The sequence below is a fragment of the Bradyrhizobium sp. LM2.9 genome (genome assembly GCF_054056555.1).
In genome coordinates this window covers 3,573,124-3,630,794 of the sequence record NZ_JBSRYJ010000002.1, presented here as the reverse complement: position 1 = coordinate 3,630,794, position 57,671 = coordinate 3,573,124, and the positions used below count along the sequence as shown (strand labels likewise).

43 protein-coding genes and 4 pseudogenes (2 of these 47 only partly in view) are annotated in these 57,671 nt (G+C 57.7%); 35 read left to right on the top strand and 12 right to left on the bottom strand.

The window, feature by feature from the left end:
* The 3 genes from ACVWW3_RS19180 to ACVWW3_RS19170 all read left to right on the top strand — a co-directional run.
* Positions 1 to 240, top strand: the 3' portion of a protein-coding gene (locus ACVWW3_RS19180; RefSeq protein ID WP_456649012.1) for a hypothetical protein. The gene continues 6 nt to the left of window position 1, outside the view; 240 of the gene's 246 nt are visible here — the last part of the coding sequence; its start codon lies beyond the left edge, outside the window; it ends in the stop codon at positions 238 to 240.
* Positions 241 to 397: 157 nt separating this feature from the next.
* Positions 398 to 1,528, top strand: a complete 1,131-nt coding sequence (locus ACVWW3_RS19175; protein ID WP_456649013.1) for a serine/threonine protein kinase — start codon at positions 398 to 400, stop codon at positions 1,526 to 1,528.
* Positions 1,515 to 2,591, top strand: coding sequence for a nucleotidyltransferase family protein (locus tag ACVWW3_RS19170; protein ID WP_456649014.1), 1,077 nt, complete (start codon positions 1,515 to 1,517; stop codon positions 2,589 to 2,591). The genes ACVWW3_RS19175 and ACVWW3_RS19170 overlap by 14 nt, the downstream gene beginning before the upstream one ends.
* Positions 2,592 to 2,646: 55 nt before the next feature.
* Here the strand turns inward: ACVWW3_RS19170 and ACVWW3_RS19165 are convergent, their stop codons facing one another.
* Positions 2,647 to 3,027, bottom strand: coding sequence for an H-NS histone family protein (locus ACVWW3_RS19165; protein WP_247341570.1), 381 nt, complete (start codon positions 3,025 to 3,027; stop codon positions 2,647 to 2,649).
* 723 nt (positions 3,028 to 3,750) lie between these two features.
* On the opposite strand from ACVWW3_RS19165, the gene ACVWW3_RS19160 reads away from it, so the two are divergent.
* Entirely contained in the window at positions 3,751 to 4,119 is a 369-nt protein-coding gene (locus tag ACVWW3_RS19160; RefSeq protein WP_247444004.1) for an H-NS histone family protein, read from the top strand.
* A 57-nt stretch (positions 4,120 to 4,176) separates the two neighbouring features.
* On the opposite strand, the gene ACVWW3_RS19155 is transcribed toward ACVWW3_RS19160, so the two are convergent.
* The 3 genes from ACVWW3_RS19155 to ACVWW3_RS19145 form a co-directional block, all read right to left on the bottom strand.
* Positions 4,177 to 5,646 carry an exopolysaccharide biosynthesis polyprenyl glycosylphosphotransferase gene (locus ACVWW3_RS19155; RefSeq protein ID WP_456649015.1) on the bottom strand — a complete coding sequence of 490 codons (1,470 nt, stop codon included), beginning with the start codon at positions 5,644 to 5,646 and terminating at the stop codon, positions 4,177 to 4,179.
* Between the two features lie 1,421 nt (positions 5,647 to 7,067).
* Positions 7,068 to 7,904, bottom strand: coding sequence for a hypothetical protein (locus ACVWW3_RS19150; protein WP_456672065.1), 837 nt, complete (start codon positions 7,902 to 7,904; stop codon positions 7,068 to 7,070).
* Positions 7,905 to 7,979: 75 nt separating this feature from the next.
* Positions 7,980 to 10,316 carry an AAA family ATPase gene (locus tag ACVWW3_RS19145; RefSeq protein ID WP_247444001.1) on the bottom strand — a complete coding sequence of 779 codons (2,337 nt, stop codon included), beginning with the start codon at positions 10,314 to 10,316 and terminating at the stop codon, positions 7,980 to 7,982.
* 347 nt (positions 10,317 to 10,663) lie between these two features.
* Between ACVWW3_RS19145 and rfbC the strand changes: the two genes are divergently transcribed.
* The 10 genes and pseudogenes from rfbC to ACVWW3_RS19095 all read left to right on the top strand — a co-directional run bounded on the left by rfbC (position 10,664) and on the right by ACVWW3_RS19095 (position 26,171).
* Positions 10,664 to 11,221, top strand: coding sequence for a dTDP-4-dehydrorhamnose 3,5-epimerase (gene rfbC, locus ACVWW3_RS19140; RefSeq protein ID WP_247444000.1), 558 nt, complete (start codon positions 10,664 to 10,666; stop codon positions 11,219 to 11,221).
* Positions 11,222 to 11,235: 14 nt separating this feature from the next.
* Positions 11,236 to 12,294: a dTDP-glucose 4,6-dehydratase gene (gene rfbB / locus ACVWW3_RS19135; protein ID WP_247443999.1), complete on the top strand. Its 1,059-nt coding sequence runs from the start codon at positions 11,236 to 11,238 to the stop codon at positions 12,292 to 12,294.
* A 7-nt stretch (positions 12,295 to 12,301) separates the two neighbouring features.
* Complete coding sequence (locus ACVWW3_RS19130) at positions 12,302 to 12,835, top strand: SDR family oxidoreductase (RefSeq protein WP_456672064.1); 534 nt, start codon at positions 12,302 to 12,304, stop codon at positions 12,833 to 12,835.
* On the top strand, positions 12,751 to 13,296 hold the full coding sequence (locus ACVWW3_RS19125; RefSeq protein ID WP_456672063.1) for an SDR family oxidoreductase: 546 nt from the start codon (positions 12,751 to 12,753) through the stop codon (positions 13,294 to 13,296). Before ACVWW3_RS19130 ends, ACVWW3_RS19125 begins: the two co-directional genes overlap by 85 nt.
* The gene (gene rfbA, locus ACVWW3_RS19120) at positions 13,205 to 14,092 is read left to right on the top strand and encodes a glucose-1-phosphate thymidylyltransferase RfbA (RefSeq protein ID WP_247443997.1); all 888 of its coding nucleotides are present in this window, start codon (positions 13,205 to 13,207) and stop codon (positions 14,090 to 14,092) included. Before ACVWW3_RS19125 ends, rfbA begins: the two co-directional genes overlap by 92 nt.
* Before the next feature lie 109 nt (positions 14,093 to 14,201).
* Complete coding sequence (locus ACVWW3_RS19115) at positions 14,202 to 21,023, top strand: DUF4082 domain-containing protein (protein WP_456649017.1); 6,822 nt, start codon at positions 14,202 to 14,204, stop codon at positions 21,021 to 21,023.
* Between the two features lie 10 nt (positions 21,024 to 21,033).
* On the top strand, positions 21,034 to 21,357 hold the full coding sequence (locus tag ACVWW3_RS19110) for a hypothetical protein (RefSeq protein WP_247443995.1): 324 nt from the start codon (positions 21,034 to 21,036) through the stop codon (positions 21,355 to 21,357).
* Positions 21,335 to 23,549, top strand: a pseudogene (locus ACVWW3_RS19105) (peptidase domain-containing ABC transporter). The gene ACVWW3_RS19110 and the pseudogene ACVWW3_RS19105 overlap by 23 nt, the downstream one beginning before the upstream one ends.
* Positions 23,546 to 24,973 (top strand): HlyD family type I secretion periplasmic adaptor subunit, encoded by a 1,428-nt coding sequence (locus ACVWW3_RS19100; RefSeq protein ID WP_247443993.1) that lies wholly within the window; start codon positions 23,546 to 23,548, stop codon positions 24,971 to 24,973. Before ACVWW3_RS19105 ends, ACVWW3_RS19100 begins: the two are co-directional and overlap by 4 nt.
* Before the next feature lie 25 nt (positions 24,974 to 24,998).
* Positions 24,999 to 26,171 (top strand): hypothetical protein, encoded by a 1,173-nt coding sequence (locus ACVWW3_RS19095; protein WP_456649800.1) that lies wholly within the window; start codon positions 24,999 to 25,001, stop codon positions 26,169 to 26,171.
* Between the two features lie 16 nt (positions 26,172 to 26,187).
* Here the strand turns inward: ACVWW3_RS19095 and ACVWW3_RS19090 are convergent, their stop codons facing one another.
* On the bottom strand, positions 26,188 to 27,075 hold the full coding sequence (locus ACVWW3_RS19090) for a glycosyltransferase (protein ID WP_456649019.1): 888 nt from the start codon (positions 27,073 to 27,075) through the stop codon (positions 26,188 to 26,190).
* Positions 27,076 to 27,264: 189 nt separating this feature from the next.
* On the opposite strand from ACVWW3_RS19090, the gene ACVWW3_RS19085 reads away from it, so the two are divergent.
* The 13 genes from ACVWW3_RS19085 (at position 27,265) to ACVWW3_RS19025 (ending at position 39,278) form a co-directional block, all read left to right on the top strand.
* The gene (locus ACVWW3_RS19085; protein ID WP_456649020.1) at positions 27,265 to 28,059 is read left to right on the top strand and encodes a WecB/TagA/CpsF family glycosyltransferase; all 795 of its coding nucleotides are present in this window, start codon (positions 27,265 to 27,267) and stop codon (positions 28,057 to 28,059) included.
* A gap of 3 nt (positions 28,060 to 28,062) precedes the next feature.
* Positions 28,063 to 29,187 carry a non-hydrolyzing UDP-N-acetylglucosamine 2-epimerase gene (wecB, locus tag ACVWW3_RS19080; protein ID WP_456649021.1) on the top strand — a complete coding sequence of 375 codons (1,125 nt, stop codon included), beginning with the start codon at positions 28,063 to 28,065 and terminating at the stop codon, positions 29,185 to 29,187.
* Entirely contained in the window at positions 29,180 to 29,824 is a 645-nt protein-coding gene (locus tag ACVWW3_RS19075; protein ID WP_456672062.1) for an NAD(P)-binding domain-containing protein, read from the top strand. The genes wecB and ACVWW3_RS19075 overlap by 8 nt, the downstream gene beginning before the upstream one ends.
* Positions 29,707 to 30,444, top strand: a complete 738-nt coding sequence (locus ACVWW3_RS19070) for a nucleotide sugar dehydrogenase (RefSeq protein WP_456672061.1) — start codon at positions 29,707 to 29,709, stop codon at positions 30,442 to 30,444. Before ACVWW3_RS19075 ends, ACVWW3_RS19070 begins: the two co-directional genes overlap by 118 nt.
* 40 nt (positions 30,445 to 30,484) lie before the next feature.
* Entirely contained in the window at positions 30,485 to 31,549 is a 1,065-nt protein-coding gene (locus ACVWW3_RS19065; protein ID WP_456649023.1) for a Gfo/Idh/MocA family protein, read from the top strand.
* A gap of 52 nt (positions 31,550 to 31,601) precedes the next feature.
* Entirely contained in the window at positions 31,602 to 31,847 is a 246-nt protein-coding gene (locus ACVWW3_RS19060) for an oligosaccharide flippase family protein (protein ID WP_456672060.1), read from the top strand.
* Positions 31,772 to 33,079 (top strand): oligosaccharide flippase family protein, encoded by a 1,308-nt coding sequence (locus ACVWW3_RS19055; RefSeq protein ID WP_456672413.1) that lies wholly within the window; start codon positions 31,772 to 31,774, stop codon positions 33,077 to 33,079. The genes ACVWW3_RS19060 and ACVWW3_RS19055 overlap by 76 nt, the downstream gene beginning before the upstream one ends.
* Before the next feature lie 32 nt (positions 33,080 to 33,111).
* A complete protein-coding gene (locus ACVWW3_RS19050) occupies positions 33,112 to 33,621 on the top strand; it encodes an acyltransferase (RefSeq protein ID WP_247443986.1) in 510 nt (169 codons plus the stop codon).
* Between the two features lie 101 nt (positions 33,622 to 33,722).
* Positions 33,723 to 34,904, top strand: a complete 1,182-nt coding sequence (locus tag ACVWW3_RS19045) for a DegT/DnrJ/EryC1/StrS family aminotransferase (RefSeq protein WP_456649024.1) — start codon at positions 33,723 to 33,725, stop codon at positions 34,902 to 34,904.
* Positions 34,901 to 35,902, top strand: a complete 1,002-nt coding sequence (locus ACVWW3_RS19040; protein ID WP_456672059.1) for an NAD-dependent epimerase/dehydratase family protein — start codon at positions 34,901 to 34,903, stop codon at positions 35,900 to 35,902. Before ACVWW3_RS19045 ends, ACVWW3_RS19040 begins: the two co-directional genes overlap by 4 nt.
* A complete protein-coding gene (locus ACVWW3_RS19035; protein ID WP_456649026.1) occupies positions 35,842 to 37,038 on the top strand; it encodes a DegT/DnrJ/EryC1/StrS family aminotransferase in 1,197 nt (398 codons plus the stop codon). Before ACVWW3_RS19040 ends, ACVWW3_RS19035 begins: the two co-directional genes overlap by 61 nt.
* Positions 37,035 to 38,360 carry a class I SAM-dependent methyltransferase gene (locus ACVWW3_RS19030; RefSeq protein ID WP_456672058.1) on the top strand — a complete coding sequence of 442 codons (1,326 nt, stop codon included), beginning with the start codon at positions 37,035 to 37,037 and terminating at the stop codon, positions 38,358 to 38,360. The genes ACVWW3_RS19035 and ACVWW3_RS19030 overlap by 4 nt, the downstream gene beginning before the upstream one ends.
* 162 nt (positions 38,361 to 38,522) lie before the next feature.
* Positions 38,523 to 39,278, top strand: coding sequence for a class I SAM-dependent methyltransferase (locus ACVWW3_RS19025; RefSeq protein WP_456649027.1), 756 nt, complete (start codon positions 38,523 to 38,525; stop codon positions 39,276 to 39,278).
* A gap of 46 nt (positions 39,279 to 39,324) precedes the next feature.
* Here the strand turns inward: ACVWW3_RS19025 and ACVWW3_RS19020 are convergent, their stop codons facing one another.
* Entirely contained in the window at positions 39,325 to 40,791 is a 1,467-nt protein-coding gene (locus tag ACVWW3_RS19020; RefSeq protein WP_456649028.1) for a glycosyltransferase family 4 protein, read from the bottom strand.
* 222 nt (positions 40,792 to 41,013) lie between these two features.
* Here ACVWW3_RS19020 and ACVWW3_RS19015 point away from each other — a divergent pair, with 222 nt between their 5' ends.
* Positions 41,014 to 41,991 carry a glycosyltransferase family A protein gene (locus ACVWW3_RS19015; RefSeq protein WP_456649029.1) on the top strand — a complete coding sequence of 326 codons (978 nt, stop codon included), beginning with the start codon at positions 41,014 to 41,016 and terminating at the stop codon, positions 41,989 to 41,991.
* Between the two features lie 111 nt (positions 41,992 to 42,102).
* On the opposite strand, the gene ACVWW3_RS19010 is transcribed toward ACVWW3_RS19015, so the two are convergent.
* The 3 genes from ACVWW3_RS19010 to ACVWW3_RS19000 are packed head-to-tail and all read right to left on the bottom strand — an operon-like array spanning position 42,103 to position 44,164.
* Positions 42,103 to 43,374: a hypothetical protein gene (locus ACVWW3_RS19010; RefSeq protein ID WP_247443978.1), complete on the bottom strand. Its 1,272-nt coding sequence runs from the start codon at positions 43,372 to 43,374 to the stop codon at positions 42,103 to 42,105.
* Positions 43,371 to 43,790, bottom strand: a complete 420-nt coding sequence (locus tag ACVWW3_RS19005; RefSeq protein WP_456672057.1) for an FkbM family methyltransferase — start codon at positions 43,788 to 43,790, stop codon at positions 43,371 to 43,373. The genes ACVWW3_RS19010 and ACVWW3_RS19005 overlap by 4 nt, the downstream gene beginning before the upstream one ends.
* Positions 43,751 to 44,164 carry an FkbM family methyltransferase gene (locus tag ACVWW3_RS19000; protein WP_456672056.1) on the bottom strand — a complete coding sequence of 138 codons (414 nt, stop codon included), beginning with the start codon at positions 44,162 to 44,164 and terminating at the stop codon, positions 43,751 to 43,753. Before ACVWW3_RS19000 ends, ACVWW3_RS19005 begins: the two co-directional genes overlap by 40 nt.
* 139 nt (positions 44,165 to 44,303) lie before the next feature.
* Between ACVWW3_RS19000 and ACVWW3_RS18995 the strand changes: the two genes are divergently transcribed.
* The 3 genes from ACVWW3_RS18995 to ACVWW3_RS18985 all read left to right on the top strand — a co-directional run bounded on the left by ACVWW3_RS18995 (position 44,304) and on the right by ACVWW3_RS18985 (position 47,553).
* Complete coding sequence (locus ACVWW3_RS18995; protein WP_456672055.1) at positions 44,304 to 45,437, top strand: glycosyltransferase family 2 protein; 1,134 nt, start codon at positions 44,304 to 44,306, stop codon at positions 45,435 to 45,437.
* A 263-nt stretch (positions 45,438 to 45,700) separates the two neighbouring features.
* Positions 45,701 to 46,615: a glycosyltransferase family 4 protein gene (locus tag ACVWW3_RS18990; protein WP_247444036.1), complete on the top strand. Its 915-nt coding sequence runs from the start codon at positions 45,701 to 45,703 to the stop codon at positions 46,613 to 46,615.
* Positions 46,616 to 46,647: 32 nt separating this feature from the next.
* A complete protein-coding gene (locus tag ACVWW3_RS18985; RefSeq protein ID WP_456649032.1) occupies positions 46,648 to 47,553 on the top strand; it encodes a right-handed parallel beta-helix repeat-containing protein in 906 nt (301 codons plus the stop codon).
* Positions 47,554 to 47,671: 118 nt separating this feature from the next.
* Here the strand turns inward: ACVWW3_RS18985 and ACVWW3_RS18980 are convergent, their stop codons facing one another.
* Together ACVWW3_RS18980 and ACVWW3_RS18975 are read right to left on the bottom strand one after the other, a co-directional pair.
* Positions 47,672 to 48,094, bottom strand: a complete 423-nt coding sequence (locus ACVWW3_RS18980) for a 2OG-Fe(II) oxygenase (RefSeq protein WP_456672412.1) — start codon at positions 48,092 to 48,094, stop codon at positions 47,672 to 47,674.
* 330 nt (positions 48,095 to 48,424) lie between these two features.
* Positions 48,425 to 48,775 (bottom strand): annotated as a pseudogene (locus tag ACVWW3_RS18975) (redoxin domain-containing protein); the annotation flags it as partial.
* A gap of 639 nt (positions 48,776 to 49,414) precedes the next feature.
* Here ACVWW3_RS18975 and ACVWW3_RS18970 point away from each other — a divergent pair.
* The 4 genes and pseudogenes from ACVWW3_RS18970 to ACVWW3_RS18955 all read left to right on the top strand — a co-directional run bounded on the left by ACVWW3_RS18970 (position 49,415) and on the right by ACVWW3_RS18955 (position 56,700).
* Entirely contained in the window at positions 49,415 to 51,889 is a 2,475-nt protein-coding gene (locus ACVWW3_RS18970; RefSeq protein WP_456649033.1) for an Ig-like domain-containing protein, read from the top strand.
* A gap of 268 nt (positions 51,890 to 52,157) precedes the next feature.
* Positions 52,158 to 53,916, top strand: a pseudogene (locus tag ACVWW3_RS18965) (type I secretion system permease/ATPase).
* Positions 53,913 to 55,227: pseudogene (locus ACVWW3_RS18960) on the top strand (HlyD family type I secretion periplasmic adaptor subunit). The pseudogenes ACVWW3_RS18965 and ACVWW3_RS18960 overlap by 4 nt, the downstream one beginning before the upstream one ends.
* Before the next feature lie 858 nt (positions 55,228 to 56,085).
* Positions 56,086 to 56,700: a transglutaminase-like cysteine peptidase gene (locus ACVWW3_RS18955; protein ID WP_456649034.1), complete on the top strand. Its 615-nt coding sequence runs from the start codon at positions 56,086 to 56,088 to the stop codon at positions 56,698 to 56,700.
* A 226-nt stretch (positions 56,701 to 56,926) separates the two neighbouring features.
* On the opposite strand, the gene ACVWW3_RS18950 is transcribed toward ACVWW3_RS18955, so the two are convergent.
* Positions 56,927 to 57,671, bottom strand: partial view of a DUF4082 domain-containing protein gene (locus ACVWW3_RS18950; RefSeq protein ID WP_456672054.1) — the final stretch only. It continues 3,914 nt past the right edge of the window; only the last 745 of its 4,659 coding nucleotides appear in the window; its start codon lies beyond the right edge, outside the window; it ends in the stop codon at positions 56,927 to 56,929.

The window sequence follows — 57,671 nt, the reverse complement described above, 5'->3', positions numbered from 1 at the left end:
GAATCAAATCATAACAAGCGCAACATCGGCTCCGCTACGCTGCAGTTCGCCAAAATGCGCGACCAATTAACAATCATCAGTGAGAGAGAACGAGTTTTAAAAGAGCGCAGTGCTGATCGTGAAGCCTACCGGTATCTGCTGGACGCTCACCGCTTAGCTGTGCTGCACAGCGATTGTACAGAAGATGCGGTGAACAATTCTCGAACCAGGACAGGCGAGGGCAATCAGTTGGCTGCTTGACCCGCCGCTGTCTGGCCATTTTTGAAGTGATGTGTGCCCACGCTAGATGCTGGGCTTGGATCTGAGGCGGCTGTTCGTTCCATCGAAGGCTGTGGAATAGTGCATCGCAGATTTCGTCGCGGCTGGCTCGGCACGGTGACGAGATTGAATACTGTTCATGTTGGCTGGAGCCGTGCTCGAAAAATCATCAGAAAAAGTTGTCTTGAGGCCAGCTGTGGATGCAGTCTTCGCACTGCTGGATGGCCGACCGGTGCTATTTAGTGAGACAAGGCAGAACATCTATCAGCTGGACCAGCTGGGTGCATTTATCTGGTGCAAGTTGGCAGAAGGCGCTTCTTTGGCAACCGTTTATCGGGAGCTCGGAGAGCTGGACATTGTTGAGCACGCTGCGCGCCGGTTCACGTGGCAGGCTATAGACGCTTGGACAGATCAAGGGCTGCTCGACGTCGATTGGCAAATCTCGGCCAGTTGTGCCTTCTCAGCTATTTTAGGGCGGCATCGTATCAGTGTCCGGGCTGACAATCGGGAGCTCTTGCAGCGGTTGGTTTCACTATTTTGCATCCTGGACAACGAGGATGGCGAAAACGATATCGCAATCGAGGCGATGCTGCTGGACGATCGAGTGTTCTTCCGAGGAATTGACGGGGGCGTCCACAGATGTGAAATCGAAGCACTTGCACCTACAGTCAAAGCGTACTTGACCGAGCGGCTTATTCGAAGCGATCGATGGGGCTTCGCCCTCCATGCCGCGTCTCTTGCGAATTGCGGGACTGGCTTGCTGTTGTGCGGCCAGCCGGGAGCCGGCAAGTCGACGCTTACACTGCAATTGGTGGACGCAGGATTTCAGTATGCCGGTGACGATGTTGCGCTGATTGGCGATGATGGCGCGGTCTGTGGATTTCCATTTGCTCTCACTCTCAAGGAAGGGTCATGGGAGTTGTTGTCGCTGTTGCATAGCAGTTGGGACGGCGTCACGCATTGCAGGGCCGACGGCGCTCAGGTGCGATACTTGCCAATTCGGAACACGCACATTGGAAGCCTTTCTGCGAGTTGGATCATTTTTTTGAACCGGGTTGCGAGCGGCACGGCCGAGCTGGTATCGCTGGATCAGCTGGATTCGATGAAGCGGCTCATTGACGGCGCATTTGCCGCCGACGGAAGGCTGTCGCAGGCCGGGTTTTTTGCTTTGAAGCGGATTGTTGCCGGCGCGCGATCGTTTCAGCTTACCTACTCCCAGTCGGGAGAGGCCCGGGCGCTGCTGATGGACTTGTGCAATGGCAAAGCATAGTGCGGCACTGACGAGCCTCTGTAATTGCCTTCGAGGTTTGCCGCCTGCCGATGTGGAGTGGACGTCCGTAATCGGCCTCGCAAACCAGACGTTGACGACGCCCGCGCTTATTGACTTCGTCGATCAATTTGCATCGGTGTTGCCGGACGACGTCTGCGCGTATATCCGACAGATCTATCACCGAAACGTACTGCGCAACGACCGGTTGGCGGGTCAATTGGAAGAAGCCGTCGTTGCGATGAATAACCGGGGAGTTACGCCAGTGCTGCTCAAGGGGGCGGCGACGCTAGCCACCGCGGCTGACGAGCGGCGCGGAGTTCGGCTGATGTCCGACCTCGATCTCATGGTTATGCCGGACGAAGTTGAAAGAGCGGTCGCTGCACTTCGAGCAATTGGCTATCAAATTCATGATCAGGCTCGTCCCGAAAGCCGGAGATGGTTTGTAGAGCTGATTCGGTCGACAGATGCCGGCGCTATCGATCTTCAGCGGGCCGTCCCAGGCCCCGCGTACGCCTATCGTAGCGCCGGACATGCTCTGAACCATTGCGTTTCTGCGCCGCTAGGGCGGGGGAGCGTGCGAATTCCGACGCCCACGTACCGAGCGCTCATGTTGATCATCCATGATCAATTTCAAGACTATGGTTATTGGCTTGGCGACATGGATCTGCGGCATTTGGTTGAATTGCGTGATCTGAACAGCTCCACTGGGGGGCTCGACTGGAATGAGCTTGCCTCTCATGTCTCCGGCGAGTTGACGAGGAATGCGGTCGAAACTCAGCTGGTCGCTCTCGCTGCGCTGCTTGGAGTCGAGATTCCGCACGCGCTGCGCTCCCGACTAATTCCGCGCCTACAGCTTATTCGTCAATTGATGCAAGCGCGCTTTCCGGCCTCACGTCTGCCCCTCCTGGCAATGACGGTCCTGGACCTCAGGAACTACCGGCGGGAGGCGACCGTTGATCACGCGCAAACCAGCGCGCGCCGTGGATTGTGGTCGATGCCGAGAGCGGACACCTTACAGTTTCTGTGGAAGGCGGCTACCGTGGCTCGTGCGGGAAAAGTCTAGGGTCGACAGCGACGTCTGACAGATCAGCGGTAGAATTGTGCGATCACAAGCCGGGTCAGGAGTGCTCTCGATCATGAGCGTTACGATCTGACGATTCGCCGGTCTCGCGGACTCTGAACTCCTCCAGCGTGTGGCCTGATTGGAGGGCGGCTACCAGCCAGCGAGGCTGTTTGCCACGTCCTGACCAAGTCTCTGTCGGCTGCAGCGGGTTGTAGTATTTGGGCACGACCTTGGGATATTTGCGGCGCGGGGGTTGGCTCGTCTCCGCCGCCCCGCTTCCAGCTTGGCCCAATTGCTCGGGTTGGTTGAGTTGCGCAAGACGTTTTTCCAGTTCCCGCTTCTCGGCGGTTATCTTTTCAGCAAGAATCTTGGTCAGCTCCTCGTGGAGAAGCCAAAGTTCCTCAAAATCCATAGCTTCGAGATCCTGCTTGCGCATAGCATTCTCGTCACCGTTCGACTGACTGGTTGTCCATCTATCATCTTCTACATTCGAGTATCGTGACCCGAGCCGCGAATGAACGATTGACGAAGTCAGCACCGGAATTGACCTGACAATAAAATTATTATATATGATTTAATAATTATTGCGACGATTATTTATTAATGCTTTCGACAAGCAAAGAAATTGCGGATGGAGGAGTAGTCTTGATCGAACTTCCTCTTGAACGTCTTCAAGATTCAGTCAGCCGGTTTATTGTTCCCTCGGCTTCATTTTCGGACATCCAGGCTCTGATGGCCCAAATCGAGCTCAGGCAGCGTGCACTGCGGGATATCGAAGTTATTCGCTGCCGTCTGCGGGTATGGGACGACCGTACGGTAATAAGGATGCCCAGACGAAGGAAGGGCGCCTCCGCGCGTCAAGCGTCCTTCTTGAGGCTGCGGCGCGGAAAGTTGTTCACGCGGCCGGCTTGATCTCATCCCCAGGTCCGGTTTGACGTTTGATGTGTTCCGCGGCCCTGCGCTGGGCGCGTGAAATTACTTCTCCGCGGTTAAATTCTGCGGATCACTCATCTTCCAGACTTGATTAATAACCGAGACGCAGCTATCTGGAACGAAGGTTCCAGTCGGTTCCGCGCATTTTGTGGGGATAATTTGGCCCTTTGTCTTGATTAATGTCAATCGGGCCAATATTAGATGATCGCAACTAAAAGGTGAGCCCATGTCGGCTAAGAAACTCGAACTAGAATCCATGTCTCTTGACGATCTCTGGTCGCTTCATGAGGAAATTAGCGGGATGTTGTCTGAGCGGATCAAAGCGGAGAAGCACGAACTGGAAAAGCGCTTAGCAGCTCTCGGGGGCGGGATGGCTGTTCTAGCGGACTCCCGTGGCGCAGGCGCGTCTACGACCGGCAAGCAGAGGCGTAAATATCCGCGAGTCCTGCCGAAGTATCGGAATCCACAGACATCCGAGACCTGGTCAGGGCGCGGGAAGCGGCCGCGGTGGTTGGTTGCAGCAGTGAAGTCTGGTCGAAGGGTCGAGGACTTTCGCATAGGCGAAGCGGGTCCTAAGCTTCGTCAGCGGGGCTGACCGGATCGGCAATGATCGGCGGCAAGCTAGCCGGCGCAGCCACATAAATCTGTGCGCCTAGTAGGCATTGCGGCCACGCAGCACCTCCACGGGGGTTCGCAGCAAGATTGCGAGATCCAACCGAGGGCTCCAGTTGTCGATGTACCAGAGATCATATTGCACACGTGTTTCGACCATGACCGCTGTGGGAGTCGGGCCGCGGCAGCCGTGGACTTGAGCCCACCCGGTCAATCCCGGCCTGACCCTGCGGCGAAGGGCATAGTTGCGCACCAGCTTGTCAAATTCTCCGTCGTGAGCCAAGGCATGAGGACGAGGGCCCACCAGTGACATGCTGCCGTCGAGTACATTCAGCAGCTGTGGCAGTTCGTCGAAGCTTGTCCGGCGCAGCCATTTGCCGACGCGGGTAACGCGTCGATCGGCGCGGTTGGCCTGAAGGATCACAGGCCCGTCCTCGAGCACATGCATCGTCCGAAATTTGCGGATCAAGAAGGTCCGGCCGTTAAAGCCGCAGCGTTGTTGTCGAAAGAATACAGGGCCAGGAGAATCCAGCTTGATCGCCGCCGTAGCCAGCGCGAGGAGCGGTGCAAATATCGTCAAGGCGAGTCCTGCGCCAACAAGATCAATGGTTCGCTTCGTCGCGCATTCGATGGGCGTGAGGGGACCGCGCTGAAGTTCTACACAAACGGCACTTCCAAGACTCCGCGTAGGATGTCGAAGCAACTCGGATGTTGTGCCGACCGGCACGAACATGATCGGGAAAGGCAATACCCGCAAATCGGCAACCAAGGCCCGAAGTTCGGGCCATCGTTCCGGGTTAGCTTCCACCACGACTTGGTCGAGCTGGGAACTGCGAATGTAGTCAATCACGCGGCTGGCGAGCCGCCTTCTACTGGCGGGACCGAAGCCAATCGGAGGCAAGCTGAACCTTCCCTTGACGCAGTAGCCGTGCATTGCCAACGTTTCAGACAACCCGGCATTTTCCGATAGCGGTTGATCGCTGATCAAAGCGATGTTCGTGCTAGCAAATTTTCTACCGCTCAGGCCTCTACCGAGAAGTGTCCTGACACCCCACCGTTCGGCAACAAGCAAGCCTAGGCCGATGACAGCGAAGAGTGAGCCTGCTTCTTGAGAAGAGCCCGGACCAATCGCAAAGCCGTACACGGCCCAAATCAAGAGCAACAATGACGTCCACGCCAAACAAAGGGCGCGTATCTGATTTCGGAGGACGAGGAGCTCAACTGGCCGATAAAGGCCATGGGTCTTCAACAGGCAAACGAGACAAGCTGAGCTGACTAGTGCCAGGCAAAGTGCGTTACTCAAGTCACCTGCAGCCTGCGCATTTTGAATTTGGTGCAGCAACCTAGAAACGAGGCTTGCGAATAGAATGGTGGCAACATCCGCACAGAGCGCCACGTATTCGATCGAGTCGTATCGGAGGGGCCAGTTATGCTGGCGGGGTACCGCTGGCCCGGGACTGACACAATCCGTCTCATCTTGATCGGGGAAATGTCGGTTCACGAAATTCATTGTCGGACACTCTAGATTAACTATTTAATTTATTATTAATCTATGGGATTTATCAAGTATGAAATGGCGGTTCGTGTGATTTAAATTTGCTCGAAGTCATGGTCCGTGGCGGAAATTCTTCCGGCGCCGGAACTCGCAACCCAGTCGGGTGGGCTCCGTACCCGGGTCCTGGAGCCGCAGTTTCACTCGCGGAGCGTTTTGTCGCAGAAGTAAGGCTTCCAAGCCGTCGCCACGGAGCCAGAGGATTCTATCGAGAACCCTGACGAGAACGCGGCGCGCGCATGTTGTCGAGGTACGTCGGATCCAGCTCCGAAATTAGGCTCTCGAGATAGATCTTCCCCTCGGTTGAGGCTGACCGGTACGCGGTCACAAGCGCTGGTCTGATAGCAGATCCACGCGTAACGACGAGGCTGACGTCCCGCTTGATCAAGTCCCGAAATTCAAGCTCCCGTACCACAGCATCTGTAGCGAGCGCGACCGATAGCCTTAGCGGCAGCAGATCCAAATCGTTCGGCGCAGTATAGTACGACATCTTGAGCATGGCTGCCGTGCTGGACTGGGACGAATTCTGCTTCGACGCCGCGAGCATGAGCCAAATGTCGCCGTGAAGCGGCGAAGAGCGCAATGACCGGACCAAAGAACTCGACGCCGCCGGAAGTTTGGCCTTTTGCTCGTCCGCGGCGAGAACTGGCTCCCCGCGGGATCGCGATTCCCCTTGGATTCGAAAGTCTTCGCGCGCGGCCGCAACCGAAACTGGCTTCGAGATCCCGTTTGGCCATGCCGCTGCGGCCGAAACAGCTGCCGACAAAGAAGACTGACCAGCGAGATACCACGTGGGGAGAACCATCCATATTGTCTGCATGATCAGCACTATTCCAAGCACCATCAGGGCAACGCGCGGCCAAATGGTGACAAGCGCTGAGACGAGCCTTGGACGAGATGCCGGAACGGGACCGGCCATCCAATCGGAGGCCTCTTTCGATCCCACGATTAAGGCCTCGCGGCCCACACCGGGTACGCTCTGGCCGAACGCTAGCCCAAAAAGCGCTGCGACCAGGAGCGATGCGCCCAGACCCAGAATTCCATGGTCGGAAAACGCTAGTATTGGCAGTGCAATCGAAGCGCCGGCGCCCAAGGCTGGATATACGTAATCGTGACCTCGTGACAGAGAACGCCTGAACAGAATACAAGCGCTGAGCATTGCTATCACTACGAGGCCGCAAAGGAATGCCCACCCCATGTCGATAACGATTGCAGCGGCAGCCGTTGACCTTTCTCGCGGGGCGCCGATATCGACGTCCCGATAAAGAGGCAAGAGGACCGTCGAAGCGCCGGCACCGGATCCCGCCGGCCTGACGTCCTGTAGCATCCGTTCTGTCGCGATCTGGCTGCTCGTTGACAACGCGATCGTCACATCGGTGTTAGTCCTGAATGGAATGACCGTTGCGCCGGCAATAAAGAGTATTGCGGCAGTTGCGAGAACACCAGCGGTCCCCCACAAGCCCAAATACCACCTCCGAATACTGAACACCGAGACCAAAGTTCCTGATCCAAGGAGGGCGGCAATGACGGCGGCCGAGTTGGTCCGAATGAGCAGCGCGGTCATGCACACAATCATTGCGATGATCGCGGCGGACAGAGCAGGGAGCGGGGGCCGGCGCGACTTTTCCTGGCCGACTGTGCCGCCGCAATTGATCCACTGCGCGTATTGCCGTCGCGCAGGCGAGCAAGACGCCAAGCACAGCGACGGTTGAGCCATCGGGGCCAGCGACAGCACGTGCTTCCTTACCGAACCACATGGCTGTCGCAATAGTGGTTACCGACAGTAGGATATGCAGGACTTGCGCTGCGCGATATCGGTCAAGCGTGACGACCGCAGTGACGAAGGCCGCGGCGAGCACAGCGCAATACTGCGCGAGCGAGAGCATAGTCGCACCAATATCGACTGTAATCATTTCGGAGAGGGGCTCGTTTAAGGCCGCCGAAGCAGTTGCCCAGATGGGATTGCCGAGCGTGTCCACGGGCATCGGCACCGCCTGTAACGCCATCCAGAGCGCCGGCGCCGCGAGTACAACGACGAGATTAGGTCGGAGCAGCTTGGCGAGCCCGAGGGGGGCGGATGACGGAAAGATCGCCACAACGAACGCGGCTGTTGCAAGTATGAACGATGCCAATCCCAAGCTCTGTAGGCTTTCCGGCAATGTGAGCGCCGCGGTGATCGCCCCTAACTCGGCTAACATGACCAGCCGGATAATCATTTAAACACCACCTTGTCGCGCGGCCACTCCACTGATCCGCTAGGCGGAGAACGGGAAGGCCACTACGAGACAGCCTCAAGACCCGGAAAGCCCATAATGGATGTAGTGGCTATCATGATAGTAGTAGCTCTGATGGCCGTCGTATCGAGCCATGGCCTTGGTATCCGTTTTGCTGAGAACTGCTCCGATCAGCGATTCGTGAATGTTGGGTGCCGTGTGCAGTGCGTGCTGGACGACATCTATTCTGGTGCGGCCCCATTCAACAACTAGGATATAGCAGTCTATGAGCGATGAAGTGACTCGAACATCGACCAAGGGCGTCAGTGGAGGAAGGTCGACGATGACGTAGTCATATTCAGCTCGCAAGCGGTCGAACAGTTTGCTCATCGCGTCGGCGCAAAGAATCTCGCTGGTGTGAAGCAGAGGCCCTCGCCGCACGGCGGGTAGAAATGCAAGATTGGTCGTAGGATCCCGCCAAATAGTCTCCTCGAGGGAGCGGCTGCCATTTGCAACTTCGACGATTCCGCCGACAGCTTTCGGCGCAAATGTAGCAGACAGTGACGGATTCCTGAGGTCGCAATCGACGATGATGGCTCTCTTGCCGGTGTGCCCGATCAATTGCGCGAGCGAGGCTGCAATCGTGGTCTTCCCCTCATTCGGCAGGGCCGAGGTAATGCCGATGACCTGGGAGGAGATTTTCGCCGGATTGTGGTCGATGGCCAGCTTGATGGAACGGATTGCCTCGGTATATCGAGATAGCGGCATCCCGATCACGGTTCGATGAATTGCGGTTGGAGACGAAGCTATCTGTTGCTGAACATCATCGTGGGTTTGCTGGGGTCGAACTGGTAGCTTCGGAAATTTGCGGGCCGGCAACAATGGGACCAAAGACAGGCAAGGCAATTCCAACACACTTTCCACTTGTGAAGAGGTACGAAAGACGCGGTCCATGATGTCTCGGAGGAGCGCCAAGCCGACACCCAGCGCGAGACCGCCGAGGATGCCGAGCGCCAGCACCAGCTTTGACTTTGGCTTGCTCTTGCTCGGTGGCGGCGAAGCGGGGAAAAGTAGCCGGGTTTCGGAGATTGGGAATGTCTCCTGCTGTGCGGAGCCCATGTAACGCTGCAGGAAGGTCTCGTACAAGCTACGCAAGCCCTTTGCCCGGCTTTCCAAGTCCTTGATAGTCAGTTCAGCAGAGTTGACTGAACGGGATTGCGAAACCGCCTTGGACAGTTGGTTTTCGATCTCTTGCTGACGTTGCTTGGCGAATTCGAATTCGCTTCGGCTGACTTCGGCAAGTCTCTTGACTTCGTCGAAAATAGAGACGCGAAACTCCCGCGCGCGGTTCCGGATATTGACGACTGCTAAGTGGTCGCGACCCACCCTGGCCGTCAACTCGGCCTCACGTCTCAGGAGTTCCAGATACTGCTGGCGCAGCCCCGTAATGATCTGGCTGTTTGTCGCATCGGCGCCGATAGCATCCAGATTGCCCATCGAGGACGGCTTTGTCGGATCGGAGGCAAGAAGAGCTTCATAGCGAGCCAACTTGGCCGTGGCCTCTGAGGTCTGGGCGCGCGCGGCAGCCAATCGATTGTTGATTTCTGTGATCTGCTGCTCGTTGATGGGCTTTCCGTCCAAAGAAACGATATTGTTCTGGGCCTTGTAGACGTCGACGGCACGTTGTGCAGTGAGAGCTTGGTCGCCAAGATCGCGCAGCCTCTCCTGCAGCCAGCTTGTTGCCCTGCGATTGGCATCGAACTTTGCATTGAGCTGATCCGCAACATAAGTGTTGGCTACTGCGTTGACGATTTCCGCTGCTCTGGCTGCGCTGCTCGAATTGAAACTGATCTCAATGACGTTGCTGTACCCGACACGCCCCGCTGAAAGCCGATTCAGAAATGCGTCAACGATAGTGTCAGATGGCCCGGCCTGCGTATCGGACGGCGCGTCTTTCTTCGATCCAGGCGAGGCCCAAGACCGAATTCGCTGCCAGAGCGGCTGCAGAGATAGCCCTGACGCATTGAAGTCTGGAGTGTCCACCAGTTTCAATTGGTCGATTACCGCAACTGCGGTGGCCTTTGATCTCAGGAGCTGAAGCTGGGTCTCGATTTGATTAAGATCGAAGGCCGGCTCGGCGAGAATAGATTGCTGCTGAATAAACTGGGGCCTTGGATTGGCCAACAGGATCTGAACCTGCGCCGTATAGGTTGGAGGCGCCAACCGGAGGTAGAGCAGGCTGGCTGCAGTTACGAGTCCAGCGGTGACAAGAATCACGAGATATTGGCGTCGGAGAAGCCCGATGCCGAAATTGATGACGTCGTTGATCCCTCCGCCTTCTGTCTGAACGGGTTGGGCCAGCCCGGTCACCGGAATCCGCAGTCTATCCGCGTGTCGAAGATTGTTCTGGAGCATCGCGTACCTGTCCGACAGTGGGGCACATTAGGGCCGCCCGCCCGCAGACCGAGGTTTATGGGGGACGAACGGACGGCGAGGGAGTATATGCATATAAAAATCTACTTGCCAAATTAAATGAACATCTATTAAATGAAATAAATAAAAATGAATATGGACCTGCCGCTTCGGCCCGCCATTGGCAAATTAGAAGACTTTTATGGGCATTACGATCAGTCTGTATTTGGAGCAAGAATAATGTGAGCTTTCGAGACCGATAGGCGCACGGATAATAATTCCATTGCGGAGTAGGGTCTGTCGCAACAAACCCCCAATGGGAAAATGAGGGCCGGTAAGGAGGGTGCCCAATGCTGGAACTGCGATCCTTGGCTATCCCTGATGTCAAAGTAATTCGAACAGATCGGTTCTCCGATGCCCGCGGCTACTTCTGTGAGACCTTTCGGCGATCAGCTTTTGCTGAAAAGGGGATCCTCCATGACTTCGTTCAGGATAATCAGTCCAGCTCAGATCGGATCGGCACAGTGCGCGGCTTGCATTTCCAGCGACCGCCCTTCGCCCAGGCCAAGCTCATACGGGTGTTGAACGGGGCCATTCTGGATATTGCCGTTGATCTCCGGCGTTCATCGCCCAACTTCGGGAAGCACGTCGCCATCCAGTTGGATAGCGAAAGCGGTGAGCAGTTGTTCATTCCGAAGGGATTCGCGCATGGTTTCTGTACGCTGCAGCCCAAGACCGTCGTCTTGTACAAAGTCGACCAGGTCTACGCGCCGAGCCATGACTGCGGCGTCTATTGGGCTGATCCCGCATTAGCAATCAAGTGGCCGGTGACAACCTCAGAGGCTCAGATATCGCCAAAGGACCAGACCCTTCCTGCGCTCAGCCAAGTAGCTTGCGTTTTCGAATAGCGGAGATGAGTAAGATGCGTATCTTGGTGACCGGCGGAGCGGGCTTTATCGGCTCTGCGGTGTGTCGCCGCTTGGTGCTGCAGACCGGTGCCGCAGTGATCAACGTCGACAAGTTGACATACGCAGCCGACCTGGCTTCGCTGGCGAGCATCGAGGGGCTGGGGTCCTATGCGTTCCTGCAGTCCGACATCTGCGATCGACAGGTTATGGATCTCGCGTTCGCCGACTACGAGCCGGATGCGATCATACATCTGGCCGCCGAAAGCCACGTCGACCGTTCGATCGCCGGGCCCGAGGCGTTCGTCAGCACCAACATAGTTGGCACCTACACGCTGTTGGAGGCGGCCAGGATTTACTACGAACGTCTGCCGCTTCCGCGGCGGAAGCAGTTCCGCTTCATCCACGTATCGACAGACGAAGTCTACGGTTCATTGGGGCCGGAGGACTTGTTTCGCGAGGACGCGCCCTACAGGCCGAGTTCGCCGTATTCGGCGAGCAAGGCGGCCTCGGACCACCTCGCGCTCGCGTGGTTCAGAACCTACGGACTGCCGGTCATCGTGTCGAATTGTTCGAACAATTACGGACCGTACCAGTTCCCGGAAAAGCTCATCCCGTTGACGATCCTCAATGCGATCGACCGGAAGCCACTACCGGTCTATGGCGACGGCGGGAATATTCGCGACTGGCTTCACGTCGATGATCATGCCGCCGGCTTGATAAGACTTCTGTACGAGGGGAGACCGGGTGAGAAATACAATTTCGGCGGAGACAGCCAGCGATCCAACCTGGAAGTGGTCACCCGGATTTGTGATGTGCTGGATCGGTTATCTCCGGGCGCGGGAGTGAGACGATCTCTCATTGCTTTCGTGCCGGATCGTCCGGGACATGATTCGCGCTATGCCGTCGACGCGTCGAAGGCACATCGCGAACTTGGATGGGAGCCGACGAGAACCTTCGAACAGGGCCTGGCCGAAACGGTCGGATGGTATCTCAAAAACCGTGCATGGTGGGAGCGTGCTCGCTGCGGTGTCTATGACGGCTCGCGTCTGGGTCTCCTCGCGGTCCAACATTGAGGTGAAGATGACGGATCGACCCATCCTCATTGCCGGGCGGAATGGTCAGTTGGCAAAGTGCCTACGTGATCTCGCCGCAATGCGCGGTCTGCCTGCTGTGGCTCTCGGGCACCGAGAACTTGATCTGGAGAACCGCGAAGGAATCGACAAGCTCATCGCTTCGATCGCGCCGTCTGCAATCATCAATGCGGCCGCTTATACGGCGGTTGACAAGGCCGAATCTGAAGCAGCGAAAGTGTTTAGCATCAACCGCGATGGCGCGGCGACGCTAGCAAATGTCGCTTGGCAGATGAGCGTGCCACTCATCCATCTCTCGACCGACTATGTGTTCGACGGCGCGAAACCGGATGCGTATGACGAAAGCGACATCCCCGCGCCGTTGAATGTCTACGGCGCGTCGAAGCTTGCCGGCGAAGCTGCCGTATTGGCCACGCATCCGCTCGCGACCGTGATCAGATGCTCGTGGCTTTACAGCCCTTATGGCAGCAACTTCGTTCGAACGATACGATGCTGCGGCTATGTGAGACGCAGCCCATTGTAAGGGTTGTTCGGGATCAACATGGAAATCCGACCTCAGCATTGGACCTTGCGGAAGCCGTCCTTCGGATCGCAGAACGGTCGGTAACGGCCGATCGCAGGGCCACGGCCGGTATTTTTCATCTCGCCGGTCAAGGTGAGACAAGCTGGCACGACTTTGCGCAGGCAATCTTCTACGAGCTTTCCCGTCGTGGAGCGCGAATTCCGGCGCTCGAAGCGATCACCACCGAAGAGTTTCCCACCGCTGCGCGTCGGCCACGGAACTCGTGCCTGGACTCATCTAAGGCCGAACGTGTGTTCGGGATTCGATTGGCCCCTTGGCGCCACTCACTCGAAGTCTGTCTCGACCGGCTGGTTGGAGAAGGAGAAACCGATGCTCAAGGGAATCGTGCTGGCTGGCGGCAGCGGAACGCGCCTCTATCCGATCACGCACGTGGTCAGCAAGCAGTTGCTCCCGATCTATGACAAGCCGATGATCTATTATCCCCTGTCGACGCTGATGTTGGCAGGAATTCGCGAAATTCTGATTATCACCACGCCTTCAGACAGGTGTCAGTTCGAGCGGTTGCTGGGGGACGGCAGTCAATGGGGCATTCGGCTCAGCTACGCGGAACAAACCCGCCCCGCCGGTCTCGCGGACGCCTTCATCGTTGGTGCCGATTTCATCGGAAACGATCGGGTGGCGATGGTGCTTGGGGACAATATCTTCTTCGGCGATGGCTTGAGCGAATTGCTTGCCAGGGCGGCAGGCCGTGAGGAAGGCGCAACGGTTTTCGCTTATCACGTGCGGGACCCAGAACGATATGGCGTCGTCGCGTTTGACGAGGCGGACCGCCCAGTATCGATCGAGGAGAAGCCCAGACGGCCACCTTCGAATTGGGCGATTACAGGGCTTTATTTTTTCGATAATCGCGTTGTCCGCTACGCCCGTCGCGTCGAGCCATCGTCGCGGGGAGAGCTCGAGATTACCGATCTTCAGATGCGCTACCTTTCAGCCAGCGCGCTGCACGTTGAGCGCATGGGGCGGGGGTTTGCCTGGCTGGATACCGGCACGGTCGAGTCTCTTATCGATGCCGGGATGTTCGTGCAGACCCTTGAAAAGCGGCAGGGAATGAAGGTTGCCTGTCTCGAGGAGGTTGCCTTTAGACTCGGCTTCATCAATCGTGATCAACTTCTCGCGCTGGCGCAACCGTTGGAGAAGAGCGGTTACGGCAAATATCTGAACGAAATCACTCGGCTGACGCATTTTGCTTCGAAATAGCGCTCCTTGGTCGATAACTATATTTGTTTTAAACGCGCGCGCATTGAATTGACCTGCGGTTAAAAATATAATTAAATGTCTGAGGGTTATTTGTTTAATCGGATTGGCGATGCTTATTCAAAAGGCGAGCGCCTTTGGTCGGGGAGCCCGGGCCGTTTTTCCAGCGGAAGATATTCCCGCGGGTTTGAATGTATTTTGGCGGGAATCGCCGTTGTGGAATGCATTCGAGGACTCCGATCCGCCCGGCCTTTGGATCCCGCTGTTTGCTCATCCGCCAGCAAGCGGGCCATCCATTCCGCGCCATCTTTTCTCTGCGCCCTTCCAAACGCGATTGTCTGATCTGCTGTCGTCGACGTCTTTGACGAGCCGCTATCACAGTCCGACGTTCCCATTTGCAGCAAACGAACGGACGTCGCCGACATCGTCATCGATTTCGGCCCCGAGCACCACGCGATGGACCAATTCCAGCAGTGGAGTCTGGGATATTGCTACGAATTGGAGTGCCGGCGTCCCGACGATCTTTGACTCTGCGGTCCTCGATGCGGCAGGAGCGTATGTCGTCACCAGCGCGTCCAGCGTTGATATTAAGAGTCTGGTCGTTGATGCAGGCGCGACGCTTTCGTTTGGTGTCGGATCGCCCTTTATCGTCGAAGGCGATGTAGTGAACAACGGGGCCGTCAAAGCAGGGTCGTTCCCTGGCGATGGTATTGCTACAGGGAAGCTTAAGGGCGACGTCACCGGCACAGGATCTTTCGAAATTTCAGACAAGGCGATCCTTGAGATTGAAGGTTCGGTTTCCGGGCATTTCTTGAATGGATCGTTCTCCGGCATAGTCGTGTCGTTCGACACGGGAATTGGCACGCTTGTCCTCGATCAGTCGGCCAAGTTCCACGGGTTGATCGCAGGTTCGTCGCCGGGGGCAGCGCTTTCGCCAGCGAACCTGATCGACCTGAAAGATCTACCCTTCACATCGTCGATGTCGGCGACCGTCCACTACGACAATAGCTCGAATATCAGCGTAGTTGATTTCAGCAATGGTGCGGCCGACGTCGCCTTGTTGTTCTCGGGGATGGACTCGAATTGGAATTTTAAAAGCGATGGGCAGGGAGGCACCATTGTCTCCGATCCACCCACGAATCCCATCGTACTGGAAAACCAGAAGCCAGGTACGCCGAAAAGTGTCTGGCAGATTCAGCCGGGAGACAATTCGACTCTGACCCAAGGGTTTGCGACAGCAATCAGCACCGATGTCGGGGGGACGGTCCAATTCAAGATCAACAATCTGACTGGCAACCCGAATTACCACGTCGATGTTTACCGCCTAGGCTATTATGGAGGCGATGGTGCCAGACTAGTTACGAGTCTGCAGCATCAGGCGGCAGCCTCGGTCGTCCAACCCGCTCCGTTAAGTGACCCGTCGACTGGCCTCGTAGATGCCGGCAACTGGAGCGTAACCGACGCCTGGAGCGTGCCAACCGATGCGGTCTCGGGCGTCTACATCGCCAGCGTCATCAACGGCACCCAGATTTTCCAGATCCCGTTCGTCATAAGGAACGACGCTTCGCACAGCGATATCGTCTTGCAGACAAGTGATGAGGATTGGCAAGCTTACAACGGTTGGGGAGGCGCCAACCTTTATTTCGGGAACGGCCCGGGCATCAACGGATCAGCCTACGCGGTCAGTTACAATCGCCCCCTCGTAACGCGTGACGGCACCGGAACCTTTTCCGAAGGGGGAGACTCCCCGTTCACGGCCGAGTTTGCGGCCATTCAGTGGCTCGAGCAAAACGGGTACGATGTCTCTTACATTTCAGGAATCGATGCTGCGACAAACGGCTCGTTGTTGCTCAATCACAAAGTGTTCATGGATGCGGGGCATGACGAGTATTGGACCGAAGCTCAGCGCGCCAACGTAGAGGCCGCAGCGCACGCTGGTGTGAACCTTGCGTTTCTCACAGCCAACGAAATTTTCTGGAAAACGAGGTTGGCACCCAGCATCGATGGCAGCGGAACAGCCAACCGCACGCTCATCAGCTACAAGGATACGCACGCAAATGCGCTGATTGATCCATCAGGACAGGCGACCGGCAACTACTCTGACCCGCGGTTTAGTGCTCCTCTTCCCTCGAATGAATTGACCGGTACATTGTTCGCGGTCAACGCATTCCGGTACGATACGATCACGATACCGTACTCGATGACCCAGTTGCGCTTCTGGCGCAATACGGCTGTCGGGCAAACGTCACCCGGACAGACCGCCTCGCTCGTACCCGGCCTATTGGGCGTTGAATGGGACGTTGCGCCGGACAACGGATTCCGTCCGGCGGGGTTGGTCAGTGTCTCGTCTTCGACAGTCAATGTGGACGGAAAGTATCTGCTTGATTACGGCAACACGTTCGGAGCAGGCACGGCGACCCACAACCTCGTGCTGCATCGGGATCCCGTTAGTGGCGCACTGATATTCTCAGCCGGTTCAATCAACTGGCCGTGGGCGCTTGCCAGCGACCACGACGGACCTGCGACTCCGGTGGACCCAAATGTCCAGCAGGCGATGGTCAACCTCTTCGCCGACATGGGCATTCAGCCGGCGACGCTGCAGGCGAACCTGGTGGCCGCGATTCAGTCGACAGACACTACGGCGCCGACCTCTGCCATCAGCAATCTCTCGGCGACCAGCGTTGTCGAGGGCCAATCGATCACGGTGACGGGGACGGCCACTGACACGGGTGGAAAGATTGCCGGCGTCGAAATCTCCACGGATGGTGGAGCGACCTGGCATCCAGCCAATAGCAATGTCGGCGCGGCGAGCGTGACGTGGTCGTATACGTTCGTCACAGGCGCTCAGGGGACATATAGTCTCAAGACCAGGGCGGTCGACGACAGCCTGAACCTGCAAACACCTGGTACGGGCACGATCTACACGGTCACGCCGTCTTCCAGCCTGACGCTCTTCAGTCCGACCGACACGCCTGCGGTGATTTCAAACGGCGATTCCGGCGCAGTTGAAGTCGGCCTCAAATTCGTTTCTACCGCGTCGGGCAAGATCACTGGCATTCGCTTCTATAAGGCGCTTGATAATACCGGCACTCACATCGGCGATCTCTGGACCACCAACGGCACGCTGCTCGCGAGCGCCACCTTTAGCAACGAAACAGCGAGCGGCTGGCAGCAGGTTGATTTCGCGACGCCTGTCAATGTCCAAGCGGGCGTCACGTATGTCGCCTCCTATCACACCAACACCGGCCACTATTCCTCGACGGACTTCTATTTCATCGACTATGACGGCATTACGAAAGGTGCGCTCACCGCGCCCGGTAGCAGCCTCAACGGCGTCTATGCCTACGGCAGTAGCCCGACTTTCCCCAGCAACACGTCCTCTATCGACGCCGCGAATTACTGGGTGGACGTCGTTTTCACCGATTCAGGAGCGACGTCGCCGCAAGCTCACGAAGACAGCGGCTTCACGGTAAGCCAAAATGGTGTGCTGAACATTGCTGCATCAACGCTGCTCGCGAACGACACCAACCCGTCCGGGCTGGCTTTCTCGATTTCCAGCGTCGGTAACGCGGCCGATGGAAGCGTAAGCTACAATTCGCAGAACCAGACCGTGACCTTCACGCCCACCGCTGGCTATGCCGGGGCGGGGAGTTTCACCTACACGATCACGGACACGAGCGGCCAAACCGGCACCGGCCAGGTGTCGCTCAAGGTTAATTATCCGGCCTCGGCGCAGAGCCTGTTTGGCACCAATGATGCGCCGAGCGTCCCCAACGGCGGCGATACCAGTCCCATCGAAGTTGGCGTCAAGTTTACCGCATCCGTGAGTGGGACGATCACGGGCCTGCGCTTCTACAAGGGATCGTTGAATACCGGTCCCCATATTGCGGATCTCTGGAGCTCGACCGGAACCTTGCTCGCGACCGCTACGTTCACGAACGAGACCGCCAGCGGCTGGCAGCAGGTCAACTTCTCCACCCCGGTCGCGATCACGGCAGGCACCACCTACGTCGCGTCCTATCACACCAACGGCAATTATTCCGGTACCCAGAACTATTTCACGACGTCGCTTGTCAACGGCCAGTTGACGGCTCTGGCCGGCAGCAACGGAGTCTATGCCTACGGATCCGGAAGCGCGTTCCCGACGAATACCTACAAATCCTCGAACTATTGGGTCGATGTCGTCTTCAACGGCTCCGCTGCAACCAGCGCGCCGCAAGCGAACGCCGACAGCGGCTTCACGGTTAGTCAAAATGGCGTGCTGAACATTGCGGCATCGACGCTGCTCGCGAACGATACCAACGCGTCCGGATTGGCTTTCTCGCTCACCAGCGTCAGCAACGCGGCCAATGGAAGCGTAAGCTACAATTCGCAGAACCAGACCGTGACCTTCACGCCCACCGCCAGCTATGCCGGGGCGGCGAGTTTCAGCTACACGATCACGGACACGAGCGGCCAAAGCGGGTCCGGCCAGGTGTCGCTCAAGGTCAATTATCCGGCCTCGGCGCAGAGCCTGTTCGGCACCAGCGCTGCGCCGAGCGTTCCCAATTCCGGTGATAGCAGCCCGGTCGAAGTCGGCGTCAAGTTTACCGCATCGGTGAACGGGACGATCACCGGCCTGCGCTTCTACAAGGGATCGCTCAATACCGGTCCCCATATTGCGGATCTCTGGAGCTCGACCGGAACGCTGCTTGCAACCGCCACGTTTACGGGCGAGACCGCCAGCGGCTGGCAACAGGTCAACTTCTCCTCCCCTGTCGCGATCACGGCAGGCACCACCTTCGTCGCGTCCTACCACACCAACGGCAACTATTCCGGTACCCAGAACGATTTCGCGACGTCGCTTACCAACGGCCAGTTGACGGCACCGGCCGGCAGCAACGGAGTCTATATTTACGGAGCCGGAAGCGCGTTCCCGACGAACAGCTTCAAATCCTCCAACTACTGGGTCGATGTTGTCTTCAACGGTTCCACCGCCGCCAATAATACGCCGCCAACCGCGGTTGCTGACGGCGCGGATGCGATCGAGAAGGGCGGCGCGAACAACAGCACTGGCGGTTCGCCCGCCATCGGCAACGTGCTAACCAACGATATCGATCCCGATTCCGGCGACACCAAGACCGTCACTGCATTCAGCTTCGGCTCGACCAACGCGATATTCAATACGCCTCTCGCGGGCGCACACGGTACGCTCTTGCTCAGTGCCTCAGGTGCCTTCACCTATACGGTGAACGAGAACGATGCGGCCGTGCAGGCCCTGCGGCAGTCGAGCAAGACGCTGAGCGATGTCTTCAACTATACGATGCGGGACGCCGCCGGCGCCGCATCGTCGACCACCCTTACTGTCACCATTCATGGCGCCAACGACGCGCCGGTGCTGGCGATCCAGACCGGAAGCCAGGCTGCGACCGTGAGTTCCGCGTTCTCTCTGACGCTGCCCGCCGGCACTTTCACCGATGTCGATGCCGGCGACGCGCTCACCTACGCCGCAACTTCGGCCCTTCCCGCCTGGCTCACGTTCGATGCTCAGACCCGCACCTTTAGCGGCACGCCGACGTCTGCGAACGTTGGCACGCTCAGCGTTACGGTCTCTGCTGCCGATCTCGGCAATCTCACGAGCAGTGAGACATTCGATATCGCAGTGTCGGCAGTTCCGTCAACGGTGAGCCTGTTCTCGGGTTCGGACACCCCCGCACTGCGGTCCAATGGGGACACGTCTCAGGTCAACCTCGGAGTGCAATTCACATCCTCCGTGGCAGGAACGATTACCGGCATCAAGTACTTCAAGAGTGCAAATGACCTCGGCACTCATACGGGCTCGTTGTGGAGCAGCACCGGCACGCTACTTGCGAGCGCAACTTTCACCAACGAGAGCGGCAGCGGTTGGCAGACCGTCACGTTCAGCAATCCGGTGTCCATCGCGGCTGGCACCACCTACGTCGCGAGCTTTCACAGCAACGGCCATTATGCGTCCAGCACCAACTACTTCACCACCGCTCGCGCCAACGGTCCACTCACGGCTCCTGCGAGCATCAACGGCGTCTACACCTACGGAACAACCAATCTGTTCCCGACCAGTAGCTATAACGCAAGCAACTACTGGGTGGATGTCGTGTTCAACAGCTCGAGCGGCGGCGCCAATCGACAGCCGGTCGCCGCAAACGACAGCGGCCTTTACGCCACGCAGAACGTCCCCTTCGGGATTCCGGCCTCGGTACTGCTTGCCAACGACACCGATCCCGATGGCGATACCCTCACGATCACGGGCGCGAGCGGCGGTGTGAATGGCAACGCCAGCTTCAACGCCCAAAGCAATAGCGTGACCTTCACTCCGACGACCGGCTACACGGGGCCGGCGTCCTTCAACTATGGTATCTCCGACGGCCATGGTGGCATCGCCAGTGCATCCGTCGCTCTCAATGTGACCGCTGCGTCTTCGACGACTGTGCGCCTGTTCAGCGCAAGTCAGGAGCCCAGCATTGTGGCGGCCAACGATCCACAGTCAGTGGAACTGGGCGTCAAATTCCAGACGTCTAGCCCAGGCGATGTTGTTGCCCTTCGCTTTTACAAAGGGCCATCCAACACGGGCACCCACGTTGCGGATCTTTGGAGTAGCACCGGCACTTTGCTGGCGACTGCGACCTTCACCAGTGAAACAGCCGACGGCTGGCAGCAGGTCAATTTTGCCACGCCCGTGACGATCATGCCGGGAACCACCTATGTCGCCTCCTATCACACCGCCGGGAATTATGCGTCCGATCCGGGCCTCCTCGCCAACGCAATTACCAACGGACCTCTGACGGCCCCATCCTCGGCATCGATCGCCGGCAACGGAGTGTTTGCGTACGGGTCAGATAGCCTGTTTCCGACCAACACTTACAACGCAACGAGCTACGGCGTTGACGTGGTTTTCAGGCAGCAGCTCGCAGCATAGGAGACACAAGATGCACGCCGAACTTTATACGGACGGAATCGAAGAAATTACCGTCAGCGGAACCATCGTCCGCATCGATCTAGTCAGTCAGTCACCGACGGAGCGTGACGCCAACAATGTTCCGAAACGCGTGTTTTCTCAGCGGTTGATCTTTTCGGTCGAATCCTTCGCCAATTCGGTCGATGTGATGCAGAAGGCGCTTCAGGGGCTGGTCGATGCGGGCGTGATCCGGCGGAATCAGCCAGCCGAGTCGCACAGCGGTGCGTCGGTCGTACGCGATGCGCTCGCCCCCAACACGCCACGGTCTCATAATGTCTCTTCGAACTTCCGGTGAACTCGACGCCGCTGGTGGCGCGAAGGACAAGGTTGCGGACCCGTTTGGATTGGCGACGCAGACGGCATTGGAATGCCTGTCCAAGACTGCCGGTCATCATGGCATCGACCTGCCGGTCGAGCGCCTGAAGCACGCCTATGCCGTAGCCGCTCCGCTCTCGCTGAATCTCCTGTTGCGCATGGCGAAGGATGCAGGTCTGCGTGCGAGAAGCACGAAGATGGATTGGGGGGCGCTCATTCGTCTCGGAGAAGCCTATCCGGCGCTGGCTCGGCTCACCAATGGCAATTGGATCGTTGTCCTTGGTGCGGGGCTGGGAGCTGAGGGCACCGAGGTCGTGAGCGTCTTCGACCCGCTCGCCGACCGCAAGCACGAGGTCTTGGTTGTCGACCGGGACCGATTCTGTGCCCAATGGTCCGGTGAAATTATCCTGATCAAGCGCGAGCAGTTGACACGGGATGGTCGGAGGAGTTTCGGCCTCCGCTGGTTCGTACCGGAATTGCTTCCGCAATGGCGACTGTTTAGAGACGTCGCCATTGCCGCCATCATGCTCTATGCGCTGGGCCTCGTCGTCCCGATCTTTTTCCAGCTCGTCATCGACAAAGTTCTGGTTCACGAGAGCTTCACCACGCTCTACGTACTCGCTGCTGGGGCGGCCGTCGCACTCGTCTTTGACGCGATATTTGGCTTTCTGCGGCGCTACCTGCTGCTTTATGCGACCAATAAGGTCGACATTCGAGTTGCTACAAAGACGTTCGGTCATCTCCTTGGGCTGCCGGTCACCTTCTTCGAGCACATGGCGGCGGGGGTCTTGGTCAAGCACATGCAGCAAGCGGCGCGAATCCGTGAATTTTTGACCGGGCGACTGTTCTTAACCACCCTTGACGCGCTCTCGTTATTCGTCTTCCTGCCGGTACTTGCGCTCTACAGCGTCAAATTGACGCTTATGGTTCTGGCTTTTACTGCCGCGAGCGGCGCTGTTGTCGGCCTGCTCATGGGCCCTTTCCGGCGACGTCTTTACGATCTTTACCAGGCGGAAGGTGCGCGGCAGGCTCTCCTCGTCGAAACAGTTCACGGTATGCGTACGGTGAAGTCGCTGGGGATGGAGCCCGTGCAGGGCAGGATCTGGGATAGCCGCTGTGCACAGTCGGTGACCATGCGATTCGGTGTTGAGAAGATCTCCGCCGGCGCCCAGGCGCTCACCGGATTTCTCGAGAAGATCATGACGCTTGGGATCATCGCCGTCGGAGCACTCGATGTCTTCGCTGGAGAAATGACAATCGGCGCCCTGGTCGCCTTTAACATGTTGGCCGGGAGGGTCTCCGGACCACTGGTCCAGCTCGTGACCATGGTGCATGAATACCAGGAAGTTGCTCTTGCCGTGAAAATGCTCGGCGAGGTGATGAATCAGAAGCCTGAGCGTGATGGTAAGAAAGATGGGCTGCGGCCCCGACCTCGCCGGCAAAATCGAGTTCGAGAATGTTTCGTTTCGCTACGGAGCTGAGGGAGCGCCGGCGCTTGATGATGTCTCCTTCGCCGTCGAGCCGGGTTCGATTTTCGGGATCGTAGGCCGGAGCGGTTCCGGCAAGACGACACTCACAAGGCTGATTTCGGGCATGTATCCGGTGCAGCAGGGGCTGCTCCGTATCGACGGATATGATTCAAGGGAGCTCGATCTGGCGCACCTGCGCCGAAACCTCGGAATCGTCTTGCAGGATAACTTCCTGTTTCGAGGGACGGTCCGCGACAATATCGCCTGCGTGAAGCGGGACGCGACCTTTGCCGAAGTCGTCGCTGCTGCGCAGCTCGCAGGCGCCGACGAGTTCATCGAGGGGTTGCCCCGTGGCTTCGACACCATGCTCGAGGAAGATGCCTCGAACCTGTCCGGCGGGCAGAAGCAGCGGCTCGCGATTGCGAGGGCCTTGATTGTCAATCCACGGATCGTGATTTTCGATGAAGCGACGAGTGCGCTCGATTCCGAAAGCGAAATGATCATCAGGCGCAATCTCCGCCGCTTGGCGGCAGGGCGTACCGTCATCATCGTCTCGCATCGGCTGTCAATGCTGACTGAAGCAAGCCAGATTCTGGTGATGGACCGCGGCCGAATCGTTGACGTGGATCGCCACGACCACCTCCTGTCGAAATGCACCATCTACAGGCATTTGTGGAACCAACAGATGAAGCAGATTGCATGAAGGAGACAAGGCAATCACGCGCGGACACGAAGCCGGACGGTCTGGTCCTGGCCAGAACGGTCGAGCGACGGCGCAAGCTATTCAGGTCAGTGCCGAGGCAAGCGCCTGCAATCGTCGAATTCCAGTCCGATGCAACCGAAGTCGAGCAGCAAGCGCCGCCGCGGATTGCGCGTCTCACTCTCTATAGTGTGCTTGCTGTGATTGCCTTCGCGGTCACCTGGGCATCCGTATCGCAAGTGGAGATGATCGTCACGGCGCAGGGAAAATTGACCACGATACGTCCAAACCTGGTCGTGCAGCCGTTGGAAACGTCGGTCATACGCGAGATCCACGTCAAGGCCGGTGATCGCGTCAACCGCGGCGACGTTCTGGCTACGCTCGATCCGACTTTCTCGCAGGCGGATTTCGATCAATTGCGCGGCAAAGTGGCTGGATTCGATGCGTCGATCGATCGCCTGGGCGCCGAACTAAATGGAACCCAATATTCCGTCACGGAGCTCTCGAATGCAGACCAGGTCCTGCAGGGCAAGTTGTTCTTGCAGAGGAGGGCCGCCTATGAGGCGCAGATCCAAAACTACGACGCACAGATCGCTTCCGCTCAGGCCAATCTTAAGACGGCGCAGAACGAAGAGGCGGTTCTCATTCAACGACTCGACACGATGCGTTCGATTGAAGCTATGCGCACCACACTGATGGACAAGGAGGTCGGTTCGAGGCTGAACTTCCTATTGTCTCGCGATGCACGGCTCGAGGTCGAGAGCAATTTGGCGCGCGTTCATGGAAGTATCGCCGATAGTACACATCGGCTGGATAAGGCCCGGGCTGACCAGAAGGTCTTCGCCGAGGAGTTTCGTCGCACCACCTACCAGGAACTGGTGGAAACCGTCCCGAAGCGCAATAGCGCAGCAGAGGAATTGAAGAAGGCCGATCTTCGTCGGCAGCTGATCGTCCTGCAGGCGCCGGCAGATGCCGTGGTGCTAGAGATCGCAAACCGGACAGTCGGCTCGGTGGTTCGCGAAGCGGAAACGCTGTTTGTCCTGGTTCCTCGTGATGTGCCTCTCCAGGCGGAGGTCAATGTCGAGGGTCGAGATATTGGTCAGGTGGCGGTTGGAGAAGCTGTCCGGATCAAGTTCGAAGCGTTTCCTTTCCAGAAGTATGGAACTGCAACGGGCGAAGTCCGCGTCATCAGTCAGGACACGTTCTCGCCGGACCCGAAAGCCGAAGGTGTGCGCCGCGCGCCAGCTCCCTATTACCGCGTACTGGTCGATTTGTCCGACGCGCACCTTCGGCTGCCGCCTGAGCGCATTCAACTGATTCCAGGTATGGCCGTGACGGCCGAAATGAAAGTCGGAAAGCGCACCGTGATTTCCTACTTCCTCTACCCATTGCTACGCGGATTGGATGAAAGTATTCGGGAATACTAGCCCGGCTTGGGATGGCGAATTGACCATGATCATTAGTTCGAATCTTGGGGTGAAGCTCGTGATGCCGACGGCGGAGAGTAAGCTCTCGCAAAATTCACCGCTGGTGAACTATGCGCTCAAAGGGCTTGAACGTTGTTGGTTACCTGAACACCGCCGGTGGTCGCATATTTACCATCTTGATGGACGTTCTTCGCCAAACGAGTCGGTACCAAGCAGCGACGTATTTTATACCCTCAACGTTCTGCTCGGGATGTCGCGCGTCGCTGAGATTCCAAGTGGCATCGACGTGCCCGAAATATTCCGTCGGAATGTTCTGCTACTCACGAAGCTTCCGGTACGCAAGTACGCCTTCGGTATGGCGTTATGGACCGCCGCCGAGCTCGGCCTCCCAATACCGGAGTCGGTCAAATGCGAGCTGAGAGCCATTCTTGGCGATGAGTCCGGGTGGAGGAGCTTCCGTGCGCAAGATCTTGGCATGCTGCTCACGGGAATCGTGGCTCAGGCGAGGTTAGGCGATAACGAGTGGGTGCGTTACGCTAGACCGCTTTATCTTTTCCTGAAGGAACGCTTTCACAGCGAATCAGGATTGTTCTTCGATGCACCGTTCGCCTTTCGACGCCGTTTCTCGTCATTTGCGGCGCAGACCTACCTCTCAATCGCCTGCTATCAATATGGCGAATTCGCCGGCGACGCATACGCGCTTGTCATGGCGGATACCTGTGTGCGCAACCTGATCGCGCTTCAAGGCCCACAAGGCGAATGGCCTTGGTTCTTCGACGCGCAGAGCGGCCGCGTCATTGATTTCTACGAAATCTATTCGGTACATCAGTATGGAATGGCCCCGGCACTGCTGGAGTGGGCCGAGCGCTTCGGGCGGCGGGGATCGCGGGACGCGCTGGTAAAGGGATTCAACTGGGTGTTTGGCCATAACCAACTGGGCCGGGCCATGCTCGTGCCTGAACTGAATCTGACCCTCCGCTCGCAGGTCCGCAAAGGCGAATCGACAACAAAGGCACCGCGGGTATTGCGCGCGCTCAAGAACGCTTGGCTCGGAAACGGGGAGCGGCTGATCGACGGCGCTGACGTCGAAGTTCGGCTTGAGTGCCGCAGCTACGAACTGGGCTGGATCCTTTGGTCATTCGGCCGGCGTATCGACTTGCAGGAGCTGACCCATAATTATGCCTTTGGCGGCGCCTGACAGGATTGGCGTTTCGCTAACGGTTCCAAGCGACTGCTCGGCGGCCTCGTAGGTGCGAGAGCATCGTCACGGCGCGGTGCGCTCGGACCGCGCACAATACGCCAATGGCTTTGAGACGCACGCCGCTACCGTGTAGGCGGTCGCTGGTTAGGACAGTCACGGCGTTTGGCGCGAGTGACGCGAGGACGAGCAGAGCCTGCGCGATCCAGCGCAATTGCCAAATAGGCTTACCTTCCGCCATGTTGCGATAGTGCGCGATGTGTCGATCCCATTTGGCGTAGAGCTCCCGGAGAGAGCCCCGGGCCGGATGGAAGACGATCATTTCAGGGGTGTATCGAAATCGAAGTCCGGCGCGCAGCGCACGCTCCCCCCACTCCATATCTTCGGCCACATCAATGCCAGCGAAGGGGCCGACGCGATCGAAGTCGCGGCGAAACACCGCCATGTTGCCAGTGCCGGAATAACCGTGGCGCTCGATATAGAGCTTGAAGCGATAAGCGAAGACGCTTTCGTAAGCCGCAATGCCGTCAAGCTCCGCATTTTCCGGCCGCAAAATGCGGACGTCGCCCCCGAGAACTGTGCCTGCCGGTGACAAGCGCAACCATCTCACCACACTGCTCAGCCAATCCGGATGGGCCCTACAATCGGCGTCGATGAAGGCGAGGATCTCGCCGTTGGCGGCAGCGACGCCTGCATTTCGCGCCGGGCCGGGACCTGGACGCTTTTCGTGCTGCAGCCGCACACCAGGATGACCAGCAACGACGTCCATTGGGGGCGTTGCCGAGCCGTTGTCCACCACGATGATCTCGAACGCGTGACGCGTCAGGGTCTGTGCGTCCAGGCTGCGCAAGCAGGCTTCCAGCGCATCAGGCTGGTTGAGGTGGGGAATAACGACCGAAATCATCAGTTAATTCCTCCATTTAATCCTGTTAGATCTGCGGCCCACCCGGTCGCGCGGCCGCCCTCTCATTTTTGCGGAATTCGGTCGCCGCGCTTGATTTAAATCTTGCAATTAAATGTCGGTGACGTATTATATAAATATTAATCTAAAATGCAAACTTAAACTGGCCGGATTTTCTAGGAGATGGTTCCAATGCGCGCCTCGTTTCTGGGATGCCCCATCGACCTGCTGACAATGTCGGAAACCGTCGATCTTGCGCGCGGGGCCATGCACAGCCGGCGACGGCTGCAACATGTGGCGCTGAACGTCGCTAAATTCGTCAACATGCGATCCGATCCCGTGCTCGCGGCCGATGTGGCCAACAGCGACGTTGTCGGCATCGACGGCATGGGCATTGCTTGGGGCGCTCGAGCACTCGGGCTTCCGGCGACGTCGCGAGTCGCGGGTGTGGATCTCCTCGCCGAGTTGCTCGTGGTATGTGCGCATGAAGCCTTCAAGCCCTACTTCCTGGGAGCCACTCCCGCCGTACTGCAGCAGGCCGTGCAAGTGGCGCGCGAGAGGCATCCTTCACTTGTCTTTGCGGGCTGGCACGACGGCTACTTCAAACGCGAGCAGGAGAATGACGTCGTCCGGGACATTCAATCCAGCGGGGCCGATTGTCTCTTCATCGGCATGCCAACCCCCCGGAAGGAGCGCTTTCTGGCCGCTTACCGCGATGATCTCGGCATACCTTTTATCATGGGCGTCGGTGGTGCATTCGATATTCTAGCAGGCGCTGTTCGGCGTGCGCCGATCCAGATTCAGAGGCTAGGCCTCGAATGGCTGTACCGCATCTATCAGGAGCCTGGGCGGATGTGGTGGCGATACGCCACGACGAACACGCTGTTTGCAGGCGTTCTGGCGCAAGCCCTTATCAGGCAGGTGCTGCGGCACCCGCTTGGCGCGCCCCGCGCGGTTCCGCCTGGTCCGAGCCGGATCGGAGGGTGAGGCGTGCGCAAGCATTTTTTCATTCTCCTGGGAACCCGGCCGGAAGCAATCAAGCTCTTTCCGGTCATCAACCGGCTCAAGGCCGAGAAGAGCAAGGACGTCACCGTAACGATCTGTGCGACTGCCCAGCATCGGCACTTGCTTGACCAAGTCCTCAAGCTGGCCAAAGTGGTCCCGGATTTTGATCTGAACGTCATGACGACCAATCAGACTCTCGACCATCTGACCGCCCGGCTGCTCGGACAAATCGGCGAACTCCTCGAAAAGTTGAAGCCCACCAGGGTTATCGTCCAGGGCGACACAGCGACTGCCATGACGGGTGCGCTGGCATCCTATTATCACCGTATACCGGTCTCGCACATCGAGGCCGGGCTGCGCAGCGGTGACATCTTCGCGCCGTGGCCCGAGGAGGTGAACCGCAAGATCGTCGGCTCGATTGCCGACCAACATTTCGCCCCGACAGAGCGCGCGGCGCGCGCGTTACGCGCTGAAAACGTCTCGGATGATCGCATTCACGTTACCGGAAACACGGTGGTGGACGCTCTCATCCTCGCGAAAGCCATGGTCGAATCCGATCCACGACTCTCGTGCCGCTGGGACAGCATCAAGAAGCGTCACGGCAATCGGCGCATCATCCTGGTGACCTGCCATCGCAGGGAAAACTTCGGAGGCGGTGTCCTTAATATCGTAAACGCGTTGGAGACCATTCTGCGCAGGGAGGACGTTGCCGTGGTGCTCCCCGTGCATCCAAATCCGAATGTCCGCGACATGTTTGCGTCTCGGTTCTCGGACCATCCGCGGGTCGTCCTTATTTCCCCACAAGAGTATACAGATTTTGTGAGCCTGCTCGCGTTGTCCTATTTGGTCCTGACAGATTCGGGCGGCGTGCAGGAGGAGGCGCCCACTTTCGGGAAGCCGGTCCTGGTGATGCGCGAGACAACCGAGCGACCCGAGGGAGTAGAAGCGGGAACGGCGCGCTTGGTTGGTGCGAACTACGACAGGATTGTTGCGGAGACATTTCGCCTCCTCGACGATGACGAGACTTATGCAGCCATGGCGCGTTCGCACAATCCGTTTGGTGACGGGCACGCGAGCGAGCGGATCGTGAAGGTCCTTCTCGATGCCTGAATTCCAAAAGATCAATGTCATTGGACTCGGTTATATCGGACTTCCGACCGCGGCGCTGATTGCAAGCCGGGGGCTGCAGGTGGTCGGTATCGATACCAATGAACGCATCGTCGACACCGTTGCATCTGGCAGAATTCACATCGCAGAGCCCGATCTGGATGGCCTTGTTTCCAAGGTCGTTTCGAGTGGTGCGCTCACGACGGCCAGACATCCGCAGCCGGCGGACGTGTTCATCATCGCAGTGCCCACACCGATCGATCACGAAAACCGTCCAGACTTGTCAAGCGTGAATGCGGCAGTCGACTCTATCGTAGATCTTCTCGCGCCAGGCAACCTTGTCATCCTTGAATCGACATCGCCGATTGGGACGACGGAAGTCATTGCAAAGCGGATCGTTGAACGCAGGCCAGAGTTGCACATTGGCGTCAACGGCAAGGAAGATGGAGCGATTTATGTCGCATACTGTCCCGAACGCGTGCTGCCGGGACGGATCTTGACCGAGCTTATCAACAACGACAGGTGCATCGGCGGGATTACGCCAACCTGTACGCGGCGTGCTCAGCGCTTCTACAAAATGTTCGTTCGCGGCGCTTGCGTCGGTACTACGGCGCGCGCGCGGCAGAGTTGGTCAAGCTGACGGAAAACGCCTTTCGCGATACCAACATAGCATTTGCCAACGAACTTTCGCTGATTTGCGACAGGTTCGACATCAATGTCTGGGAAGTGATCGATATCGCCAACCGCCACCCTCGCGTAAACGTATTGCGGCCGGGACCAGGAGTGGGCGGGCACTGTATTGCGGTCGACCCCTGGTTCATCATCGACTCAGCGCCGGACCTCGCCCGTGTGATGCGAACAAGCCGAGAAGTGAACAACGCCAAAACGCAAAAGATCATCGAGCGCACAGAGGCACTGATCGACGATCATCCCTATGCGAACGTTGCCTGTTGTGGACTGACCTTCAAGGCGAATGTCGACGACGTGCGTGAAAGCCCGGCGATGGAGATAGCCATGCATCTCGCGGCAAAATACGGTGAGCGGATCAAAGTTGTTGAACCGAATCTGCGCCGTCTGCCTCCTGGGTTGGCCGATCATCGTGTCGCATTCGTGAACATCGAAGAAGCCCTACGCAGTTGCGAGATCGCGATTGTCCTCGTCGATCATGATGAATTCAAAATGGTGCCGCTAGCAGAGCGCCGGCACCTCGACGTCATCGATACGCGAGGCATATGGCAGGATATGCCGGCGCGGACATAACGTATAGGCGGCGTTAACTCCCGAATGGATCGAGGTCAGTATGCGAGATAGCCAGCTGGGAATCGGGGTCGTGGGATATGGCTATTGGGGCCCTAATCTCGTTCGCAATTTCTCTATCAATCCGGCCGCCCGGGTCGTCAGCGTCAGCGACCTTGATCCAGGCAGGCTCGGCGCCATAAGGCAGGTTTACCCGGGGATATCAACCACACCTCGATATGACGATCTGCTGAAGGACGCCTCGATTGATGCAATCGCTATAGCTACGCCCGTGCATACACATTACGAGCTGGCGATTGCGGCGTTAAGGGCTGGCAAGCACGTGTTGGTTGAGAAGCCCCTTGCGCCGAGCACGGAGCTCGTGTCCCGCTTGATCGACGAGGCGGACCGGCGCGGATTGACGTTGATGGTCGATCACACCTTTCTTTACACGCCAGCGGTTCAGAAGATCCGTGAGCTGTTGCTGAAGGGAGAGCTCGGAGACATCTACTATTACGATAGCATACGCTCGAGCCTCGGGCTGTTTCAAAAAGACGTAAATGTGATCTGGGATCTGGCGGTGCACGACATCTCGATCATCAACCATATCCTCGATGAGGAACCGGTCGCGGTCTCCGCAACGGGCTCGTGCCATGTTGCCGGTTCGCCGGAAAACATGGCCCACATCACATTGTTCTTCCCCAACGCATGCGTGGCCCACGTCAGCGTCAACTGGCTCTCGCCTGTCAAGGTACGCCAGACGTTCATTGGTGGCAGCAAGAAGATGATCGTCTACGACGATCTTGAGCCGACCGAAAAGGTAAAGGTGTATGACAAAGGAATTACCCTTGATAGGCCTCCCGAGAGTGCACATCAATTTCGAATCGGATATCGCGCCGGCGACATGTGGGCTCCGCATATCTCGCCTAAGGAAGCGCTGCAAACGGAGGTCGAGCATTTTATCGACTGCGTGCGCACCGGCGGACAGCCGATCTCCGGCGGGATGTCTGGGCTGCGAGTGATCGAGGTACTTGAGGCGGCTTCGCGATCGATCGAAGAACAGGGCAAACCAGTCGCCATCAGGCAGTTGCTAGGCAGGCTACCGGAGCGGGCTCGGGCCACGGCTTAATTCGCGGCTTCGTCGTGGCTGTTCGCCCGTCGAGCCCCGCGACGGAGTTGCAATGAATTCAGTACAGCGTTCAGTCCTGTTTTCTGCAGTGGACCGTTATGCGGGCCTTGTGCTGTTCCTCGTCTCGACCGCCGTGCTTTCGCGGCTACTTACGCCGAGCGAGTTCGGGGTCTTCGCGGTTGTCAACGCTCTTACCGCCGTGATCGCAGCCGCTTTTCAGGAATTTGGCGGGGCGAATTACTTAATTCAGAAGCGCGTGAACTATCGCGCGGAACCGTTCGCACAGCGTTTACTATAACCTGGGCGATCTCACTCGCGGTTGCGCTGATCCTGTTGGCCTCGGCCGACATCATATCGCAACTGTTTGGGCAAGACGGTCTGAGGCGAGGTATCGAGGTTTCTGCGCTGAACCTTCTCCTTCTACCGGTCTCAGGAACGTTGGCCGCCTTGTTTCGCCGCGACATGCAGTTTGGAACGCTCGCGATCTGTAATTTTGCGAGCAACATCACGATCGCACTGGTTTCGATCGGACTGGCGGTAATGCACTTCAGCTACATGGCTCCGATCTGGGGCGGCGTGGCAGGGAGCGTGGTTCTCGCGGCCATGTTACTGAGCTCGTATCGGGATTTCGGTGTGTTGCGCCCTTCGCTGTCCGAATACCGAGACGTCCTCGAATTCGGTCTCTTTTCCAGCGGCGTCAGCGCCATCAATATCTTCTACAACCTTGCACCGCAGCTCTTCCTTGCGAAGATTCTCGATTTTACTGCCGTTGGTCTCTATAGCCGGGCGATAAACCTGACCCAGGTATTTGACAGGCTCGTCACGCAGGTGCTGAACCCGATCATCATGCCCGCGTTCGTGACGAGGCGTGCAGCCGGGGCAGATCTAAAGGGCGTATATCTCGACGCGGTCCAACTGCTTTCCGCCGTACAGTGGCCATTCCTCACTTTCATAGCGATTATGGCAAGGCCGATCGTTTTGCTGTGGCTGGGGGAAGCATGGCTGGAGGTAGTGCCGTTAGTGCGCATCCTTTGCCTTGCAAATTTGGCGCTGTTCGCTGCGTGCCTGACATATCCCGTATTCGTGGCAGTTGGGCGCGTGCGCGACGCGCTTGTCTCGTCTTTCATCTCGTTGCCACCATCGCTCCTTGCCCTCTTGGGAGCGTCCTTTTTTGGCGTGGAGGCAGTTGCAGCGTGCGCCTTGCTGACGTTGCCATTTCAAGCAGCAGTGGCGATATACTACCTCAGTCCGCATCTGGCCCTGCGGCCGGCCGAGTTTGGCCGTGCCCTGCTGAAGAGCGGTGTCGTCACGTTGGCGACCGCTTCGGGCACAGCCACCTGTGCGGTGTTGATCGAGGCGGGAATTCTTAATTTCGTTGTTGGCCTTGTATCAGCGTTGGTGGTCGCCGCCTTCTGCTGGCTGTGGGGATTGATCGTGACAGGTCATCCTCTGCTGCAGCAGCTTCGTGAAGCGGCGGCGGATCTCGCCGAGATGGCGCCCAGGCTGCTCTCGTCGCGCCCGGTACCGTAGGCTTGCTTGACTGTAGAGACAGGAAAACTGACATGCCAATAATTGACACCGAGCTTGGCCGCGATGTCCGCATCCTCCATTCGGACCTAGTCAACCTGTATGGTTGCGTCGTGGGCGACGAGAGCAGGATCGGATCCTTTGTCGAGATCCAGGCTGGGGCAAAGATAGGTGCTCGTTGCAAGATATCCTCGCACAGCTTCATCTGCGAGGGCGTCACAATTGAGGACGAAGTGTTCGTCGGCCACGGAGTGATGTTCACGAATGACAAATTTCCGAGGGCAACAAACCCGGATGGTCGTCCTCAGCAGGCTTCGGACTGGACACTGCAGCGCACTCATGTCGGCAGCGGAGCTTCCATCGGCTCGAACGTCACCATTCTGTGCGGTGTGACGATCGGTGCGGGTGCCTCCGTAGGTGCGGGTGCGGTGGTGACGAAGGACGTTCCGCCCGGAGCCATTGTCGCCGGAGTGCCGGCTCGGATTCTGTCCAGAGCTGAAAACATCGCTCTGAGCGAGCAAGGCTCGGTCACGCGTGCTTCATAACATTTGTAATTCGAAGATGCAGTTATCAAATTTAATACTTGATTAAATATAATAATACAGGTTTATTTGTTCTATTATTTATCCCCAATCCAAGGTCTTGAATGTCGATACCCTTCCTGGATTTGAAAGCCCAATATAGCCAGATCAAGCCGGAAATCGACGCGGCGCTAGCGAGGGTCGTCAGCAGCGGGCACTTTGTGCTCGGGCCGGAAGTGACGGCCTTCGAGGGACACTTTGCGAATTATTGCCGGACCGCCCATTGCCGCGCGGTGAACAGCGGCACTTCCGCGCTTCACCTTGCCTTGCTTGCGGCGGGAGTCGGACCTGGTGACGAAGTCATCACAGTATCCATGACGTTCGTCGCGACAACCGCGGCCATTCTCTACAGCGGCGCCAGGCCGGTGTTTGTCGACGTCGACCCGGTGACGTGGACGATGGACCCCGGCTTGATCGAAGCTGCGATAACACCGCGAACCAAAGCGATCGTGCCGGTTCACCTCCACGGGCTGATGGCCGACATGGATCCGATAATGGCGATCGCGCGTCGTCACGGTCTGGTCGTCATTGAGGACGCCGCGCAGGCGCACGGTGCGGAATACCGGGAACGCCGCGCAGGCTCGATTGGCGATCTGGGCTGCTTCAGCTTTTACCCCGGCAAGAATCTTGGAGCGTATGGCGAGGGTGGGGCGCTCGTAACCGATCGGCCTGACCTCGCTCGACGCGTGTCACTGCTGCGCGATTGGGGGCAGGAGGCGAAATACGACCACATCATCCCCGGATACAACTATCGTATGGACGAAATTCAAAGCGCAATACTGACCGTCAAGATGGATTACATCGAGCGCTGGACGGAAGCGCGACGGTCGCTCGCTGAGCGATACGATGCACTGCTTTCCGATCTCCCATTCGCGCGCCCACAGCCGCCTCGCTACACCCGTCACGTGTATCATGTCTATGCGGTCAGGTTGCAGCGCCGCGATGACGCGCTGACGCTGTTGCGTGATGCCGGCATTGGTTCCGGGATCCACTATCCCGTTCCGGTGCATCTGCAGAGAGCCTATGCAGAACTCGGCTATCGCGCCGGTGATTTCCCCGTCACTGAGATGCTTGCGAACGAGTTGCTCTCTCTTCCCATTTATCCGGAAATGCTGCTGGAACAAGCCGACGAAGTTGTCTCTACATTGAGGAACGCGGCGGCCCTGCGGCCCAGCGAAACCGTCAGCGACCGGGCGGAGAATCCACAAAGCGTCATGACATGGTCTCACAACAGGAGAGCGTCTTGATTGATCTCAAGGGAAAGCGCGTTCTGGTCACCGGCGGGGCAGGGTTCATCGGTTCCCATATCGTTGATCTGCTCTGCGACGAGGGCTGTATCGAGATTGTTGCAATAGACAACATGATCAGAGGCCGGCCGGAAAATCTCCGGCGCGCGCTCGGGCGCGGGCCGGTGAGACTGGTTCACGGCGACATACGCGATCGCAAGCTGATGGAGGCGCTGGTCAAGGCTGCCGATATCGTCTTTCACCAGGCCGCACTTCGCATTACCCATTGTGCGGCCGAACCACGGCTGGCGAAGGAGGTCATGGTGGATGCCACCTACGACCTGCTGGAGTTGTGCATCAAGCACGATATCGAGAAGATCATCGCGGCGTCGTCGGCATCCGTATATGGTATGGCCGAGGAGTTTCCGACGACCGAGCGGCACAATCCGTACAACAACCGGACTCTTTATGGGGCCGCCAAGGCGTTTAACGAAGGGCTCCTGCGGACCTTCAACGATGCATGCGGCCTCGACTACGTGGCATTCCGATATTTCAACGTCTACGGCAGCCGAATGGATATCCACGGACGGTACACCGAGGTGTTGATCCGCTGGATGGAGCGCCTGGAAGCCGGATTGCCTCCCGTTATCTTTGGTGATGGCCGTCAGACCATGGATTTCGTCCACGTCCGCGACATCGCGCGTGCCAACATCCTTGCGGCTAGGGCAAAGGTTACTGATGAGGTCTTCAACGTCGGGAGCGGTACTGAAACCAGTCTGACCGAGCTCGCGACGGTGCTTGCGTCTGTGATGGGACACCGCGGATTGACACCGGAATTCGCGCCGGAGCGCTCGGTTAATCCGGTGCCGCGCCGGCTGGCATCGACGGGCAAGGCGGAGCGTCTGCTGGGTTTCCGCGCTACGGTCTCACTTGAGCAAGGGCTCGCCGATCTCGTGAAATGGTGGCGATCCGAACGCGATCTCGCTTCGGACCGCCAGCGGCAGGCGGCGGCATCGTGATTCCGATCGCGGCGCCGCTCCTGGCGGACGAAGAGGCTGACGCTGCGCGCGCGGTCGTGCTGTCGGGCTGGGTGTCGCAAGGCCCGCAGGTGGCGGCGTTTGAGCGCGAGTTCGCTGCACTTGTCGGCGCACCGCACGCCTGTGCCGTCTCCAATTGTACGACCGCCCTACAGCTCGCATTGGCAGCGTTGGATATCGGCACTGGCGATGAAGTGATCACGGTCAGCCACTCCTTCATTGCGACCGCGAACGTCATTCGACATCAGGGCGCCACGCCGGCTTTTGTCGATATCGACCCCGAAACATACAATTTGGATTGCGCTCGGCTGGCCGAAGCCATCACTGAGCGAACGCGCGCGATCATAGCGGTCCATCAGATGGGCATGCCCTGTGATATGGCAGCGCTCATGGCTATAGCCCGCCGCCATGGGATCGCCGTGATCGAGGACGCCGCCTGTGCCGCCGGATCGCAGATCCGGATAGACCAGGAATGGGAGCCGATTGGCAAACCCTGTGGCGATATTGCGTGCTTTTCCTTTCATCCGCGAAAGGTCATCACGACCGGTGAGGGTGGAATGCTCACCACCGCGGATGCCGACCTTGATCGCAAGTTCAAGCTGCTGCGCCAGCACGGCATGAGCGTTCCGGATACGGTGCGTCATAACTCGTCGTCCGTGATCTTCGAGGAGTACGTTGTTCTCGGCTACAATTACCGAATGACCGATATGCAGGCCGCAATTGGGCGCAGACAGCTCGAGCGACTTCCAGAACTGGTAGCACGCCGGCGAGCGGTCGCCGCTAGATATGCCGAACAGCTTGGCAATCTGGAAGGCCTGCGGTTACCCACCGAGCCGGCGTGGGCCAGATCGAACTGGCAGAGCTATTGCGTGCGTCTCCCTGACCGCCTCGACCAACGCATCGTTATGCAACATCTCCTCGATAAGGGCATTGCGACCCGCCGCGGCATCATGTGCGCCCACCGTGAGCAGCCCTATTCAAGCCTCGCCCAGGGGCAGGATCTGCGTCAATCCGAACTTGCCCAGGATCGGTCGATCTTGCTCCCCATTTATGCACAGATGGACGCGGAGGATACCTTGAGGGTGGCCGATGCGGTGCGGGCAGAGTTGGAACGATGATCTCGGGGATCGCCCATCAGAAGGCATTGCGGCTTTTGGTCGTGATCGCGAGCTATGGGACTGCCAATGACGTCTACCTGGATCGAGTGATTAAAGAGTACCGGTCCATGTCGTTCGACGTGGACCTCGTAATCATATCCAACATTGACAAGAAGCCAGCCCAGGACATCGAGTGTATCGTTGGCCTTCCCAATAAGAATCCCTGGTCGCTTCCCTTCGCACACAAGGAGTTGTTTGCAGGGCGAATTGATCAGTATGATTTGTTCATTTATTCCGAAGACGACATCTTAATAACCGAAAGGAACATCAGATCGTTTCTTGACGTGACTTTAGCCTTGAATGAGGACGAAGTTGCCGGATTAATGCTCGTCGAGAAAGCGCCAAGCGGTGAACTAAATTACCCGCAGGCCCATGGCTCTTTCCACTGGGACTGCACATCGGTAAAGATCAGGGGAGATTACTACCTTGCTCATTTTACCAACGAACATGCCGCCAGCTATTTGCTCACCCAGCAGCAGCTTGCGAGAGCAATTGCGTCCGGCGGATTTCTGGTCGGACCTCACGAAGGCAAGTACGACCTGCCGTGCACTGCTGCGACTGATCCATACACGCAGTGTGGGTTCAAGAAATTGATCCCCATTTCCAATATTGATGATTTCTCGGCCCAACATTTACCGAATAAATATATCGACCGGCTCGGCATCGACCGCCACCAATTGGACTCACAACTGTCCGTCTTGATGCAGATCGCGCGTGAGGGAAAAAACGCGGCTCCGCTATTCAGTGTCGAGACTAGACTCTGGCATAACATGTATTCGAAAGACTATTACGAGCCGGCCAGGGACGAAGTGTTGTCCGGCGTACCGAAAAGCGCTGCCGTACTTTCGATTGGATCCTGCTCCGCGGCAAACGAGCGTCGACTGCTGGAGAGAGGGAACCGCGTGGTGGCTGTACCTCTCGACCCCGTTCTGGGCAACGGCCTGGCTCAGCTCGGGGCTGAGGTGGTGTTAGGAGACGTCTTAACGGCGAGAGCGAAAATTGAAGCGGAGCGATTTGACCGGCTACTTTTCGTCGATGTTTTGCAATTCGTCCGTGATCCGGCACATCTGCTCAGGCTATTTGTCGATCTCTTGGCGCCGGACGGAAGGGTGATCATAAGCACGCCAAATCGACCGTCTGTTCGTTACACCTGGGAATGCGCGAAGACCAGCAACGTCTTTCAGCGCTGGGGCAGCTTCGAGGCAGTAGGGATCCACAACACGACAGCCCGGAAAAATTCAAAGCTGGTGTGCGCGGGCCGGTCTGGCGATCGAGAGGATTGAAAGGTGCGCTCCGCATCCAACCGGGCCGATGTTGCAACTCCTGTCTCCCATACTTGCGCCCGATCTTGTTGCGACCGCCACAAGGCGTGAATCGCGAAAGCCGTTCTTTGGCGAAGATCACGGAATGGGGCAAATGGAGGTTTCCAGAAGGAGCGTCGTTCAATGAGCTTGGAGGCCGCAAAAAGAATTGAAATGAGTGAAACGCAGCGACACGCCGGCGTTGCGCATGGCTCGGCTACGAAAAACTACTATAGCCGCTCTCGCCGCGAGATTCGGTCATTGCTGCCCAGCCGCGCCTCTCGGATACTCGAAGTGGGACCTGGCGCAGGCTTCACACTGATGTGGCTTAAGTCGATCTACCCCGCTGTCACGACATGCGGTGTCGAGCTTAATCCAGCACTTGAGGCCGACCTGCAAGAGCATGCCGATGTCGCGATTATCGGAGACATCGACCATTTGATATCACAGGTCGCTAGCAAGTTCGACCTGATCTTGTTGCTTGATGTCCTTGAGCATGTCCCGGACCCAACTCGTACGCTTCAGGCCATCACCAGGAACCTCCTCATGGATGGTGGGCGCGTGATTGTTTCTGTTCCAAACATCGCGCATCTGAGCGTGACTCTTCCCCTGCTTTTCCAACGCAGATTTGCATACGCAGATTCTGGAATTCTTGACCGCACCCATCTAAAGTTTTTTGTCGAAGACACCGCCGTTAAGCTTCTCAATGATGCAAATCTGATCGTCAAAAACGGTCTGATGACGGGCCTTGAAGGTCCCAAATCCAATATGTTGGATAGAGTTACACTGGGGTTCCTGACCCATCACTTGGCAAAGCAATACATTATGGCGGGTGAGCCGACTGGTGAACGTACCGCGCAACCGAAGGTCAGTTGGAAGAAGAGCCGGCTGATCAGCTAGCGGGAACGGTGACTGCGAAGCGCGCAATATCCGTCGAGGGCATCAACTACGGGCGACCACAATCCACGAATTCAGTCTTGATCATAGGTCTTGAAATCGCCCCAAGAAGGACCTCGGCATGCCGCTTGGAACATATGAACGGATCGAAGCGGCTTTTTGAATCCGCAGACAGTTGTCCGCGTACTCTTGACCAATAGTCTCTGTGTAAGATGACCGAGCTCATGGCTGAGACGAGTTCATCCTTATTTTTTTGTGGCTGAAATCGCATAAGGCTCGAGCTATGCCAATTCGCGCTTTCGGGATCGCCAACCGGGTTCGCCACAACAAATCCACGGCTGCCGTCCATACCGAGTTGCTCGCGCGCACCGCCGACGTCACTTACAATTGTGGGCAGCCCCGCGCTTAAGGCTTCCATGGAAGCCAATGACCATCCCTCGAAAAAGGAGTTTAGAACAAAGCAATCAGCGGCGGCTAGCAGGATGGACGGATCCGGAAACGAGTGCCGGAGGTGGATCCGATCCCTGCAAGGCATTTTGTCGCGAAGCGTACGCACTTGACGCGTGTATACAGCATCGTCCAGGCGGCCGGCGATCAGCAGATGTGCCTTGGGATTATTCTCTGCGACTTCGGAAAAGGCCCATACCAGGCCGTAAGCATTCTTCTGAACGGTATGACGACCGAGCGAAAGAAAAAGAAATTCGTCATTGAGGCCTAGCCAGGTTCTGGCTCTCGGCCGGTTCACCAAGGGGCGGTGTGTCTGGTTGAACGCATTGGGGATCGTGATAACCGCGCTATCAGAATAGGACGGATTGCCCGAAAGGTACTGACGCCTCACGAGCTCGCTTACCGCGACAAAGCAGGTAACGAATTTCGATCTCTGGCGCTCTTCCCTCCAATTCGTGCTTATAGGAGTTGGGATGCCGTGGAGCGTTTCCACGACTGGAACGCGGGCGTCACTAGCTGCCTGCAAGAGCCAGCCGGGCGGATCGTGCGCGCTGACGACGTCAGGACGGTTCGCTTCCATCCATAGGCAAGCGTCGCCTGGCGAGGCGGCAACAACCGCTGTGCCTTCCCTCTGCAACGCCGTGAATAGTTGTCCGACGGGCGCCGACGATGAATGTGCGCACATAACCGTGACGCGAAATCCGAAGTGGGGCAGGCGCCGTGCAAGAAAAGCAACAAATTCGTCGAGGCCGCCGGCGTCGAGCACCGGAGTGACGATGAGGCAATGTATACTGCCTGGCGACACAAGGAATTCGTTTGGATTCGGCAGGCTACTGGTCGGGATCGAGGCGGGCGCCGCCGGTGCATTCGGCGCGACCATCGCATCGCATGGTACGAGTGGCTTCGACCAGTCGTCGACAATGTCGTCACTTCCAGAGGCCAGGTGGCTGCTAATGAACAGTTTTTTTGCGATACGCCTCACGCTTCGTGGCAGCCGCCAGGAGTTTCGTTGTGCCCAAAGTGTCGCACGGCCCACTAAAGAAAGGTCTTTGTGACTGAGACCCGTCATGCGTTCGAATGCCGCCCGTTTGGATTTCTGAAGCCAAATAATTAGCACGGAAAATAAACATTTAAACTATATATTGCACAAAACCAAAATATATAAATAATGTCTTATCGTCTTTTGACGCCATTGATGAACGGTCATCTGCAGTGGGTAAGCACATTGCGAAGTGCGCTAAGGAATCATGGAAAACACTTGCCAGAGACCTTTGGCCGAAATGGAGGCGCTGTGAGTTCCGTCGATGCGATCGTTCCCTGTTATCAGTATGGGCATTTCCTCAAGGAATGCGTCGACAGTCTATTGAAGCAGTGCGGACCCGAGTTGCGGGTGCTGATTATTGATGATGCGTCGACAGACAATACTCCACAAGTTGCACAAGAACTGGTTCGTGCTGATTCTCGGGTCGAATTTCGCAGGCATCCTACCAATCAAGGCCACATCGCCACCTTCAATGAGGGGATCGTCTGGGCCGCTGCAGACTACATGATTCTGCTATCCGCGGACGATTACCTGATGCCTGGTGCGATTGAGAGGTCGACGAGCCTGATGGATGAGAACCCGTCCGTCGGCCTCACGTTCGGCGGCGCGGTCGCGCTTTATCGAGGTCGCGAAGAGATCGTGGCACTGCCTCAGGGACTTGGAGGTGGTACAAAGATACTATCCGGCCGAGATTTCATTAAAATCGGGGGCGCCAGAAATATAGTGGTGGCGCCGAGCGTAGTGGTGCGAACGAGCCTGCAGAAGAAAGTGGGCGGATACTTGCCGGATTTGACGCACAGCGGTGATATGGAGATGTGGTTGCGGTTCGCAGCGCATGGTCCGGTCGGCTTTATCGATGCGATCCAGGCTGTGTATCGACGACATTCAACCAACATGTCAGGCGGATATTCGGCAGAGCAAGACTTCCTTCAACGCAAACTGGCGTTTGAGCATTTCCTAGATAGCTGCTCAGTGGTGCTTCCGGACGCGAATGATCTTCGGTCCTGGTTAATGGACAATTTGGCGCTCGACGCGATCAGTTGCGCGAGCCGGGCCTTCAATGACGGAGACGTCGAGTTATCGGAACGCCTTTCGGCGATTGCGTCAAAGCTGAATCCCAAGGTCACGAGATCGCGCCGTTGGTGGCTTCTCGCCTGCAAACGGCAGCTGGGACCGCGCGGATGGCAGTTGCTGCGGCCCGCTATCGAGCGGCTGAGGACGCCGTAATCGGCTCTGCGGCTTCCGGGCTGCTTTAGAATTGGCGTGTCGGACCTGACTGCGTATTGCTTGTGGTGCTGCGGCTAAGTAAGCCCTCGCGTTCGATCGTTTCGCAAGGGGTTAGACCTGGTACATCGAGAACTCCCGCAGCGACGCCCTAATGCCGATGCATACTCCCCAAAATATCCAGAGGTAATTCCAGTAGTGGACCGTCAGCCCGGTAAACATGAGCGTCACTATCGCGATGGTGAACGCGATGCGCAGATCTGGCGCGCTGGGATCCTCAATTGCGCCCATGAAGCGACTTTTTGCCGGTAGGGCGCTCGCAATGTTTGTCAAGACAAGAAAGAAAATCATTGGAAGTCCGAACCGAAGCGCAAACACCAGCCACACCGAGTCGACCGTGGTATCGAGAATGTCGTGATTGAGCGGGCCGAATGCGTATCCCGTGAAAGGAGACTCCATAATCTTTTGTGTAGCTGCGTCCCAGATCAACATTCGAAAATATCCCGACACCGGATCGAAGGTCAGGTGGGAGATGATCCAGCCAAGCGGGTGATTGGCAACGGCCATGATCACGACCACGATCGTAACCAGACACAGCTGCAGCGCGCGCCAGCGTCCAGAATATTCTTTCAGTGCCGTATCATAAAGGTATAGCATCAGGACAATGAGACACGACAATAGGGGCGCGGAGGACAACGACAAGAGACAGCCGAAAACACAAAGACTCGCCCAAAGCATCTTTGACAATGGGCGTTGCTCCGAAAACAGGAAGATGCCGCAAGCGACAGTGCAGTAGGTGCCCAACAGAATTGGGTGGTCAAACGTCGAGGCGGCTCTTACCCAATACAGCCTGAAGTCGGGCGAGAGCGGTGCGTAGCTGCCGAAAGCGGCAGAAAACGTTTCTTGAACAATGAGCCGGCCCGAAAGGTTATCGAAAAACGCCAGCAGGACGATGTAAGCAGTCACAATCTTGAATGGCTTGATGAAGGTGTAAATTGCCGCCGGTCCGAAGAAAAACCCGCGCGCTACAGTGTAACCACCCAGAAACTCGAGGCTCTCTGCGCCGGTCGATGAGATCGCACCCGGGCCGCCCGTGTAGTAGGCGGCTGCGAACATCCATGCTGCGACGGCACATGCAAGATAGTCCGAGGCGAGCGTGTGACGACCGGTCCTGGCTAGTCTTGCCACCGCAGGTACTATGAGGAGCAGGATACCGATCCGGCCTACCGTCAATTTCGCATCGGCGAGGTACAGTTGGACTTGTGCCGCAGGCAGAATGAGTCCAATCAGTACTAGCCAAGCCGGCAGCGTGCTGCATCGCTCAGAGGCCCTCGGCAAAGCCGTATCTGTCAGGCCGAACTCGCCGCCTGCAACCGTGACGCTCATGAGAGAACCGCCTTGCCCGGTGACCCCGCTTCGACCTGAACGCGGCGGCTGTGATCGCCACTCAAATACCACGTGAAAGTGACTGAACGCGGCGCCAATCCCCTCACGAAACGTCCGTTCTGAAAGACGTACGGCCGATAGCCGATTTCGGAAACGAATTCCGAAATCCCGTCCGATGCAAAGGCGCACATCAGCGCTGGCTTGTGCCGCCTCAGCGTCTGCTCCGACCCTTGCAGGATTTCCAACTCGGCTCCCTGAGCGTGCACCTTGATCAGGGAAGGCGACATGGCAAAGGAATCGAGCGTGCGACATTCGATCCTGTGTTCGCCCACGGTTAACTTGGACTGATCGAAGCGGTACATGCGGCCGGAATCGCTCAGCCACTCGGTAGCCGCCTCGCGGGAGGTCGCCGCCATGCCATCGCAAACCCACACCAGCCGTATGAGGGAACGAAGAATGTAATGGTGTCCGGCTTGGCCCCTAGAGCGCAGGCGAAAATCGAGACGGACCTATCGCCGGAGAACCGAATTTTAAGTCGCTCGGCCGAGACAGGTTCGGGTTCGAAGGCGACGATGGTCGATTGCGGCCGGAACCTCTTGAACGCGTGAATGCTTTGTCCGCGGTTCGCCCCGATGTCAATGATCACACCATCAGCCCTGGTGGTCCACGTAGAACCCCTGTACTCGGGTTTCGCAAGGTATGAAGCCGCCGCGTCCTTAAATGCAAATCGCGCGGCGGCAACGCCGGGGATGTTCGCATATGCGAAGCGGGCAAAAGGCTTCAAATTCATAACGATAGGACCTTCCGAGGCAGAGGTTACAGGCGGTCATTCAATATTTCAATATTAAATAAAGTAAATCGGATTGCAACTTCGTCTATTTAAAGATATAAAAATATATAATTAATTCAATAGTTGGAGCGGACGCCCCATGACGGCCGGGTTAAAGGCTAGCCAAACGGACGGTTCGTGTGGGCTGTTGGCAAACCTCGCCTTTGAGGTCGCGGTGCTCATCGTCGGCTATCGGAACCCACAGGACATCGTTGATTGTCTCCTGGCGTTGTCTCGTGCGACGGCTTCGCCGGCGTTCGACATCTTCATTTGCGAAAATGGCGGTCATGATGCCTATAACCGCCTTGTCGGCGCCCTGATCGGCAAAGGAGGCCCTTGCGTGCGGGGCCAATCTCCTGGAACCGGGATAGATTGCGACACCAACCGGTTTACCGACGTTCAGCACCTGGCTCTGCGAGCAAGATCGTCGAATGTGTGGGTTGCGTGCGCCCTCGACAACCTGGGCTATGCAGGCGGGATTAACGCGTGGTTGCGTCCCCTCTCTGCGATACCCACCTGGCGGGCCATCTGGATCTTGAATCCAGACACCCAGCCGACCGAGTCTGCTTTGGCGGCGCTGCACGAACGGGCCGAGTCCGGCCGAAAGGCGATGGTGGGCAGCACCATTCTCGACAGCTTGGACGCAGACCACGTGAGATTTCGCGGCGGACTTTCCTGGCAGAAGCTGGCGGCGAGAGATGTCGCCATCGGCCTGGGAGAGCTTCTCAACGTGTCCTGCAACATCGCCGCCGTTGAAGACGCGATGGATAGCCCTTCGGGAGCATCGATGTACGTGACCCGCTGGTGCATCGAGCAGATAGGGCTGATGGATGAAAGCTATTTCCTGTTTTATGAGGATATGGATTGGGGGCTTCGGGCGAGACACTTGGGGCTCGGTTATGCGGTCGAATCGATCGTCGTTCACAAGCGAGGTACGACGACGGGTTCGGCCAGAGGTTCATCGGCAATACCGGTACTCTCCGTTTATCTCCAGCACCGCAATTGCGTTCGCTTTGTACGGCGACATTTTCCGTGGTCGGTGCCTCTTAGAGTTGCGGTTTCTCTGATGTATGCGCTCAGGTTCCTGCTGCAGGGAGCGCCAAACAACAGTCGCGCTGTGGTCGAAGGACTTGTCGCTGGACTGAAAGGCGAGATGGGTCGGCCGGAATGGCATACTGAAAATGTGCCAGGCGACGCGCGCGCGGTGTCGGATGTTCGTCAAGTAGGCGGCTAAAGGGCTGTCATATGGGTGCGCATGTCGGTGTGTTCATGCCTCTGCCGGTCACGCCGAAGGGGCCCGCTTATACTTGCGGAATGCTGGCCCGAGGTATGACAGCGCCCGATTTTGAAGTCACGATCGTTTCCCCTCGTGCAGCAGTGGATCTGGTATCCCCCGCGAAGGCTGTGCAGGTCCTTCCGACATGGGCTCGATATGTGCCGTACAAGTGGGTGAGATCGAGATCCACGAGAACTATTGAAGGTATGTTTTTGAAGCAGATGACCAAGGAAACATTCGGAGATCGCATCGCCTATATTTGGCCAGATGCATCGTTGAACACCATCCTTGAACTTAAGCGCCACAATATACCAGTTTTCCGGGAGATGATTAATTGCCATCGAGGATCAGCCAAAGTCATTCTCGACGAAGCGTACAAACAGTTGGGCCTATCTCCTCGTCACGCAATTACCGACGAATCGGTTGATGCCGAGCAGGCCGCGCTGGACGCTGTGGACTTTATTTTTTGTCCAAATGCTATGGTCGAGGCATCGCTTCTCCGCAACGGTCTACCTGCGTCGAAATTGGTGAGTACGAGTTATGGGTGGGACCCGCAGCGATTTAGCGGGACCAACAGACTCCTACCCCCGTGCGACGGCATTACTGCGGTATTCGCCGGCTCCATTTGCGTCAGGAAGGGCTGTCATCTGCTTCTGGATTATTGGGCGCGGAGCAACGTTCGTGGAAGACTGGTGCTGGCGGGCGTGCTCGAGACCGCTATAAAGGAACAATGCGCCGCTCTCCTGGCAAGGCCTGATGTTGTTGTGCTTGACTACGTGAACGACATTGGGAGCCTCTATCGCTCGGCTGACATTTTCGTCTTTGCCTCCTTGGAGGAGGGGGGGCCACAAGTGACTTACGAATCGTGCGGATGTGGCTTGCCGGCCATTACGACTCCAATGGGAATGGGAAGGATTGTGCGAGACGGTCAGGAAGGGCTTATCCTGAACGCCTATGACGAAGATGGATGGATCATGGCAATTCGCACGCTTGCAGAGGACGGTGATCGTCGAAGGCGCTTGGGCGCGGCAGCCGCGGAACGCGCGCGCGCATTTGGTTGGGATGAAGTTGCCGTTAAGCGAAGGCGACAGATGTTGGAGCATGTCGCGATCGCTCGGGCTGCGGCTTGTGCTTAATGCGGCGAGCGGCTTAGGTCAGGAGTGTGAAGGTGAGCAAGTTGTCGGATTTGCTTCAGCACTATCGATCCACTAAGCGCCGCGCAGGGGTCTGCTCGGCCATTTTTCAGATTCTTGTTTCGTCCGCGGCTGACGCAGAGACAATCAGGCTTCGCGACAAGGCGATCGATTTGACCGGCTTCCCGGATGCGACCACCACCGGCGTTCCTCCCGGAAAGGTTCTGGCCGCCTCTCCTGGGCTCGTGATTAGTACCCCAGGTGCGGTAATCGAAGGTCTGGATATTACTGGTCCGGTGATAGTCGAGGCTCGGGATGTCAGGTTGCAGGATTGCAAGGTTACCCATGCGGGCCACACCGTCATTGTGATTAGGGGTGGAATCACAGGGACAATCATCCAAAATTGCGAGATCGATAATCGAGGATATGGCGGTCAGTGCATAGCTGGCCAAGGGACGTTTCTCAGAAACAATATCCATGATTGTGCCGACGGAATTGATGTCCGCGGCGACAACACTCTAATAGAGGGTAACTACATCCATCAAATGACGGGGCCTTCCGACTCTCACTTTGATGGGGTCCAAGCCGACGGAAAGTTTTCACATCTGAGCATTCGGCAGAACACCATCATCAACGAGAACACGCAAACGTCGGCAGTCATGATCGATAATTATACGGGGCCGATCGACGATGTGATGATCGGCGGCAATTTGCTGGTCGGCGGCGGATATACCGTCTACATAAATGAAGTTGCGAAGGGCCAACCTGGCGGTGGACCGGTGACGAACGTGGTCTTCACGAACAACCAACTCGCCGGAGGATATTGGGGCCCGCTTGATCTTAGAACCGAGTTGGGCAACGTGCCGGTTATCTCGGGCAACATTGACAAACTCACTGGTCGACCTGTTCGGGGGCCGAACAAACCAGGACTAAGAAGATAGCCTCGATTGAGCGAGCAACCGAACCGAGCAGCTACTGCGAGAGTGCTGCTCGAACGGATTTGCAGCAGGCCGAAGCACTCAATTGCAGCCGATCGCAATCGAGGCATCGTTTGGCTCCTTATGATCCGGGAAAGCCGGAGGCGTGATCCACATGCTGGGATTGGCGACCCGGACTATCGTTGGTGCCTACCATGCTGTGCTTCTCACGGATATGTTGAGAGATCTCATCATAGAGAAAAGAAACGAACGCATAACGGCGATGACGTGTGACCGGTGTGACCTCGTGCAAAAGTGAGCAGGAAAACACGATGGCGTCTCCAGGCCGAGTGCGATAGGTTTGAGAATCGAATTCGGGGAAGTTGAGGCAGCCGCCTTCAAAAGTCTCGTTCAAGTTGATAGTGACGGCGAAGCGACGGTGAGCGACTATTGGTGACGTATTGTCGCGGTGTGGCTTAAAATGTCCTCCAGTCGTCGCGTCGTAGCACGCAACCAGATATCGCTCGATGCGCGTCGCGGAGAATTGGAATGCGCGATAAACCATGGGCAGCAGTCGCCGTGCCAAAGACTCTCTGGCTTCCCGAAGTGCATCCTCATCAACGATGTAGTGATCTAAGCGTCTCCTAAATGTGGGGTCGAAACGCCGGACGATTTTTCCTTCGTTCTCTACTAGTCCGATTTCGCGCCCGCCGTTCGCCGCGTGAAGGTTGATAAGCTTACGACAAAACAGAGGATCAAACACTTGAGGTATGATAAGCACCGGTGCGGTTTGGCTATTTGGTGGGCTCGCCAGGTGCTCTGTCAATTTAGAAACGATTCGCCCGACAAAGTCAGTCGGTTGGGTTAGGTGCACAATCTCAATAATCTGTAGTGCAGGACTTAATATGAAAGCAGCCGGATCGATTGCTGCGAGCTGCGCCGCCGGTCCTTGAGCGACGTATCGTTGCAGTATGGCTCCGGTTGAATCTAATAGAAAGAGCTGACCGGCACGATCCTGGCGAACTCGCTGCAGACGGAAGTCATCCGGATCATTGCTGACTCCAACGAAGATGGCGCGCTTACCGTCAAATAACTCGTCATGCCTCCTGAAATCGCTGAGCACTTCTGCGACATTGTGGCGAGCAGCGGAGTCGAAGAAGAACAGCACGATGACGCGACCGGCAAGTTCGTCGAAAGCAATGGTGTTGCAAGGCTGCGTGCCGGTGGACGCGGAAAACCACGGGGCCGGTTCGCCAACATTTAGAGGTGAGCTTCGTGATCATACGTTGTCCTGCTTGAGCCGTTCTGACCAATATCGAGGAGCGTTCTTTCAGTTAGCGTGGGCTGAATTGTGGTCGTGTGCCTCTCCTTGTGTGCGGTGATCGCCTCCAAAGGAAACGATTCTGCTTTTGGCTACGCAACGCCGTCGCGTGTTTTAATGTTTAATGCGTGATAATACGTCATTTAATGATCAAGCCGTGCAGCGGATCGCAGGCTCCGTAATTAGGGGCTTGGTGGCGCCGCCACACACGCATGCACACAAAAACCGTGAATAACTTTCGGTATGGACTTGCGGTAAACTCCTGCGCCGCACAGCCTGTCGCTGGCTATCCCGCAGAGTTATTTCGCGTTTTAAATACCGAAGCGGCCTGTGTGGCGCGGGCCGCTCAAGAAATGACCCTAGTCACGCCGCCATCTGGTCCCAAAAAAGTCCTCGCCGACAGAGCATGAGACAGCGCATGGGCACGCGTGGGGATAATCGCAGCCCAAAACTCACTGCACGTCGAAACTGTGAAGGAGAAGTCTCTTGGCAATTACTAATGCTTGGCCTGATGCTACGAATACGGGGGTGTCAGCGGGCGTCACCTTAACTCCATCAGGTGGCATGGAGATCAACACACCAGGGGCGGTGATCTCTGGGCTCGATATCACTGGTATGGTGGTGATTAATGCGCCGAACGTGACCTTGAAAGACTGCAAGATATCGGGCGATGGATGGACGGTCGTCCGGGTTGCGTCCGGCATTACAGGAGCCGTCATCGAGAATTGCGATATAAACGGGATGGGGACCGGTGGCCAAGGTATCACTGGACAAGGGACGTTCCTGAACAACAACATCCACGGATGTGGTGACGGTATCGGCGTTGGAGGCGATAATACTGTCATTCAGAACAACTACATCCATGACATGCAGGGTACTTCCGACTCGCATTTCGACGGAATCCAAGCCGATGGCGATCTTTCTAATCTGACCATCAGCCACAATACGGTCATCAACGAGCACACGCAGACCGGGGCGATCATGCTCGACAACTATTGGGGGCCCATTGATAACGTCAAAATCGACAACAATCTGCTGGTTGGTGGTGGCTATACTACTTACCTCAATGAGGTGGCTAACGGCCAGCCCGGCGGCGGTGCAGTCACAAATGTGTCCTATACGAACAATCACATCGGTGGCGGCTATTGGGGTGACCTCGATCTGAGAACTGAACTCGGTCATGTGCCCGTGATGAGTGGGAATGTTGATGATGGAAAGGCTCTAGCCCTCACGCTCAACACATCGGCGAACAGCGGTACCGACACGGGCGGGACGGCACCAACCGCACCAGCCGCACCAGCCGCTCCCGTCATCGCGTCGTTCTCGACCGATAGTGGCACCGCTGGCGACAAGATCACCAACGACAATGCCATTGAGCTCAAGGGATCTGCTGCTGCCGGCAGCACGGTCAAGGTCTACGACGGTACGACCCAAATTGGCTCGACGAGCGCGGACTCGAGCGGCCATTGGGACTACATCACAAAGGTCCTGACTGACGCCAAGCATACGCTCACTGCAACCGCGACCAACTCGTCGGGTCAGACCAGCGCGGCGTCGTCTGCTTTGGCGATCACCGTCGATACCAAAGCGCCGAGTGCGCCGACCATTGCCAGCCATACGGTGAACAGCGCCAATCAGGTGGTGATGTCGGGCAGTGCCGAAGCGAGCAGCGTCGTAAAGGTGTTCGACGGCACGACCCAGGTCGGGACCGCGACGGCTAACAGCAGTGGCGTGTGGGGCTATACCACCAGCGCCCTGGCGGCCGGTTCGCACAGCCTTACCGCGAAGGCAACGGACGCGGCAGGCAACACCGGCGCGGCGTCCACCGTGGTCACGGCCAGCACGGGCACTTCGACGTCCCCGACCACGCCGACGTCGCCAACGACTGGTAAGCAAATCGAGTCCGATGGTGCGACAAGTCTCGTTGAGAGCAACGGCAAATATTATCTCAACGGCAGCAGCGGATCGGGCCCCACGCTGAAGGATCATGGCGTGGATTTTGTGGACGGTTCAGATCACACCTGGGCTCCGATTGGTGCGGAGAAGACGGCGACGGGCTATCAGGTTGCCTGGAAGGAGGCGAGTACCGGTCAGTACACGGCCTGGAACACTGACAACAACGGCAACTACCTTTCCCATGTTAGCGCCCTGACCAGCTCCACGTCGGGCTCCGTGTCAGGTACGGACTCTGGCCTTAAATCGCTCGAGACGAGCTTCCATCAGGATCTCAACGGCGACGGGCAGATCGGTACTTCCAGTGCTTCCACACCGACGTCCCCAACCACGCCGACGCCGCCAACTACTGGTAAGCAAATCGAGTCCGATGGTGCGACAAGTCTCGTTGAGAACAACGGCAAATATTACCTCAACGGCAGCAGCGGATCGGGCCCCACGCTGAAGAATCACGGCGTGGATTTTGTGGACGGGTCAGATCACACCTGGGCGCCGATTGGTGCGGAGAAGACGGCGACGGGCTATCAGGTTGCCTGGAAGGAGGCGAGTACCGGTCAGTACACGGCCTGGAACACCGACGACAACGGCAACTACGTTTCGCATGTCAGCGCCTTGACCGGCTCTGCGTCGAGCGGCTCCGTGTCGGGTACGGACTCTGGCCTTAAATCGCTCGAGACGAGCTTCCACCAGGATCTCAACGGTGACGGGCAGATGGGTACTTCCGGCGCAATTGCGTCGTCCGCCGTATCCGCCACGGTACCGGTCGTTTCTTCATCGGGCAGTACTTCCCTGAGCTCGACGAAGACCAGCACCACGGGTAACGACGTCATGGTTGGCACAGCAGGTGCGGATACATTCGTGTTTGCGTCGAAGTTCGGCCATGACGTCATCAAGGACTTCGCTGCCAGTGGACCCGCTCACGACACGGTCCAATTCAGCAAGAGCGAGTTCGACAGTTTTGCGAGCGTTCTCTCACACGCGGCCCAGTCAGGCCACGACGTCGTCATCGCGACGGGGAGTGACACGCTCACGCTGAAGAACACGCAGCTCGACAAGCTGAACAGCCACGACTTCCACTTCGCTTAGGAGACGGGCCAACCACATCGATTAGTACTCAATAACTGCCTCGGGGGATCTCTTGGGGGATCTTCCGAGGCATGTTTCAAGGGCGGGTGCCATGACTGACTTTGGACGGCGGGGGATGATTCCCCCGCCCGCGAATCTTTATCGAATTCCACTCTTGCATTTGTCGGGATTATGGGCGGCCGGACGACAGTGGGCGGATGACGCCGAACTGCGTACGCCGCGACTGATCGGCTGGGCAAAGCGCCCGGTCGAAGCCCTGCGGCAACGGATGTTCGCTGGTCGACCCCGGCCGGCGGAGCATTATGACGAGCCCCAGTCAGAGATGTCGTCTTTCCTGCGCTCTTGCCGCCGGGTTTTCTGGGCTCTCGCGGCCTTCAGCGGGATGAGCAATCTCCTTATGCTCACCGGGTCGTTTTTTCATGCTGCAGGTCTATGATCGGGTGCTGCCCGGGCGCAGCATACCGACGCTGATCGCCCTTTTGGTTCTGGCCACGGTTCTCTACCTGTTTCAGGGTGGGCTCGACCTCGTCAGGAGCAGGATCAGTGCCCGGGTCGGCCGGTATTTCGATGAAAGGCTCGGCGTTCGAATATTCGACGCGCTTGTTCGCCTGCCTCTCAAGACCAGGGCCGATGGCGATGGCTTGCAGCCGGTGCGGGACCTTGATCAGGTCCGCAGCTTCCTGTCGAGCGGGGGACCGACGGCGCTCTTCGATCTGCCTTGGATGCCGATCTATCTCGGCGTCTGCTTCCTCTTTCACTTCTGGATCGGCGTCACCGCGCTGGCCGGCGCGCTGGTGCTGGTCGGCATTACGATGCTCACGGAAACACGCACCCGAGGGCCGGCAAAGGCGTCCTCGCGCCTAGCCGTTTCGCGAACTGCCCTTGCGCTCGAGGGGCGGCGAAATGCCGAGGTTCTGCAGGCCATGGGCATGCGGCAACAAGCGGCTTTCCGATGGCGGGATGCCAACGCGAAGTACCTCGCCGCCCATGAGCGGGCCAGCGATGCCGCAAACGGACTCGGCGGCGCCTCCAAGATCTTTCGGGCGATATTACAATCGCTTGTTCTCGCCGTTGGCGCCGTCCTCGTCATCAACCAGGAATCGAGCGCGGGCATCATCATTGCCGGATCGATTCTCACCGCGCGTGCACTGGCGCCCGTCGAAATGGCTATTGCGAACTGGAAAGGTTTCGTCGCCGCGCGGCAATCGGGGCAACGGCTCGATCACTTGCTGAAGCTTCTGCCTAACGAGGAGAAGCGCCTGGCATTGCCGGCCCCTGTTGAAACCCTCACCGCCGAGCAACTCTATATTGGCGCCCCGAACTCCGAGAGGCCCACCCTTAGCGAAGTATCGTTCCAGCTGCGGAGCGGGCAGGCGGTTGGAATTATCGGTCCGAGCGGATCCGGCAAGTCGACGTTGGCTCGTGCACTGGTTGGTGTGTGGCCGTGCATTCGAGGCAGGGTCCGGCTCGACAATGCCGCGCTCGATCACTGGTCTTCAGACGCCCTTGGCAAGCACATCGGTTATCTGCCTCAGGACGTTGAATTGTTCGACGGCAGCATCGCAATGAACATTGCTCGGTTCGACCCGGAGGCAACGGCCGCTGCTGTTCTGGAAGCCTCACATGCTGCGGGCGCGCACCACCTCATCCTTTCCCTCCCGGACGGCTACAGCACGAAGATTGGCGAGGGAGGGCTCGCGCTGTCGGCGGGTCAGCGGCAGCGTATCGGGCTCGCGCGCGCATTTTTCGGCAAGCCCTTCCTGGTAGTGCTTGATGAGCCGTCTTCCAATCTCGATGCCGAGGGCGAGGAGGCCTTGACCGAGGCGATCCTGAACGTGCGCCGCCGGGGAGGAATTGTCGCCGTTGTCGCTCATCGTCCGAAGGCGCTGGAAGGTGTGGACCATGTCTTGTGCCTTGGGGAAGGCAAGGTTCAGTCCTTCGGCAAGAGAGAGGAGGTTCTCAAGAGAGTGTTACGAAACCCCGCAGCGCTCAAGGTCGTAGCGGAAGCTCAGGGAGGCGGTCGATGAACGGCCAAGTGGCACCGGCGATGCAATCCATCCAGCGTTACATGATCGTCGGTATGATCATGTTCGGTCTGGTCACCTTTGGGATCGGCGGTTGGGCAACAACGACCCAATTGTCTGGCGCGGTGATCGCCCAGGGCGTGATCGTGGTGGATTCGAGCGTCAAGAAGGTTCAGCATTCCACTGGTGGGATCGTGGGAGAGTTGCGCGTGCGGGAGGGCGCCCGGGTCAATGCAGGGGACATCTTGATCCGCCTCGACGAGACCCAGACGCTCGCGAATGCGACCATCGTCACAAACAGCCTCGATGAGCTGTTCGCGCGGCAGGCTCGGCTCGAGGCCGAGCGCGATGGCGCCGAGCAGGCTATGTTTCCAAAGGCGCTGCTCGACCGGGCCAACGAGAGTAACTCCGAGGCGAGCCGTGCAATCACCGCGGAGCGGAAGCTGTTCGACCTGCGTCGTCAGGCGAGAAGCGGCCAAAAGGCGCAGTTGCTGGAGAAAGGCGCGCAGCTGGAAAATGAGATTAAGGGCTATACAGGGCAGACCGAGGCCAAGGTGAAGGAAGTCGATTTCATCCGCCAGGAGCTGGAGGGCGTTCGCAGCCTCTGGCAAAAAAATCTGGTGCCGATCACGCGGCTCAATTCTCTCGAGCGCGATGCCGCCCGGCTCGAAGGCGAGCGCAGCCAGCTGGCAGGAATGATTGCTCAGTCGAAAGGCAAGATTTCCGAAATCGGACTCCAGATCATTCAGATCGACCAGGACCTACGAACGGAAGTCGGCAAGGACCTGATCGAAACGCGATCGAAACTCTCTGAGCTGGGCGAGCGCAAAACTGCGGCGGTCGATCAACTCAATCGGGTCGATATCAGGGCACCGCAATCCGGACGTGTCCATTGAGCTGAGCGTCCACACGGTTGGTGGTGTGATCTCTCCCGGCGAGCAGATCATGCTGATCGTGCCCGACGCGGACTCGCTTGCGGTTGAGGTCAAGATCGCACCGCGCGATATCGACCAGGTCTATCTGGGGCAGACCGCGACGATGCGCTTCGCGGCATTCAACCAGAAGACTACGCCCGAAATCGATGGAGATGTCAGCATGGTCTCCGCAGACATCACACAGGATCAGCGTGCCGGCACGAGTTACTACACGGGCCGCGTCCTGCTGAAGCCCGAAGAGCTGGCGAAACTCGGGTCAGCCAAGCTGCTGCCCGGAATGCCGGTGGAGGTCTTCATCAAGACGGGAGGTCGGACCGCGTTGTCCTATCTGCTCAAGCCGCTGCACGACCAGGCGGAGCGCGCCTTCAAGGAGCGCTGAGTCTTCGCGGAAGATCGCAGCACTCGACTGCACGCATTCGGGGCTGGCGCCTTTATCCACGGGCGCCGGCGTTGCGACCAAGCCCTGAAAGCACGGCTGGGCGGCCCGACGCATCCGCAGCGGGCGTGCCTGGCCGACGAAAGCGCGTCACAAGCCGGGACGGAGTCTGCGGTCGGGTTTCAAGGCCCGACCGCGGCGTTCTGGTGATGTCTGGTCGCCGGAAGAGATTTGACGGGGCGAACGTGGTGAGATCGCCCCACCGCCTGATCAACCGCAGTAAATTGCGCAGCTTTCGACGGATTGACCGTGACGGATGCCTGTTGCCCGTGGGCGAGGCTACCGATCGCTCGAACGACCGCCCGCTCAGTACGTCCATTCGCCTAGCGTACAGGGTCATCGCCGCTACAAAAACCAGCAGTGTAGCTTCAGCCCCCAGAATGACGAGCAGCCCATCCGGCATATGAATCCGTCCTGCCCCAGGAAACACTGTTTGAAGATTTGGCCTCAGTGAACAATTAAATCAAGAATATAATTATATGTGTCGTTAAAATGTCGGCATGGCTCTGGATACGCGGAGCACGTTCCGTGCCGTGAATTGACGGACCTTTCCATCGGGGCACTCAACCCGATCAAGACTGCTCGCTCCATTCATTCGTGCGTTCTCGCTTGGCAGCGGCCCCGCGCGGCACCACTGGGGACGACTCTAGGCATCCATTTAATTCTGCAGTTTGTTTATTGCAAATTAAATAAATTATAACTAGGGTTAAAAATTATAACAGAGGTCATTCCCGCGACCGGGGCGACCGCGCTCGGCGGTGAATCCGGCCCTCAATTTGGCATTCGCAGGGGGATCGGCAGATGCAACGAACCTCGGGGCCAGCCGTGGCGGCAGCTGTAGCTGTCATGATCGGAGGCGCTCAGTGGGCGCGTGCGGCATTGTTGACCGTGCCGACGGCCCCGCAAGCGGCTTTTGCGCACATCGAGCTGGGACGCCCGACGCTTCCACCCCTTACTTATACGGTGTTTTGCCTGCGGTATGAGGCTGAATGTCGCCTGCGGCGCTCCTTCCGCGGCGGGCCGATCCGGTTGACGAAAGAACGGTGGGCAGAGCTGAAAGCAGTCAATCGCGTCGTGAACCGCGCGATTGCTCCGCAGCCTAATCAATTCGGCCTTGCCGGTGAGGAGTGGGTCGTTAACCCCGATCGTGGTGATTGCAACGACTACGCTGTGACGAAGCGTCATGAACTGCTGCAACGCGGCTGGCCCGCGCGGGTACTTCTATTGAGCGAAGTGGTCACAAGTTCTGGAGATCATCACCTTGTGCTGGTGGTGCGCGCCAGGACCGGCGACCTTGTCCTCGACAACCTGACGCCCGAGATAAAGCTCTGGTCGCGGGTACCGTATGGCTGGGTCCGCATGCAGATGCCGAGCGACAGTCGAATGTGGGCGACGACTGGCCGTCCTGCAGCATGACTTTTGCCACGCGGCCGGAAACATGATGGGCTGGCGCTGGCGGGAGGCTCGAGCCGGGGCATGCAAGTGCAACCCATCCGTGGGTCTGCTGTGTCGGAATGGTGCCGGCTCTGTCGTACCCGCTGATGTACAAGTATAGATAAGTCTCAAGAGTGGTAGCTTCTCTACGTCTCACCTCAGCCGGGGCACCGACATTCGCCCCGCAGATTGCGGGGCGCGCCCGCTGTCATGACGCCGCGAGCCCCAGCGTGCTCCCGGCGGCAGCCGAGGAATCCACCCAGCGTCGGATCGTGCCATCATATATGTCGGCGCCGTAGAGCCACCCGTCGGGTCCCTTCTGCAGGTCCACAATGCCTTGTACGTTGTCCACCAATTGGACGCCTGCGACCTGACGGCTCGCATTCAACGTCGCAGCGAAGATCGTTCCATTGTAGACGTCGTCGAAGAACATCGTGTTCTGATTGTAGAAATCTCCCACGGTAATTACGTGGGCGTTGTCCGGAGCCCCGTGGCTTAGAGGCAGGATCGGGAACACGGCAGCCGGGTCGGACGTGTTGTTGCGGTTGCCATTATTGTAGAAGGTGATCGCCTGGGGGAGGTTCTGGTAGCTAGCGGTTCTGTCCGGGCCTTCAAGATAAGGCCATCCAAAATTCGAACCGGCGGGGCCTGTATCGATCTCTTCCCAGTTGTTCCATCCCACGTCTCCCACCACAGGCAGATTCGTGACGGGATCGAAGCTGAAGCGGTACGCGTTGCGGACGCCGTAGTAGAACACTTTCGACTGATTGCTGTTTGGATCGCCGGCCTGATAATACGGATTGCCGGGCGCTCCCTCACCTGTAACAGGATCGATCCGCAAGAGCTTGCCAGAGAGATTATGGATGTCTTGGACCCGCACTGCGCGCGGATCCACGAAGTTGTACGATGTGCCATCCCCGACCGTGAGATAGAGATAGCCGTCGGGGCCGAAA

Excerpts from the sequence above, each read along its gene's own strand:
- ACVWW3_RS19175 (WP_456649013.1), top strand. The coding sequence starts at position 398 with ATGTTGGCTGGAGCCGTGCTCGAAAAATCATCAGAAAAAGTTGTCTTG.
- ACVWW3_RS19050 (WP_247443986.1), top strand. The coding sequence starts at position 33,112 with ATGCCAATAATTGACACCGAGCTTGGCCGCGATGTCCGCATCCTCCAT.
- ACVWW3_RS19085 (WP_456649020.1), top strand. The coding sequence starts at position 27,265 with ATGCGCGCCTCGTTTCTGGGATGCCCCATCGACCTGCTGACAATGTCG.
- ACVWW3_RS19160 (WP_247444004.1), top strand. The coding sequence starts at position 3,751 with ATGTCGGCTAAGAAACTCGAACTAGAATCCATGTCTCTTGACGATCTC.
- ACVWW3_RS19045 (WP_456649024.1), top strand. The coding sequence starts at position 33,723 with ATGTCGATACCCTTCCTGGATTTGAAAGCCCAATATAGCCAGATCAAG.
- ACVWW3_RS19065 (WP_456649023.1), top strand. The coding sequence starts at position 30,485 with ATGCGAGATAGCCAGCTGGGAATCGGGGTCGTGGGATATGGCTATTGG.
- ACVWW3_RS18955 (WP_456649034.1), top strand. The coding sequence starts at position 56,086 with ATGCAACGAACCTCGGGGCCAGCCGTGGCGGCAGCTGTAGCTGTCATG.
- ACVWW3_RS19005 (WP_456672057.1), bottom strand. The coding sequence starts at position 43,790 with ATGGCGGCGACCTCCCGCGAGGCGGCTACCGAGTGGCTGAGCGATTCC.
- ACVWW3_RS19115 (WP_456649017.1), top strand. The coding sequence starts at position 14,202 with ATGCTTATTCAAAAGGCGAGCGCCTTTGGTCGGGGAGCCCGGGCCGTT.
- ACVWW3_RS19090 (WP_456649019.1), bottom strand. The coding sequence starts at position 27,075 with ATGATTTCGGTCGTTATTCCCCACCTCAACCAGCCTGATGCGCTGGAA.
- ACVWW3_RS19100 (WP_247443993.1), top strand. The coding sequence starts at position 23,546 with ATGAAGGAGACAAGGCAATCACGCGCGGACACGAAGCCGGACGGTCTG.
- ACVWW3_RS19010 (WP_247443978.1), bottom strand. The coding sequence starts at position 43,374 with ATGAGCGTCACGGTTGCAGGCGGCGAGTTCGGCCTGACAGATACGGCT.
- ACVWW3_RS19110 (WP_247443995.1), top strand. The coding sequence starts at position 21,034 with ATGCACGCCGAACTTTATACGGACGGAATCGAAGAAATTACCGTCAGC.
- rfbC (WP_247444000.1), top strand. The coding sequence starts at position 10,664 with ATGCTGGAACTGCGATCCTTGGCTATCCCTGATGTCAAAGTAATTCGA.
- ACVWW3_RS19130 (WP_456672064.1), top strand. The coding sequence starts at position 12,302 with ATGACGGATCGACCCATCCTCATTGCCGGGCGGAATGGTCAGTTGGCA.
- ACVWW3_RS19165 (WP_247341570.1), bottom strand. The coding sequence starts at position 3,027 with ATGCGCAAGCAGGATCTCGAAGCTATGGATTTTGAGGAACTTTGGCTT.
- ACVWW3_RS19145 (WP_247444001.1), bottom strand. The coding sequence starts at position 10,316 with ATGCTCCAGAACAATCTTCGACACGCGGATAGACTGCGGATTCCGGTG.
- ACVWW3_RS19150 (WP_456672065.1), bottom strand. The coding sequence starts at position 7,904 with ATGATTATCCGGCTGGTCATGTTAGCCGAGTTAGGGGCGATCACCGCG.
- ACVWW3_RS19000 (WP_456672056.1), bottom strand. The coding sequence starts at position 44,164 with ATGAATTTGAAGCCTTTTGCCCGCTTCGCATATGCGAACATCCCCGGC.
- rfbA (WP_247443997.1), top strand. The coding sequence starts at position 13,205 with ATGCTCAAGGGAATCGTGCTGGCTGGCGGCAGCGGAACGCGCCTCTAT.
- ACVWW3_RS19020 (WP_456649028.1), bottom strand. The coding sequence starts at position 40,791 with ATGACGGGTCTCAGTCACAAAGACCTTTCTTTAGTGGGCCGTGCGACA.
- ACVWW3_RS19155 (WP_456649015.1), bottom strand. The coding sequence starts at position 5,646 with ATGAATTTCGTGAACCGACATTTCCCCGATCAAGATGAGACGGATTGT.
- ACVWW3_RS18995 (WP_456672055.1), top strand. The coding sequence starts at position 44,304 with ATGACGGCCGGGTTAAAGGCTAGCCAAACGGACGGTTCGTGTGGGCTG.
- ACVWW3_RS18970 (WP_456649033.1), top strand. The coding sequence starts at position 49,415 with ATGGAGATCAACACACCAGGGGCGGTGATCTCTGGGCTCGATATCACT.
- ACVWW3_RS19025 (WP_456649027.1), top strand. The coding sequence starts at position 38,523 with ATGAGCTTGGAGGCCGCAAAAAGAATTGAAATGAGTGAAACGCAGCGA.
- ACVWW3_RS19075 (WP_456672062.1), top strand. The coding sequence starts at position 29,180 with ATGCCTGAATTCCAAAAGATCAATGTCATTGGACTCGGTTATATCGGA.
- ACVWW3_RS19035 (WP_456649026.1), top strand. The coding sequence starts at position 35,842 with ATGGTGGCGATCCGAACGCGATCTCGCTTCGGACCGCCAGCGGCAGGC.
- ACVWW3_RS19095 (WP_456649800.1), top strand. The coding sequence starts at position 24,999 with ATGATCATTAGTTCGAATCTTGGGGTGAAGCTCGTGATGCCGACGGCG.
- ACVWW3_RS19060 (WP_456672060.1), top strand. The coding sequence starts at position 31,602 with ATGAATTCAGTACAGCGTTCAGTCCTGTTTTCTGCAGTGGACCGTTAT.
- ACVWW3_RS19125 (WP_456672063.1), top strand. The coding sequence starts at position 12,751 with ATGCTCGTGGCTTTACAGCCCTTATGGCAGCAACTTCGTTCGAACGAT.
- ACVWW3_RS18980 (WP_456672412.1), bottom strand. The coding sequence starts at position 48,094 with ATGGTTTATCGCGCATTCCAATTCTCCGCGACGCGCATCGAGCGATAT.
- ACVWW3_RS19030 (WP_456672058.1), top strand. The coding sequence starts at position 37,035 with ATGATCTCGGGGATCGCCCATCAGAAGGCATTGCGGCTTTTGGTCGTG.
- ACVWW3_RS19170 (WP_456649014.1), top strand. The coding sequence starts at position 1,515 with ATGGCAAAGCATAGTGCGGCACTGACGAGCCTCTGTAATTGCCTTCGA.
- ACVWW3_RS18990 (WP_247444036.1), top strand. The coding sequence starts at position 45,701 with ATGACCAAGGAAACATTCGGAGATCGCATCGCCTATATTTGGCCAGAT.
- rfbB (WP_247443999.1), top strand. The coding sequence starts at position 11,236 with ATGCGTATCTTGGTGACCGGCGGAGCGGGCTTTATCGGCTCTGCGGTG.